The organism is Pseudoalteromonas sp. SG43-4 (assembly GCF_014164325.1).
GTDB classification, from domain to species: domain Bacteria; phylum Pseudomonadota; class Gammaproteobacteria; order Enterobacterales; family Alteromonadaceae; genus Pseudoalteromonas; species Pseudoalteromonas distincta.
In genome coordinates this window covers 1-57,671 of sequence record NZ_JACJFB010000007.1, presented here as the reverse complement: position 1 = coordinate 57,671, position 57,671 = coordinate 1, and the positions used below count along the sequence as shown (strand labels likewise).

Genomic DNA, 57,671 nt, shown 5'->3' with positions numbered 1-57,671 from the left:
ATTGAATATTAACAGTAAAAATAAAACACCCTTGAGCATTAGACTAATGTCGCATTAATGACCAACTTATCAATTTAATCATAAAGCCAGCTTATAAAAACAGCCTAAGTAATTGAAATAATATAAAAATATATAAAACACGCTTGAATGATAAATACAGTTTACGTAAACGTTAACAAGCTGTTACGACTATGGTCTCAATTCAATATGTAACCAGCGTTGCTAAATTGGTAAGCGAAGATAAAAAACCACTCATCGCGATATTGCGGTGCTTAAAGGGGAAAACAAAAATGGCTTTTAAAGATGAAGAACAAGCAAAAGCTTATTGGGCAGAAAACATTTCGCTGTTATTTAAACTGTTAGCAGTGTGGTTTGTCGTGTCTTTTGGCTTTGGCATATTACTGGTTGATGTACTTAATGAAGTACGTTTTTTTGGGTTTAAACTTGGCTTCTGGTTCGCCCAGCAAGGCGCGATTTATACCTTTGTTGCTTTGATTTTTGTGTACGTTTTCAAAATGAATACGTTAGATAAAAAATACGGCGTAGACGAATAGGAGCTAAGCAATGGATGTTCAAACACTCACGTTTTTAATTGTTGGTTTAAGCTTTGCGCTTTATATCGGCATAGCAATATGGGCCCGAGCGGGTTCAACCAAAGAGTTTTATGTAGCGGGCGGCGGCGTACCTCCTCTTGCTAATGGTATGGCAACAGCTGCCGATTGGATGAGCGCCGCGTCGTTTATTTCAATGGCGGGTATTATTTCGTTTGCAGGTTACGATGGCAGTGTTTACTTAATGGGGTGGACAGGTGGTTATGTACTATTAGCCATGTGTTTAGCGCCTTACTTACGTAAATTCGGCAAGTTTACTGTGCCAGACTTTATTGGCGACCGTTACTATTCACGTACCGCGCGTTTAGTTGCTATTTTTTGTGCCATATTCATTTGTTTCACTTATATAGCAGGGCAAATGCGTGGCGTAGGCGTGGTATTTTCACGCTTTTTAGAAGTAGAAATTGAAACCGGTGTTTACATTGGTATGGTGATTGTATTCTTTTATGCGGTACTTGGCGGCATGAAAGGCATTACCTACACACAAGTAGCGCAGTATTGTGTACTTGTATTTGCCTACCTTGTACCAGCCATTTTTATCTCGATGATGATGACGGGTCACTTCTTCCCACAAACCGGTTTTGGTGCCACACTAATTGGCAGCGACGGCGTGTACGTACTTGATAAATTAGATGGCTTAAGCGCTGAACTTGGTTTTGCGCAATATACCGAAGGCTCTAAGAGCATGATTGACGTATTTGCTATTACTGGTGCGTTAATGGTAGGTACTGCTGGTTTACCACATGTAATTGTACGCTTTTTCACTGTACCTCGCGTAAAAGACACACGTATTTCTGCTGCATGGACTCTTGTGTTCATCGCGATTGTTTATACTACAGCACCTGCGGTTGCAGCCTTTGCTCGCGTAAACATGGTTGATACTATTAATGGTAAAGACGGTAGCGGTACAGCTTACGCAGAAGCACCAGGATGGATTAAAAACTGGGAACGCACAGGTTTAATTACATTTGATGATAAAAACGGCGATGGCAAAATGTTCTACACGGCGGGTAAAATCACCGATCCGAACAGTGCTAACGAAGTAAATGTAGACCGCGACATTATGGTATTAGCAAATCCAGAAATTGCTAATTTACCAGCATGGGTAATTGCACTTGTAGCTGCCGGTGGTATTGCCGCTGCACTGTCTACAACAGCAGGTTTACTACTGGTTATTTCGACCTCCGTTTCGCACGATTTACTCAAGCGAACCCTCAAGCCCGATATTACCGACAAGCAAGAGTTACTTGCAGCGAGGTTGGCAGCCATGGTCGCTATTGTTATCTCCGCATACTTTGGTATTAACCCGCCTGGATTTGTGGCATCGGTAGTGGCATTTGCATTCGGCTTGGCGGCAGCGAGTTTCTTCCCAGCAATTATTATGGGTATATTCTCTAAAACAATGAACCGAGAGGGCGCAATTGCAGGCATGGTAACGGGTATTGGCTTTACCGCTGCGTATATCATCTTCTTCAAGTTTGTAAGCCCTGAGCTTAACAACCCTGAACATTGGTTTTTAGGTATTTCGCCTGAAGGTATTGGCTTAATTGGTATGATTATTAACTTTGTAGTAGCTGCAGTTGTTCTTAAATTTACTCAAGCTACACCTATTGAAATTCAAGAAATGGTAGAAGGTATTCGTAACCCTAAAGGGTCAGCTGAAGCGCACGATCACTAGGCAACATTTATAGATATAGTAAAAAAATATAAAGCACCCAAAGCCCGAATTTAGTCGGGCTTTTTATTTGTTTAATAAATAAGTACATTAGATTGGTACATCACCATTTAAAGAGCGAATACAATGAGTGTAGAACAACAAGAAATAGCCCAATACGTTTGTTTGCAAGCGCCTTTTACTATGCTTGATAGCAGCGCATGCGAATACTTTGTAAATCGTCTTGATATTATTTACCTTACCCGCGAAAACCAAACTCAGTGGTTACAAAGTGAAAACCCTAAACTATTTTTAATTCGCTCTGGTTTGTACGACCTCGTTGATGGCAAGGGCGATGTTGTTACGCGCTTAGCGCAAGGTGACTATTTTGGTTTTCCGTCGCTATTAACCGGTGAGGCAATTCAAAATAGGTTAGAAGTACAAAAAGAGGGGATAGTGTATATGCTCTCTCAAACGCACTTTGATTTTTTACGCAGAGAATATAAATCGTTTGAGCAATACTTTGTACGCGCTCATGCTAACCGGTTGTTGTCATCGCATTATAAAAGTAAAAACGATAGCTGGTCGGAACGTAAAATATCAGAGCTGATGACCCGCACAGCAATTACACTTTCGCCCGATGCAAGTATTAGGCAAAGCGCTAAAAAAATGAAAGAGCATGGTGTCTCGTCAATAATGATAACGCAGCACGCGCACTTAGTGGGAGTTGTGACTGACCGCGATTTACGTAACCGCGTACTTGCTGACGAGGTAGACCCACAAGATGCAGTCAGCAGTATTATGACCGCCAAGCCCAAGTTTATATTTGAAAATAACCGGGTGTTTTCGGCGCTGCATTTAATGCTTAAATACAACATTCACCATTTGCCCGTGCTCGACGAAAACCATAACCCGATAGGAATGATAACCAGCACCGATTTACTGCGCCAACAAAAAAGTGACCCCGTACAGCTTATTGGGCGCATATATAAAGCGCACACTGTTACTGATTTAAAACGCTACGCTAAAGAAATTCCCGAACTTTTGCGTAGTTTTTCGTACAACATTGACGACATATCGCTAATTGGTAAATTACTCAGTGGTTTAACCGATGCGCTTACATCGCGCCTGATTCACTTATTTCAAGAAGAGCATGGCGCAGCGCCAACCAGCTTTAGTTTTATTTGCTTTGGCTCGCAAGCACGCGAAGAACAAACCCTGCATTCAGATCAAGATAACGGCTTATTACTCCCTAACGACTTAACCACCGAGCAACACGCTTACTTTAAAAGTATGGGGGAGTTTGTATGCGAGAATTTAGTTGAGTGCGGCATTAGGCGTTGCCCAGGTAATATTATGGCAAGCAGTGATGAGTGCCGTATGAGCGTAAACGACTGGAGCGAGCGCTTTTTTAAATGGATAAAAAGCCCCACACCCAATGCAATGCTTAACTGTAAGATATTTTTTGACCTGCGATTTATTGAAGGTTCAAACGCTTTATACACGGCTTTTTGCGAGCAACTAATTCGTATATCGCGTAACGACTTATTCTATGCCGCAATGGCAACCGACATAAGCAGCAACAGCGTGCCAATTGGTTTATTTAATAAATTTAAAACCGAAAAAACAGATCAAAATAATAAATACATAGATTTAAAAAAACGTGGTGTCGTAATTATAAATGACATAGTGCGGTTATACGCTTTAAAAGCGGGTATTAGGCGCGCCAACACACAAGAGCGGTTGGACGCACTACTAAAACATAAACTGATCAGCAAAGAAGATATATACAACCTAAAAGACTGCTGGCGGTTCTTAACGCAGCTTCGTTTGAGTACACAAATAAACGAAGAGGGCTTACCGAGTAATTGCATTAACCCTAATAAATTAAACTCACTAGAGCGCCATCAACTAAAAGAAGCGTTTTACCTTGTTAAACAAGCGCAGCAAGCCGCCGCGTTTAAGTTTGCTCGCGGCAGTTTATAATGATGGATTACTAACATGGTAAAAAAGCTGCTCACTCGGTATTTAAAGCGCCGTAAATTACTAGGCAAAAATGCCTTACAACAACGTTACTTAGTGATTGATTTAGAGCTCACTGGGCTTGATGCAAAACAGCACGAAATTGTATCACTAGCGTGGGTGATAATAGATAACCAATGTATAAAAATGAGCGAGTCGCAGCACCTTATAAATAAAAACGTAAAAAGCCTTGAGCAAAGTCCTGTTTTTCATGGGATTAGCGACGATGCTATAACAAAAGGACAGAGCTTGTGCAGTATATTAACGCAACTAAGCAGCCACTTTAGTGATTGTATTTTAGTGTTTCATAATGCCATGCTCGACTGGGGGTTTTTAAAAATAGCGCTTAAAAATGCCAATATAACTATACGGCCTAAACTGATACTCGACACACTGCATATTGAGCAAAAGCGCTTACTCCATCATTCAACTGAAATAAAACAAGATGATTTAACCCTTAATGCTTGCCGCACACGTTATGAGTTACCAAGCTATCATTGCCATCACGCACTGACCGATGCACAAGCCACTGCCGAGTTACTGCTAGCCCAGTGCCATCAAATAAGCCGTGGCAAAGAGTTAAAAGTAGGCGAGTTGATGTAGGTTGGCTGTAGGCGGGGCTTTATGCCGCGCGAGATAAACTCCCGCCAACAATAAAGAGTAGTTTACTTTTATTGTTATCCGTATAACTATAGGTACAGTTACGTAATCATTATCTAACTAATCACTTCAAGGACGATCATGAAACTCATCACTGCCATTTTCTTAACCTTATTCCCACTCATCACTTTTGCTAATTCAAGTTTGCCTGCTAATCGCCATATTGCAGTGCAGGGTACTGCAGAGGTATTAGCAAAGCCCGATATGGCTAAGATTTCTTTTGAAGTAATAAGCTTTAAAGACAAATCACTTGATGCAAAACGTGATGTTGATGACCGAGTAAATTTGTTACTTAAAGGTTTAAGCAAGTATGGTGTTAAGGAGACTGATGTTTCTGCTACAAGCCTGTTAACTCATAATGATGACGATATGTTTAATGTCGAGAGCGGTACAGCAATTAATGCAGGATATGTAGCAACAAGAACACTTAAAGTAACATTAAGAAATATTGAAAAAGTGAATGATTTTATCGATTTTGCACTAAGTGTAAAAATTAATGAACTGACGAATATTGAGCTTATGTCTTCAAAAGCCTCGCAGTTAGAAGCTGAAGCAACACAAGGCGCAATAGATAACGCTATAGTTAAAGGGGGTAAGCTTGCCAAAGCATTTGGCGCAGAGATTGGAAAAATTTACAGTATTAATTCAAATTCTAACCGTTCAAGTTATGGTTATGGCGTAGATGATTTTGATAGAATAGTTGTGACCGGCTCTAAAGTTACTAGAAATCCATTCGAGCAAGGCAGGTATTTACAAGAAACTATTACATTTAAATCATCAATAAACGTGGTGTTTGATTTAGAGGTAAATGATTAAGTTAAAATTTTCATTTCAAATACATTTTCATAATGTAAGCTGGCTTTAAGTTTTTGATTAATTTGAAGGTAGCCATATTATGAGCGATGAAAGCAACACGTTAAAAGCACAAACTGAGGCAAAAGTAGCAGCAGGGCGCAAAGGTAATCCTGATTTTATGAAAGGTGTTGATGAAACGATTGCACAAGCAAAAGCGTTTCAACAAGGTGCTAATGCACTTGATTTAAACCAAATTGCACCAAGTTTTGAGTTACCAAATCAACATGGTCAATCGGTGCAGTTAACTGAGTTACTTGCTAAAGGGCCTGGGTTGTTACTTTTTATCGTGGTAGTTGGTGTCCGTACTGTAATTTACAACTGAAAGCACTGCAGTCACGTTTACCTGAAATTCATGCTTTAGGTGCGCAGCTGGTGGCTATTAGCCCGCAAGTACCCGATGGCTCAATGAGCGAAAGCGATATAAGTAACATGGATTTTTTAGTGCTGAGTGATCAAAATGCCGATGTAGCAGCAAGCTACGGCGTAGCATGGCAAGTGCCCACATTTTTACTCGAGCATATGCGAGTAGACCGAGGCCTAGATTTAGAGTCGGTTAACAATGGCAATAGTAGTGTTTTACCGATCCCTGCCACCTTTGTTTTAGATAAACAAGGTAAAGTGACTTGGCGTTATGTTGATGTTGATTATCGTACTCGTTCTGAGCCAGAAGATATAATTAACGCTTTGAAAAATTTAGTATAAAAAACTTAATTTTAAAAGTCAGACCCCTTGAAGAGCTTGCAATGCCTAAGCTCTTCAACGTTAATTTAAAGTTTCTAATGCTTCCCTCTTATAATCAGATGCAAGGTCGATTACAATACAGACATCTAAAAGGCGTATTGCCTTTATCTGCACGCTAAAAGAGTGGATTTTATATTTCATGGCAATCAAACTTGCAATTAATGGTTTTGGTCGTATTGGTCGAAATATTGTCCGCGCGTTATACGAGTCTGGTTTGAGCGACGATATAAAAATTGTTGCGATTAACGAACTTGCTGATCCTGAAGCTATTGCTCATTTATTAAAATACGACACATCCCACGGTCGTTTTTCTTTTCCTGTAAAACTTGGTGAAGACACCATTAGTGTTGCAGGCGATACCATTGCACTTTTTTGTGAAGAAAACCCAATTGAATTACCTTGGCAAACGCTCGATGTAGACGTTGTACTTGAATGTACGGGTGTTTACCACTCGCGTGAACATGCGCAGTTACATATTACCGCAGGCGCTAAAAAGGTGTTGTTTTCGCATCCGGCCGATAACGATGTTGATGCTACGATTGTGTATGGCATTAACGACGATGAGCTTAAAAGCGAGCACACAATTGTTTCTAACGGATCGTGTACAACTAACTGTGTTGTGCCGGTTATTAAAGTATTAGATGATGCATTTGGTATTGAGTCGGGCGCTATTACAACGATTCATGCGTCGATGAACGATCAACAAGTGATTGATGGTTATCATCATGATTTACGCCGTACTCGCGCTGCAAGCCAATCAATTATTCCAGTTGATACAAAGCTCGCTCGTGGTATAGACCGTATTTTACCTAAATTTAAAGGCCGTTTTGAAGCCATCGCCGTACGTGTACCTACTATAAATGTCACGGCAATGGATTTAAGTGTAACGGTTAATACCGATGTAGATTTAAATGCAGTAAATAATGCACTTAAAGCACAAGCAAAAGACCGCTTAGAAGGTATTTTAAGTTATACCGAAGAGCCGCTTGTATCGGTTGATTTTAATCACGACCCACATTCTTGTATTATTGATGGCACACAAACACGTGTTAGTCACAAACGACTGATAAAGTTATTAGTATGGTGTGATAACGAATGGGGTTTTGCTAATCGTATGCTCGACACAGCGCGTGCTATGATGGCAGTGAATAAGTAATTTATTAATATAATAATTTTAAACGTATTTTTCAGGTTCAGTATCGTTAACTAAGGAGATGTTCATGTCGGTCATAAAAATGGCAGATTTAGATTTAAACGGCAAACGCGTATTAATTCGTGAAGATTTAAATGTACCAGTTAAAGCAGGTAAAGTGACGTCAGATGCGCGTATTCGTGCAGCACTACCTACTATTAAACTAGCTCTTGAGAAAGGCGCTAAAGTAATGGTTATGTCACACCTTGGCCGTCCTACGGAAGGGGAATACGATGAAGCGTTTTCGCTTGCACCTGTAGCTGATTACTTAAACGATGCCCTAGAGCAAACTGTACGTTTAGAAAAAGATTACCTAAACGGTGTTGATATTGCTGATAACGAAGTGGTTGTTTTTGAAAATGTGCGCTTTAACAAAGGCGAGAAGAAAAACGACGAAGCGCTATCTAAGCAACTAGCAGCACTGTGTGATGTATATGTAATGGATGCATTTGGTACGGCTCACCGTGCACAAGCGTCTACCCATGGCGTTGGTTTATTTGCTGATGTGGCATGTGCAGGTCCATTGTTATCGGCTGAGCTTGAAGCGTTAGGAAAAGCACTTGATAATCCAGCGCGTCCATTAGTAGCGATTGTTGGTGGTTCTAAAGTATCTACTAAGCTTACCGTTTTAGATTCACTTTCTAAAATTGTTGACCAATTAGTTACCGGCGGCGGTATTGCAAATACCTTTATTGCTGCATCAGGTAGCCCAGTTGGTAAATCGCTTTACGAACCTGATTTAATGGATGAAGCGAACCGTTTATGTGCAGCAGCGATTGCTAATAATGGTGAAATTCCGGTACCGACTGACGTAGTGGTTGGTAATGAGTTTTCTGAATCTGCTGTAGCTACACTTAAAGATGTAAGCGAAGTAACAAGCAATGATATGATTTTTGATATTGGCCCTGATACAGCGAGCAAGCTTGCAAAAATTATTGCAAATGCAGGCACTGTTGTATGGAATGGTCCAGTTGGCGTGTTCGAGTTTGACCAATTTGGTAATGGTACTCGTGCTATTGCACAAGCAATTGCTAACTCAAATGCGTTTTCAATTGCGGGTGGTGGTGATACCTTAGCTGCAATCGATAAATACGGCATTGCCGATAAAGTATCTTATATTTCTACTGGTGGTGGTGCGTTCTTAGAGTTTTTAGAAGGCAAAAAACTTCCAGCAGTTGAAATGCTAGAGTCGCGCGCTAAGTAATTTTAGTCGCGTAAGGTGAGGGTGTAATAGCCCTCACCGACAATTAATTACTAAATACCTCTCACCCTAATTTAGTCGTTAATTTAGACGGAATATTACTGCAAAGCAGTGGTTTTTCGTGGCGTTGTTATAACGCCAAACTAACACATCCGTTCAAACTAGATGGTAGGGAACTACTGTCGATAAATTGGAGAATACCCAATGGCTTTAATCAGTATGCGACAACTTTTAGATCATGCAGCAGAGCATGGTTACGGCGTACCTGCTTTTAATGTTAACAATCAAGAGCAAATGCGCGCAATAATGGAAGCGGCTGACAAAACAAACAGTCCAGTAATCGTTCAGGGATCAGCTGGCGCACGTGCTTATGCTGGTGCTCCATTTATTCGTCATATGATTTTAGCAGCCGTTGAAGAATGGCCACATATCCCCGTTGTAATGCATCAAGATCACGGCACATCGCCAGGTGTATGTCAGCGTTCAATTCAGCTTGGTTTTTCATCAGTAATGATGGATGGCTCGTTAATGAGCGACGGCAAAACCCCTTCAAGCTACGAATACAATGTAGAAGTAACGCGCGAAACAGTTGCTATGGCGCATGCCTGTGGCGTATCGGTTGAAGGCGAGCTAGGTGTACTTGGTTCACTTGAAACAGGTGAAGCTGGCGAAGAAGATGGCGTTGGCGCAGAAGGGTTATTAACAACGGATCAAATGCTAACAGACCCTGAAGAGGCGGCTGACTTTGTAAATAAAACCCACGTTGATGCACTTGCAATTGCTTGCGGTACTTCACACGGTGCTTATAAATTTACTCGCCCACCAACAGATGACATTTTAGCGATTGATCGCATTAAAGCGATTCATGCCCGTATTCCTAACACGCACTTAGTGATGCATGGCTCATCTTCAGTTCCTCAAGAATGGTTAGAAATTATTAATCAGTACGGTGGCGAAATTCCAGAAACTTATGGTGTGCCAGTTGAGCAGATTGTTGAAGGCATTAAGTTTGGTGTTCGCAAGGTAAATATTGATACCGATTTACGTTTAGCATCTACCGGTGCAATTCGCCGTCATATGGCGCTTAACCCATCTAACTTTGATCCACGTAAATACCTAGCTGAAGCTACAAAAGCAATGACAGAGATTTGCGTTGCACGCTATAACTCGTTTGGTACTTCTGGTCAGGCTAGTAAAATTAAGCCAATTTCACTTGATGAAATGCACCTTAAATACTTAAGCGGCGAACTAGACCCTAAAATTAGATAATAGATCAATTTATAATTGATCATTATTAGAGCCTGTTTATCTTTCGAGGTTGAATTTGCAGCAGTATGTTTGGTATTTAGGCAAGGCAGAGCCTATGCAGTGTGGTTATTCCCCATAAATAGGCGATAACGTGGAATAAATGCCAAACATGCGCTGCCCGAAGGGTTCTGCTTAGGGGTAATTTACTCTTTGTTGCCTACATGGATGTAGGTAAGGGGCGTGAGCAGGACGCGGAAGCTTTGCTCGGTTTTTACTTAGCCCGCTAGGTTACAAACCTCACGCCGCGATTAAATCGTCCCTAGATTGAACAAATTTTAATCCTGAAAGGTCAACAGGCCCTAAGCCAGTAACTTTGTTGCTGGCTTTTTTAATGTCAGCCCTTTTTATATTACAGATTACGGTTTTTTGATCAGATCACTGCATTACCAACGCGGAATTTTGGGATCACGCATTTACTAACACAGCCTTTTTCGGATCATTACTTTACTAAGCCAAATACACTTTAATGCTATATATGGGTTCTGAGATAATTTGATCGTTATTTATTTGTATAAACAATCAACAACTTATGGCTTTGACTAGGTACAACTCTGATCTGAGGGTTGATCGGCTTGGTAAAAATCTGATCCTTTATTTGGGGCTTAGTAAAATTTAGATCTATTTTTGAACGTATTGTTTGTTACACAGGCGGGTTTGTTGATTTTAAAATGGCTTTAAAGCTACTTTTAAACGATCGATCTGTAAAAATGTCTTGGTTAGTAAAACAATGATCCCAGCTAGTTTAATATTGTTTAGTGGTTTAAATAGCGATACAAAAAAGATAATTTTAAAAAGTTAGCTATTACATAAATTTATCGTAAATCTCTTTTTATTACGTTAAATATTAAAAAGGTTTTAAAAATATGACGTTAATGAGGTTTTTTGTCACTAATTTGTGTTTTTTTTACCACCATTTTAATTTACACGTTACACTTTCATAAAAATGTCATACTTAGTCATAATAATGAAAACTAATTCGATAGCGTAAGAGATAAATTGGAATGTCACGTAAAGTACTAGTCGTAGATGACGAAGCTCCTATCAGGGAGATGTTGGTTTTTGTTTTAGAGCAAAATGGATTTCAAGCAATTGAAGCAGAAGATTACGACTCTGCTATTGCAGCTATGGTTGAACCTTACCCAGATATGGTTTTACTTGATTGGATGTTACCAGGTGGAAGCGGTATTCAAATTGCTAAAAAGTTTAAGCAAAACGAACACACCCGCCAAATCCCAATTATTATGCTTACAGCTCGCGGCGAAGAAGAAGACAAAGTACGCGGCCTTGAAGTAGGTGCAGATGATTACGTCACCAAGCCGTTTTCTCCTAAAGAGCTTATGGCACGTATTAAAGCGGTTATTCGCCGTGTATCGCCAACCTCATTAGAAGAAGCTATTGAAGTACATGGCCTGCGTTTAGACCCTATTTCGCATCGTGTTACCTCAGAAGGTAACGAGCTTGATATGGGGCCAACCGAATTTAGATTACTGCACTTTTTTATGACTCACCCAGAGCGTGTTTATAGCCGTGAACAACTGCTTGATCATGTGTGGGGAACTAACGTTTACGTAGAAGATCGCACTGTTGATGTTCACATTCGTCGCCTGCGTAAAGCAATTGGCCCACTTGGACATGACCGTTTGGTGCAAACAGTACGTGGCGCTGGGTATCGTTTTTCAAGTAAGCTGTGATCAGCTTAAAGCTTAGCTAATGTGTAAAATACGCATGTATTACTACTCTAAGGTAAAGTGAGTGTATGTATCGAGTTGTTAATAAGCAGGCGTTAGTAAAGCGCCTGTTTATCTATTTTTTACCCTTACTATTAATTGGTGTGCTGGTTGGCGCGCCATTTTTGCTTTTATTTTTAGGATCTTTTTCCCTCCTTATTTGGCACTACCATCAACTTTATCGTTTGAGCGATTGGCTACTTAATCAACGCAGCTTTAATCCACCAGAGGGTGAGGGTGCATGGGAGCAAGTGTTTGAAGGTATTTACCATCTCCAGCACCGTAATCGTAAAAAACGTAATGAGCTTGCAGATTTAATTCGTCGCTTTCGCGATGGGGCTGAAGCGGTACCTGATGCGGTTGTGGTATTACAAAATGATTTAAGTATTGTGTGGTGTAATCAACTAGCCCTTAAAGTGCTTGGTTTGCAGTGGCCTACGGATCATGGTCAGCGCCTTGATAATTTAATTCGCGAACCTAAGTTTGCTAAATACATGCACAAAGGCGAATTTGACGATGCGCTTGAGCTGGATAATGGTCATAGTATTGAGCAGGTGCTTGAGTTTAGGGTAATGCCATATGCAAGTACGCAACTTATGGTTGTTGTGCGTGATGTAACGCGCTTAAAACAGCTTGAACAGATGCGTAAAGACTTTGTAGCCAATGTGTCGCATGAACTACGTACACCGCTTACAGTGGTTACAGGGTATCTTGAGATGATGGATGGCGACATGATGCCGCCGCCAGCAATGTGGAACAAAGCGCAAAATACTATGCTTGAACAATGCAAGCGCATGGATAGCTTAGTCAGCCAATTACTATCGCTTTCGCGTATTGAAGGTGCTCGTCGCCAAGACAATGATAAAGCTATAAATGTGCCGCAATTACTTGGTTATATTCACACTGAAGCAAACTCAATTAATCAAGACAAAGGCCACGAACTTATTTTTGATATTGATAAAACCCTTGATATTAAAGGCTCTGAGGATGAACTGCGTAGTGCGTTTTCTAATTTAGTATTCAACGCGATTCATTACACAAAACCAGGCGGTAAAGTAGAAGTTTGCTGGCAGCGCAAAAACAATAAAGCGTGTTTTAGTGTTACCGATAATGGTGATGGTATTGCGCCTGAGCATATTAACCGATTAACTGAGCGTTTTTATCGTGTTGATAAAGCTCGCAGTAGAACAACAGGTGGCTCAGGCTTAGGGCTCGCTATAACAAAACATGTGTTAACTCGCCATGATAGTAAATTAAATATTCGCAGTGAAGTTAACAAAGGATCGTGTTTTTCTTTTGAATTTTCAATAGATAAGATAGTTTCGCTGACTAAATAATTAAGCTAATAGGTCAAGTCATAAAAGTGTCATTTAAGAGTAATGTAACTGTCATGTACTCACTTTAGAGTGGGCAGCAGTTAGAAAATGGAACGAACAAACCGGAGAACTCTACATGAAATTTAAAAACTTAGTTGCCGCAATGGGTGTGGCTGTTACAACTTTCGTATCTGCACAAGCAGTTGCTCTAGACCAAAATATTCCTGAGTATCAAAAAATTAGTGGTGTTTCAGGCAACTTTTCATCAGTAGGTTCTGACACTTTAGCCAACATGATGACGTTTTGGGCTGAAGAGTACAAACGTATTTACCCAAATGTAAATATTCAGATTCAAGCAGCAGGTTCTTCTACTGCTCCACCGGCACTTACCGAAGGTACAGCTAACCTAGGTCCAATGAGCCGTAAAATGAAATCTAAAGAAATCGAAGCGTTCGAAAAACGTTACGGTTACAAGCCAACAGAAGTTCGCGTAGCTATTGATGCACTTGCTGTATTTGTACATAAAGATAACCCAATTGAAGGTCTTCGTATTGACCAAGTAGATGCTATCTTTTCATCTACTCGTAAATGTGGCGCACCAGAACAAGTTAACCGTTGGAGCGATGTTGGTCTAACAGGTGATTGGGCAGCTAAAGATGTGCAACTTTACGGACGCAACTCAGTATCAGGTACGTATGGTTACTTTAAAAAGAAAGCACTTTGTAAAGGTGATTTCCGTAATAACGTAAATGAGCAACCGGGTTCTGCATCAGTAGTACAGTCAATTTCATCTTCATTAAATGCAATTGGTTACTCAGGTATTGGTTATAAAACATCGGGCGTACGTACAGTACCGCTAGCTAAAAAAGGCGATAACTTTGTTGATGCAACACTTGATAACGTTGCACAAGGTAAATATCCATTATCTCGCTTTTTATACCTTTATGTGAATAAGCACCCAAACAAGCCGTTGTCTCCAATGGAAGCGCAATTCTTAAAAATGGTACTTTCAAAAGATGGTCAGCAAATTGTAGAAAAAGATGGTTATGTACCACTTTCTGCAAAGCTAGTAGAAACAGAACTTAAGAAGCTTGGTTTAAATTAATAAACTATAAGCAATAAAAAACCGCTCATTGAGCGGTTTTTTTGTGCCTAAAACTAAAAACTTTAAGGAATTAAATATTACCTAATTTTTCGGCTTGTGCTTTACATTGATTATAGCTCTCAACACATTTGCCAGAGCATACTTGTTGCTTTAAGCCCTCAGCAGTTGTTTGCTGTTCACAACTACTTTCACACTGGTAGTTTTGTTGAGCACACTGATTCATTTCAGGGTTTTCAACTTGGTTTTGACAACCTGCCAATAGTGCAAAAGTAAGGGCGACTACGCTTGTTTTTATTAAAGTGTGCATGCTTCTTATCCTTAAAATGGAGTCGCAATAATATTAAATTTCGACTTGGATATTGTCGATCAATCTAACACCACCAAAATAGGCTGCGGCTAAAATAACAAATTGAGTATCTTCGATTGTAGCAGTTTTTAATGTATCTCGTTGAGCAATCTCAAAATAGTCTGGTTTTAGGCCTGCTTTCTCTAAACTTTGTTTAGCTAAGCTTTCAAGTTTTACAAAGTCTTTCTCGCCACTTTTAAGTTGCTCAGCGCACGTATTAAGGGCTTTAAATAATACGGTTGCAGTCGCTTTTTGATCATCAGATAAGTAACCATTACGTGAGCTCATAGCAAGGCCAGAAACTTCTCGCATTGTAGGTACACCAATGACTTCAACCGGAATTGATAAGTCGCGTGCCATAGTTTTGATTACTTGTAGTTGCTGAAAATCTTTTTCACCAAAGCAGGCGTAATCTGGTTGCACTAAGTTAAATAACTTAGTTACGATTGTTGCAACACCTCTAAAGTGACCTGGACGTGAGCCACCGCAATAGCCTAATGAAATGTCAGGTACATCTACAAAGCTTTGTGCACCCAGTCCGTTAGGGTAGATTGTTTCTACACTTGGGGTAAATACAATATCAGTGCCTAGTTCAGCAAGGCCTTGTTTGTCTTCGTTTAGCGTACGAGGATAGTTATCTAAATCTTCGTTAGCACCAAATTGCATTGGGTTTACAAAAATACTTACAACGACTTTGTCGGCCAAGTTTTTTGCTTTTTCTACTAGCGAAAAATGCCCACGGTGCAAGTTGCCCATTGTTGGCACAAGCGCCACGCTAAGACCTGCTTGGCGCCATGCTTTAATTTGACTACGTAACGATCTGATTTCAGTTATTGATTGCATTATTTAAACTCATGTTCAGCGCTTGGAAATGCGCCACTTTTAACATCTGTACAATACTTTTGAACGGCTGCAGGCATATTGCCTGTTTCGAGCAAAAAGTTTTTAGAAAATTTAGGAATGTAACCTGCCGAAATACCAACCAGGTCATGCATTACCAGTATTTGGCCGTCAGTTAAGCTGCCTGCACCAATACCAATAGTTGGGATACTTAAAGCGTCTGTAATGCGTTTTGCCAGGGCACTTGGAATACACTCAAGTACTAATAATTGCGCGCCAGCAGCTTCAAGTGCTTTCGCATCATCAATCATTTTTTGTGCTTTATCTTCTTCGCGACCTTGTATTTTAAAGCCACCAAATACATGAACTGACTGTGGTGTAAGGCCTAAATGCCCGCAAACTGGGATACCTTGTTGAGTGAGTACTTTAATGCTCTCGTAAAGCCACTCTCCGCCTTCAAGTTTAATCATGTTTGCGCCAGCGCGCATAAGCTCAGCTGCATTTTTACAGGTATCACTAACGCTTGAGTAGGTCATAAAAGGTAAGTCAGCAATTACAAATAATTCACGACTACCAGCGCGTACACAGCGGGTATGATATGCAATATCTTGATTTGTTACGCCAAGGGTGTCATCGCCGCCTTGTAGTACCATGCCCAATGAGTCGCCCACTAAAATAACTTCAACGCCGTTATTATGAAATAACTTTGCAAAACTAGCGTCGTAGGCTGTTAATGCAGTAATTTTGTTATTTTCTGCTTTCATTTTATTTAAAGTAGAAACGGTTATTTTAGACATAATATCCTCGCAGGCAAAAGCCTAGGTTAATTACAGAGGTAATTGTTGTAAGTCGTTGAGCGGTAAGTTATTTGCAATGGTTTTTAATGCAATGCCGCTAGGTAAAATAAGTTCAGGTGCAAGCTCTAATAGTGGGTAAACCACAAACTCGCGATCACTCAAACCATAATGAGGCACGGTTAAGCGCGCCGTATTTATAATTTGATCATCAAATAATAGGGTATCGATATCAAGTGTGCGTGGACCCCAACGCTCAGCTTTTCTTACTCGACCATGCTCAAGCTCAATACTTTGTGTTAAATCAAGTAATTGCTCTGGAGCAAGGGTCGTTTTAATACAGGCTACGGCATTGATATAGTCTGGTTGATCTTGTGGGCCCATAGGCTTACTTGCATAGTAATGCGATACGTTTACAAATTCACAATTAGGCAGCTTTTTAAGCGCAATTATCGCGTTATCAAGCTGCTCTTTTGGTGAGTTTAGGTTGGCACCTAAACCCAAATAAACACAATGCATGTTATTACTCAGTTGGCTTTTTAGTAGGGCGACGGCGCTTTCGCGGCTTAGGGCCACCTTGATGACCTAAGCTTTTAACCATCTCTTTTTGGCCGTTTATATCTTTACTTAAGTATTGTGTCCACCACTGAGCAAGCTCTGTATGCTGTGTTTCGCCTGCATCTACGCGTAATAATAAAAAGTCGTAAGCGGCTTTAAAGCGAGGCTGTTGCGTTAGCCTGTATGCACGTTGGCCAGCACGTTTATCTAAGCGGTGCTGAATATGCCAAATATCGCGAGCACCTAAAGTAAAGCGCTTAGGAACAGCTATATGCTGTGAATTATCGCTTAGTACTTTATTCATTGCTTGTGCGAAAGCATCGTATTCAGATAATTGCTCTTGGCTTTGAATTTTTTTAGTGCGCTCAAGCAGTGGGAACCAAAGTAGGGCAGCAAAAATAAACGCCGGTGTTACTTTTTTATCGGCATTAATACGCTTGTCGGTATTTTGAAACATTTGCTGAATAAGCGTGTGCTCTAAGCCACTTGGGTTTTTATCTAAAATTTTATCAAGTTCAGGAAAAAGTGAGCGGAATAAGCCGTATTTACGCAGCATTAAAAAGTTAGCTTCGGCCTTGCCGTTTAAAAACAGTTTAAGAATTTCTTCAAATAAACGTGCTGGCGGAATGTTATCAAGCAAGCTTGCAAGCTCGCTAATTGGCTTTTCACTTTTAGGCGCAATGCTCATATCAAGCTTAGTGGCAAAACGTACTGCACGTAACATACGAACAGGGTCTTCGCGGTAACGCGTTTCAGGGTCGCCAATAAGCTCGATTTGTTTAGCTTTAATTGCCGCTAAGCCGTTGGCGTAATCGTGAATACTAAAATCTTTAATTGAGTAATAAAGTGCGTTGATTGAAAAGTCGCGGCGCTCTGCATCTTCTTCAATACTGCCAAATACGTTATCACGTAGTAGTTGGCCCTCATTGCTTGATTGGCTTATTTGATTTTTGTCTTCTTGCGCTTCGTGGTGGCCACGCATTGTTGCCACTTCGATAATTTCACGGCCAAATACAATGTGTGCTAGACGAAAGCGACGACCTATCAGGCGACAGTTTCTAAATAGTTTTTTTACCTGATCTGGAGTTGCATTAGTAACTACGTCAAAATCTTTTGGCTGTTGGCCTAACAATATATCGCGAATACAACCACCAACAAGGTAGGCATCGTAGCCACCGTCTTTTAAGCGGTATAATACTTTGATTGCATTTGGGCTAAATTGTTTGCGAGAAATACCATGCTCACCACGAGTGACAACAATAGGTTCACTGCTTACAGAAGCGCTTTCGGCACTGGTATTCGGGCCGATTATTTGTCGGCAAAATTGAAAAAGCTTGGAAATAATAGTCTGTCTCCTAGAAGGTGTGATTGACTCTGCATCGCAATCAAAAGTTACAGCAAATAGGGCGGTTATAACCCAGTACAAGCTGTTTGACGTAATTAGCATATATTTAGGCGGCTATCATATACCAGCAGGGTTTAAAAATTAAGTTGATGTGTTGAAATTAAGCCGTTTTTAGCTATTTTATTTACTTAAATGTGTAAATTGGACTTTCTGGCTATGTGGATGTTGAGAAATTTGTATTTCGGATACTTGGGGGACCTGTTTTAAGCTAAAGTTTTTAATTCCCCAATTGATTAATTGTTCTATATTTAAGTCGCTTAAATCAGCTATAACAGGTAGCCCTAAAAATTCAAAAGCGCTAATTAAAGCAGGCTTTGGATTTTGCTTACAAATGGCGGGGGCATAATTTTGTTTAGATAGTTTAAAACCGGGTTTGGCAACCGCTAAAGGTAAATGAGCAAATTCAGGTACAGGGCTGTCGAGTTGTTTAAACAAACTAATTTGCCGAGCTGTTGGTTCAATTAAATCTGCGCCTCTTACAATTCGATTTATGCTTTGATCGATATCATCGACGACCACAACAAGTTGATATGCAAATAAACCGTCACTGCGTTTAATTAAGTAATCTTCGTGGGATAATGCACTATTTACCGATATATCACCTTGAATTAAATCACTAAATTGAGTCGTTGGATGTTGCTGAACTAAACGAAGCGCGCCGGATTGAGTATGATGATTAAGTGCTTTGCAATGCCCCTGATAAATACCGCCAATGGCTTTTATCTGCTTGCGAGTACAGGTGCAACCATAAACAAGGTTTTGCTCTAAAAGTGAGTGGGTAATATCTTGATATAAAGACAGGCGCTGTGTTTGGTATACAACAGGTTCATCCCAATAAAGGGCGTAGGCTTGTAAGGTATTTAGAATATCGGAGTCGGCGTTTTTAACCACGCGCGTAGTGTCAATGTCTTCAATACGAACTAACCATTTTCCTTGATTAGCTTTTGCATCTAAATAGCTACCCACAGCCGCTACAAGTGAGCCAAAATGTAATGGCCCAGAAGGAGACGGCGCAAAACGACCGCGATATTTACGCATAGGCGCAGTAACGGCTGTAGGAGACATAACTAACTAATAAGTTTTAATTAGCCGCGTCCAGATTGCTTTTCTTTGATTTCTGCAAGTGTTTTACAGTCTACGCATAAATCGGCAGTAGGACGTGCTTCTAAGCGACGTATGCCAATTTCGATGCCACAAGACTCACAAAAGCCAAAATCATCTTCTTTAATCAAATTAATTGTTTTTTCAATTTTTTTGATTAATTTACGTTCGCGGTCACGAGTACGAAGTTCTAAAGAGAATTCTTCTTCTTGTGCAGCGCGGTCAACTGGGTCAGGAAAGTTAGCAGCTTCGTCTTGCATGTGCGATTTAGTACGATCAACTTCGTTACGTAAATCGTTACGCCAAGTCTCTAAAATTGCTCTAAAATGAGCACGTTGTGCATCATTCATGTACTCTTCGCCTGGTTTTTCTTGGTATGGTTCTAAACCGGCTTGAGCCAATAAACCATGTTTCTTTTGGTCTGGCATAACTCTCTCCTAAATCCTTAATTTAATGCCTCAGCATTAGCCGGCGGTATAAATAACAGAATCTTATACCCTAGGCAAATTTATTTTTAATTAATCGAATTAGCTTCAACCATGCTTACTGAGTAAAAAAGTGTATTAATAGTTTATTTACACTTTTAATTAATTCACATATTCGCTTTCTAAAACTTGCCTTGTTATATGGGCAAAAGCTTTAAAAACAAGTTAATTTTAATAATTCACTTTTTACCACTTTCTATAATTGGAGTACTTTGTAAATTACGCTTAGTTCAATCCGTTGGTTTATTACACTATTCTATAAATGCTATTCTTTTATGAAGTAAGACTCCATTAGCTGAAATTTTGGCTTTGTATGCTAATACTTCAACACCGGCTATTATTGCTTGGTTTAATAACGTGGCGTATTTTTTATCAATATGCGCAGCTGCACTTACGGTATTTATTCCCTCATGCAAAACAGCGAACAGTAATACTGCTCGGTGGCCTTGTTCGATCATTTCTATTAGTTCGCGGATATGTTTTTGTCCACGCAGTGTTTGCGCATCAGGAAAGTAGCCTTGCCCGCTTTGTGGTGCATTTTCGCTTAATAATGTGACTGACTTAACTTCTACATAGCAATCGGGCTTATTTTCGTCTGTGAGTAAAAAGTCGATACGACTGTTTTCGCTGCCGTACTTCACTTCGCTTTGCAATTGACTGTAGTCGAGTAGTTCGCTTATCACATTATTGTTTATTGCTTCTTCTACTACTTTATTAGCCACCGCTGTATTTACACAAATAAGCTGCGATAAGTTATTTTGCGTAAGCTCTAATGAATGCGGGTATTTTCGTTTTGCGTTATCGCTCTTTGAATAAAAAGCAGTAAAGCCTGGCTCAGCGCATCCCGTCATTTTACCTGTATTTGCACAGTGGGCGGTAAATTCGCTGCCATCACTTAATTGTAAATCAGCTAAAAAGCGTTTGTAGCGCTTTAATAATATGGCTGGTTGCAGCGCTGGCGTGTACTTCATAATAACTTCCAAAGCGTAAACACTGCTCAGCAGTGTGATTTATGTTATTTATCTCAAGCTGTTGGGAACTTAAGCGCTCTATAGTAAACTCGGTGGCACATTTAAGTGCAAGGGAATTCTAACATGAGTGAAAAATTTGTTGTTCAACTAAGCGAACAAGCAGCAGCGAGTCATTGGGGCGATAATGCGTCATTGTCTTTTAACGAGCGCGGTGCAACTGTTCATTTATCTGAGCAAGACACATTAAAAAATGTTCAAAAAGCAGGCCGTACTATTGCAAGCCAAGGCGTTAAAAATGTTGAATTAGCAGGTGATACTTGGTGTACAGAAAGCCAGTGGGCTTTTTACCAAGGCTTTGTAACACCAAAATCATTAAACGGTGTTGAGTTTGTTGATAACGCACAATCAGATATTAAAGAACTTGCTCACTTAAAAACGTCAGCAATTTGGGCACGTGAAATGGTTAACGGTACTGCCGATGACATATACCCAGAAAGCCTAGCTGAAAAAGCAGCTGAGTTTATTCAATCATTAGCGCCTGAACATGTAAGTTACCAAATTATTAAAGGTGATGCGTTACTAGAACAACAGTGGATTGGTATTCATGCAGTTGGTCGCGGTAGTGTTCGCCCACCAGTATTGCTTGAGCTTGATTACAACCCAACAGGCGACGAAAATGCACCAGTAAGTGCTGCGCTTGTAGGTAAAGGTATTACGTTTGACTCAGGTGGTTACTCAATTAAATCAAGCGAAGGTATGCTTGGTATGAAGTGCGACATGGGCGGCGCTGCAACAGTAACAGCAGGTTTAGCATTGGCTATTAACCGTGGTATTGAAAAACGTATTAAGCTGTTTTTATGTTGTGCTGAGAACTTAATTTCGGGTCATGCATACAAATTAGGTGACATTCTTACTTACAAAAATGGCACAACAGTTGAAATTGTAAACACGGATGCTGAAGGTCGCTTAGTACTTGCTGATGGCTTAATGGCAGCAGGAGAGACTGGCGCTCCACTTATCATTGATGCAGCAACACTAACTGGAGCAGCGCTTGTTGCTGTTGGCCAAGAGTACAATGCATTATTTGCACTTGATAAAGAACTTGCACGTGAAGTTGAAAGTTTTGCATCTCAAGAAATGGAAGCTGCTTGGCCACTGCCTCTTGAAAAATGGCATCAACAAAACTGCCCATCTCCTTATGCTGATACGGCAAATAGCCGTGCACAAAAGGGTGGCGGTTACGGCGGTGCATCGAATGCTGCAGGCTTTTTATCACGCTTTGTGCCAAACGATGGGAAAGGCTGGGTGCACATAGATTTAGCTGCTGCTTTTAACATGGGCAGTACAAGCCAATGGGCAGCGGGCGCAACAACTCAAGGTATGCGTACGGTTGCTCGTACCCTACAAGAAAAAGCATAATATTTACTAAATTATGCTTTTTACACTATAAATAGGCACCTTTGGGTGCCTATTTTTTAATTTACAGGCAAGCAATTTTATTTCATTTGCGGTAAAATCCGTCGCCAATACCTGTTTGAGTTTAATTTTTGCTTAACTCTAAGCTGCGCTCAAATCTTATATCCACCACTGGGGTTTCTAATTATGTCAGATAAGTGCTACATCACAGCTCAACAGCTGCTTGAAGATTCGTTCCGCGTAGCGGCACAAGTATACCAAGATGGCTTTCGTCCTGATTTTATTATTGGTATTTGGCGAGGTGGTGCACCGATCGGTATTGCTGTTCAAGAATATTACGATTATAAAGGCATTGAGACTGACCACATTGCAGTACGTACATCGTCTTATTACGGTATTGGTAAACAATCTAAAGAAATTAAAGTCCACGGTTTGCATTACATTGTTGAGAACGCAAATGCAGGCGACTCATTATTAATTGTTGATGATGTATTTGACTCTGGTCGTAGTATTGTTGCATTAAAAGAAAAGCTTTCAGAGCTTATGCGCTTAAACTTGCCACGTGATATTCGTATTGCATGTCCGTACTACAAGCCAAAAAACTCAAAAGTAGACACTGTTCCAGATTATTATATTCATGAGTCTGAAGAGTGGTTAGTGTTCCCGCATGAACTATCGGGTTTAACACCGGATGAAATTATTGCAGGTAAATCTGATCTTGTGAAAATTCATGACATTTTGCTAGAGAAGTAATCAGTAATTTGTATAAATAGAAAAAGGCCGTTAAGGCCTTTTTTTATGGGTAAATTTTAAATAACTTAAAGTTGAGCAAAGCTATCTACGTATTCACTTAGCTTTGGTATATCGACTGCTTGTAAGCCATCGTTACTTCTAAGTACCAAGCCTTTTTCGACAAGTTCTGTAACAACACGTCTGTAAGCTCGCTCAGTGGTAGCAAAGCGTTCGGCTTCAGCATTTACAGTTGGATAGGCTCTAAGTAGCGTAGGGTTGTTGTTCTCGGCTCTTAGTAAGCAATCTTTGGCTATGTTGTAGCTCAATGGTAGTAGTAGCTTATCTAAATTGATTTTTTGGTTTTCCTGAAATTTAGCCGCAATAGTTTGTGCGGTGTATAAACTCAGTTCTGGTTTTTCAAGCAGCAGAGCACGCCAATGTCTTAATTCAATAAGATTATAAGTTACATCGCTAAAGCACGTTACCGTATAAATACACGGATTATTATTTAGCGCTTCTATTTCACCAATAAGGGTGTTGTTACAATCCAATTGTCCTAACAGCAGGCGTCGTCCATTACCTACGTCGTAACTAAACGACACAGTGCCACTGCGTACAAGCACAAGCTTGCTTAAAGGCTGATCTTGATGGATCAGAACTTCTTTTTTTGATTGTTGATAGCTACTACCGGCAAAGGTTAAAAGCTGATCAACAAGGTAACTAGAAAAATGGTATTGAAACATCAATGTGCTCTTCGGACATTTGTCCTATTTATTACATCTTAATGACGTTAGCATTAAGACACTAAGAATTTACGCTAACTTGCTACTAATATTATTAGCTTTGCTAATAGTATTATTTTACCTTCATTTCCCGTGTAATGATTTAAGAATTTGCTGGTATTTTCCGGCAAACTTTTTCAGGTTTTTAAGCAAGTTAGCTTTTTTATTTTGTTGTAACTTTGCAATACTTATAAGTGCCATAAGTTAGCAGTACATGTAATGCTAACCTAAAGGCTAGGAGAGAACAATTGAGTTGGGAATATTTAGGCTATATTGCATCAGCTTTATTGGTTGCATCGTTAACAATGACAGATGTAGTAAAACTGCGTTGGTACAACATGTTTGGTTGTATTGTATTTACTGCATACGGTGTTGCCATTGGCGCAGTACCTGTTATTTTTACCAACGGCTTATTGTCGCTTGTAAATTTATACCACATTATAAAAATATATCGCCAACCTAAAGTTGAAGACGCTAAAAGCTAAAATAAGTTATCTGCACAAATAAGTTAATGATTTCAATTAAAATCAAAATTTCAGTTTTTGTGCATTCCGGCTTGAAGTGAATACAGATAATCTCATATCACTCTACATAACTTTCCTTTGAACCTTGCTGTAAGCTCTTACTTAAAAGATGATTACATTAGGTTTTAATACGCCGAACGTTAGCTAAATTCTGTTCGCGGATAACAAATATATAAATAAGTGCTTCTAAAAATTCCATTAAAAAATCCGATAGCAGTAAACTGCTATCGGATTTTTTATCTGTTATACCAACCTGCTTATATATGAATCTATTTAAAGCTTCAAAGCGCTTAAATATTTATGTAGGTTGTGGTATTTACGCTTTTTCTAAATCTTCAACGTCACCTAAGCCAGCGGTTAGTTCTTCAAGTAATTGCTTTATTTCCTCAGAAGCTAAAATAAAGTCAGCATCAAGTTTTAAAGCCATATCTTCTTTAGGAATATCTGCGTTCTCTTCTTTTAGAGTTTCAGAGTAACTTAAACGCTTGATAGAGCCATCGTTTTGCAGCATAAACTTAAGGCGTTCTTGCCAATTAAGTGCCAGTTTAGTTACGCGTTTACCACTTTCTAAGTGCGATTTAACCTCATCACATGCCAGATCATGGCCTTTTAGTTTTACTTGTGCACCGCTGTCGTCAGCTTCTTCAAGCTCAGCGTTAGAGCCAATAGCAAAGCCTTCTGGTGTACTAAAGTTAGTTAACCAATCAGTTAAGAATACATCTAGGTCGTAGTTAGCAAACGCAGGTACAACTGGGAGCGTTCCTAACGATTTACGAAGTAGTGCCAGTAGCTCTTCAGCTTTATTAAAGCTGCCACTATTTACAACCACCCAGCCATTTTCTTGGTCAATAAAGGCAAATTGTAAGCTCGACTTTTTAAATGCCTGGGGTAGAAGAGTATGAAGAATGTTTTCTTTTAATTCGTCTTTTTCTTTCTTTTTAACAGGGCGGTTTTCTTCGGCTTCTATCTGATCAATTTTCTCAGCAACTAGTTCGTTGATAACAGAAGCAGGGAGTACTTTTTCTTCACGTTTTGCGCAAACTAAAATACTTTTTTGAGAAAAATGCGATAGTGTTTCGCCATGCTTTCCAAACGCTTTCGTCCAACCAAATGTTGCAAGCTCTTGACCAGTACATGGGCGAAATAAATCTTGCTCTAATGCTTTATCAAAATCTTCTTGGGTGTATGAAACGTCTTGCTTAAAGCGGTAACAAATAAGGTTACTAAACCACATAGGGGAATTGATCCATTTGAAAAATTTGTCCAATCATAGCAATAAAAACAGCATCTCGAAATGACTGATTTGTTACTAGGGCGTGTTGAACTTTATGGATTGAAATTTGTTCAATCCAAGGGAGATTAAATCGCGGCGTGAGGTTTGTAACCTAGCGGGCTCGGTAACTGCTCCTGCGTTACCCTACTGGCTTACACCCATGTAAGAATAAGTAAAAACCGAGCAAAGCTTCCGGGTCCTGCTCACGCCCCTTACCTACATCCATGTAGGCAACAAAGAGTTAATCGTCCCTAGATCGAGCTCAAAGGGCAGCGCATGTTTGGTATTTATGCTGCGTTATCGCCTATTTATGGGGAATAACCACACTACATAGGCTCTGCCTTGCCTAAAAACCAAACATATTGCTGCAAATTCAACCACCAAAGAACAACACGCCCTAATAATTTAATGCATATACTTTTTTATTCATATTTATCAAAAATAGGCATTGGCTTAGCCATGTTCTTTGGAAATTGAATATAGTAACGCAGACCTTTACCAGGTTCACTCGTTGCATCAATAGATCCACTAAGAGTTTGTTTAACTAAATTAAACATTATATGGGTACCTAATCCGCTTCCGCCCTCATCGCGTTTAGTCGTAAAGAATGGGTCAAACAATTTTTTCAATTGCTCACTGGTAACTCCGTTACCGTCATCTTTGTAATCAATCGTTAAGTTAGTGTCATCTGCGCTTATTTTGATATCCATCACACCGTTGCTTTTACCTTCAAAGCCATGAATGAGTGAATTCATAATTAAGTTAGTAAAAATTTGGCTGATGGCGCCTGCCGGTAAATTTAAAACTAAATCATCAGGGCATTCTAATTTTATTGTATGGGATGTCTTTTTTAGTTTTGGATGCAGTGAGCGTATTACTTCGTTAGTGTAATCTTTAAAGTTAATAGTTCTTACAGCTTCACTGGCCTGATCGACCGCTATTTGCTTAAAGCTAGCAATAAGCTCTGAGGCTCTATCTAAGTTAGTGGTTAACAAGCTTGTACTTTGTTTTGCTTCGTTAATAAATTCTTCTAGTGCTTTTGGTGAAAGTGTTTTTTCACTATAAGCACTTTCGAGTTTATTTAAGCGTTCTTGCAAAAACGATATTGCCGTTACACCTATCCCAATAGGGGTGTTAATATCATGCGTAATACCCGCCACAAGCCCGCCTAGTGCGGCCATCTTCTCTGTGCCCAATAAACGTTCCTGTGCAAGGCTTAATTCCTCTATATAACGCTGAGATTCAGTTTGTTTTGTAATTAGCTCTTGCTCTGTGCTGCGGCGTAAGTCTATTTCTTCAGTGAGCACAATTTTTTGCTTCTCAAGTTCGTATTTTTGCTGTTGTAATTCCATCATTGCTTGGCTTAAGTTTGATGTTTTACGGGCTACGTCTTGCTCAAGTTGTATGTTGTGATGATCGAGCTTTTCGTTACTAATAATAAGTTCTTTTTGGGTGTGCTCAAGCTCTTTTCTGTACTGAACCACTTTATCTATTAGTTTGTTAAACGACTGCTCCATTACTTTTAGTTCGTTATGCTCCTCTGTTTCTATTTCTATGTGTTGTCCTTCTAGCTCATCTAATTCTAGGTTTTCTAGTTGCTCAGTAAGCTCAGCTAAGGGATCTGTAAGAAGCTTTCTAAATGCCATTAAAAATAAAATGATTAAAAAGGTAGTTTTAATCATCGCATTACCAATCAAAAAGTAGATTGATACCATAATTCGGCTTAAAACAACTTCTCGGCTAGAGAACAAGGTAACGTCGCCCACTTGGGTAGCACGGCCAGAAAATTCAAAAATAAGTGGAAAGGTGTAACCAAACAGACCGGATTTTGCGTCTTCTAAAATAGCTTCTTCTTGTACTAACTGTTGGTTATATAGCTTATGTATGTCGAGCGAGCGCCCTAACTGTGAAATAATTTCGCCGCTGTCGTCTCGAACAATAATCCCTTCAATCATGGGAATGGCGAGTAAACCTTCTGCTGTTGTAATTGTTTGCTTGGTATTAAGCTCCCAAATTGCACGTGTTAAGCTACGACTAAAGGTTTTTTGTAATGTACTTAATTCATCACGTATATAGTCTTTAGTATTGAGATATTCAGCAAGCACCTGTCCGCAAGTCACTACGAAGGTAAGCAAAAAATAAACGGATAAAACGCTTGTTAGCAGCTTCTTAGAAAGGCTTTTTTGTAACATGAGTGACTTGTTCATCCTTTGTTATTTTTGTAACGTTACTATTGTAATTTAAAAGTTAGTCAATAAACCTCTAAAAATAAATAAAAAAGTTAAAATTTAATAAGATAAATCTAATTAAGTCGGTATGTAGTATTAATGTAATTAAACTCAGCTATGAATTAGTAAATTTGCTAGACGTTAAGTTTTGTAAGTTTGATTAGAATTTAGTTTCGTTAATCATATTTAAATGAGTTAATTCTATATTTATCATTGCATTGAATTATTAATGCGCTAAGTATTTAGATGCGTGTTAAAGTGTCCTGAGTGCAAAGAAAGATGGTCTTTTAATAACTTTGATGGTTGTGTAGTAGTAAACATGATGAAATTTTCGATATTAGTCTGTGATGATTCTGCTGTTGCTCGTAAACAAGTCGTGCGGTGTTTAAATGAGTGTATAGACGCAGATATACAACAAGCTATAAATGGAGCAAACGCCCTCGATCTTTTAAGAGCACAAAACTTTGATTTACTGTGCCTAGACCTCACCATGCCAGAGGTTGATGGTATACAAGTACTTGAAACTATAAAAACAGAAAAAATAGAGTGCTTTGTGTTGGTTATTTCTGCTGATATACAGGAGAAAATGAAGCAACGAGTCGCCCAACTTGGCGCAATTGATTTTATTGATAAACCTATTAATAAATCAAGCTTGAATGAAATATTGCATAAATTTGGCATTCATTAGGTTTTTTCATGTTAAAAAAGGCTGTTTTATCTTTTAATTTAGGGTTGACAGCATAGCCTTTGTTAAGGCAGTCTTAACATATGAAAACAATTAATCGCGTACTGACCATTATTATTACAACCATCATTCTTACTGGATAGTGGCATAGGTCGGTGCAACAAATTTAAAGGCCTGTGTTCACTTAGAACACAGGCCTTTTTTCGTTTTATGGGATGAGGAACATAAACAATGCGAGTTTTAAAATTTGGTGGGTCTTCACTTGCCGATTATGCATGCTTACAACAGGTAGCTCAGTTAGTTAAAGCACAGTTAAAAGATGAAATGTTATTGGTGCTTTCTGCTCCAGGTGGAATGACCGATTCGCTAGTTGCACTTGCAAGTGCTGCAGAGCAAGGCTTAGATTTTTCGCAGCAATGGCAAGCATTAGCGAGTCGTTGTGAGGGCTTAAAAGCTGACGTTGAAAAAAGTGGCGTAGTAGTTACAAGCTGGCCAGACCTAAGGGAACTTAAAAATAAATTAGATGGCGTGTCGCTTATACAGTGTTGCCCTGATCAAGTTCGCGCATTTGTAATTAGCTTTGGAGAGCGCGTTAGCGTTTCTTTAATGCAGGCTTTATTGAGCTCACAAGATGCAAGGTACTTAGAAGCAACAAGCTGTATTGCTTCAACAGGTGGCTACATTGATGCAGAAGCTGATTTAGTGGCAAGTAAAGCTCGCTTTCAAGCTGTGCTTAAAGAAAGCCCTGCAACTATTTATATTATGCCTGGTTTTACGGCGAGTAATGATAAAGGTGAGCTTACAACGCTTGGCCGTAATGGCTCAGATTACTCAGCAGCTATTGCTGCGGCATGTTTAGAAGCTGAGATTTGCCAAATTTGGACTGACGTTGATGGCGTATATAGCGCTGATCCTCGCTATATTAAAAAAGCCACTAAAGTAGATTTTTTATCTTATAAAGAAGCGATGGAGCTTTCTTACTTTGGTGCAAAAGTACTTCACCCAAAAACAATTTTACCGTGTGCTAAAGCAGGCGTGCCATGTGAAATTAAAAATACGCATAACCCAGACGCACAAGGCTCATTAATTGGTAACGATTATTCATCTGATGAGCCCGTAAAAGCGCTTTCTAGCTTACAAGACCTTGCAATGTTAACTGTTTCAGGCCCAGGCATGAAAGGTAAAGTAGGCATGGCGTCTAAGGTATTTAACGCGCTTGCTCACGATAACGTATCAATTGTATTGATCACGCAATCATCATGTGAATTTAGTATTAGTTTTTGTGTGCACGAAACAGACCTAGCACTTGCACTCGATGCGCTACAAACTGCATTTGAGCTTGAATTACAAGCAGGGCTTATTGAGCCTGTACAAGTACAACGTAATTTAGCCATTGTTACTTTAGTGGGCGACAACATGCGCGCACACCGAGGCTTAGCGGCTAAGTTTTTTGCATCGCTTGCACAAGCGCAAGTAAATATTGTGGCAATTGCACAGGATTCTACAGAAAGTGCTATTTCTGCGGTAATTGATGGTGAGTTATGTAATGACGCTGTAAAAATATGCCATGAAAACTTTTTCACGCATGTGCCGTCAATTGATGTGTTTTTACTAGGTTGTGGCTTAGTAGGGCAAGAGCTTATTAATCAGCTTGAGCGTCAGCAAGCTTGGCTTGAAAAGCGTAATATTAAACTTAACTTGTATGGTGTTGCTAACTCTCGTCAATTACACCTTGATAACGAAGGCATCGCTTTTAGTGATTGGCAGCAAAAATTGGCCTCATCTGAGCAAGCATTTGATTTAAAATTAGTAGAGCAATTTGTTAAGCAAAACCACTTAGTGAATCCGGTATTAGTAGATTGTACATCTTCAGATGCACTTGCTGCGCAGTATGTAGACTTTTTAAATGCAGGTTTTCATGTGGTTGCAGCTAATAAAAAAGCGACAACAAGCTCATACACGTATTACCAAGATTTAATAGCTGCTACGCAAAAGAATAATCGTAAATTTTTATACGAAACTAACGTTGGTGCAGGTTTACCAGTAATCGATAACTTGCAGTCATTATTTGGTGCCGGTGATGAGTTACTAGAGTTTAGCGGTATTTTATCAGGCTCACTTTCGTATATGTTTGGTGCACTTCAAGATGGTTTATCACTTTCTGAGGCAACTATTAAAGCTAAAGAAAGCGGTTTTACTGAGCCAGATCCTCGTGATGATTTATCGGGTACCGATGTAGCACGTAAGTTACTGATCATTGCTCGCGAAGCCGGTATGAAGTTGGAGCTAAGCGATATTGAAGTTGAGTCAGTATTACCACAAGGTTTTGCACAAGGTGATAGCGTTGATGAGTTTATGGCAAAACTACCAAGCCTAGATGCTGATTTTAATGACCGCATTCAAAGTGCTGCGAGCGAAGGAAAGGTACTTCGTTATGTAGGTACAATTAAAGAAGGTCACTGTAAAGTAGGTATTGAGGCTGTTGATGAAAAACATGCGCTTAATGTAATTCGCGATGGCGAAAACGCGCTTGCTATTTTAAGCCAATACTACCAGCCACGTCCGTTTGTAATTCGTGGTTATGGTGCCGGCTCTGAAGTAACAGCAGCGGGTGTATTTGCTGATATTTTAAAAACACTATCGCGCTAGGAGCTCGTTATGATTGAAGTATATGCTCCGGCGTCTATTGGTAATTTTGCAGTGGGTTTTGATGCACTTGGCGCAGCGCTTGCGCCAATTGATGGTAGTTTATTAGGCGATGTAGCCGTTGTAAGTGCAGCACCAAGTGACGAATTTATTTGCATTGGCGACTACGCTCACAAGTTACCAAGTGATGCGAATGAAAACTTAGCGTACCAGTGTTTAGTACATTTTAGAGCGCATGTTGCGCCTGATATGCCAAGCGTAAAGCTCGAGCTTAAAAAGAATTTACCAATTGGATCTGGACTTGGTTCTAGTGCATGCTCGGTCGTGGCTACCTTTGCTGCCCTTGATAAGTTTGCACAAACTAACTTAAGTCAGGTTGAGCTTATTGAGCTTATGGCTGACTTTGAAGCTGTAGTGAGCGGTGGTCGTCATTACGACAACATCACGCCATGCTATTTAGGTGGTTTGCAATTAACAGGTGATTTAATCCCTGATAAATCGATTGCACTGCCTGTTGATGAAAATTGGTACTACGTTGCTGCGTTCCCTGGTTTTTCACTCAACACTGCAAAAGCGCGCTCGGTTTTACCAAAAGAGTTGAGCATGCATGCAAGTGTTGAGTTTGCACAGCGTTTATCGGCATTTAGTAGCTTACTGTTGACTAATCGTTTTGACGATGCACTGAGCATAATGAAAGATGAAATAGCAGAACCTTACCGCGCACCGCTTATTAAAGGTTTTAGTGAAGCCAAAGCAAGCTTACCAGCGTTGGGCGCTGAAATAGTGAGTATTTCGGGCGCAGGACCTACCTTGTTTAGTGTATGTAAAACACTTGAAGCTGCACAGCAATGCGCGCAGTGGTTAGAGGCAAATTACATTAACGAGCAAGGCTTTTGCCACATTTGTAAATTAGATAACGACGGCACGCGTCAATTAACAGTTTTATAGGATAGGTAGTCATGCAATTACATAATTTAAAAGATAGCTCACAAAAAGTGTCGTTCGTTGAAGCCGTAAAAACAGGTTTGGGTCGTAATCAAGGTGTGTTTTTCCCTGAATCCCTTGCCCCACTGTCCGATGTTGATGCTTTGCTTGATATGGACTTTGTTACACGCAGTGGCAAAATATTATCTCACCTAATTGGTGATGAGCTGCCTAGCGACACTGTGGCACAAATGGTTAAAAATGCATTTAACTTTCCAGTTAAGCTGGTGGAAGTTGAAGAGAATACATACTGCTTAGAGTTGTTTCATGGTCCTACGCTTGCGTTTAAAGACTTTGGTGGTCGCTTTATGGCTGAGTGTTTAGCGCAATTTAATAAAGATGAAAAAGTAACTATTTTAACCGCAACATCGGGCGATACTGGTGCAGCCGTTGCACATGCTTTTTATAACAAGCCGAATATCGATGTTGTCATCTTATATCCTAAAGGCAAAATTTCACTTGCTCAGCAAAAGCTATTTACTACGTTAGGTAACAATATTCATTGTTACGCAGTTGATGGCAGTTTTGATGATTGCCAAGAGTTGGTTAAAAATGCCTTTTTAGATGAAGAAGTTAAATCAACACTTGGGCTTAATTCTGCTAATTCAATTAATATTAGCCGTTTAGTTGCTCAGGTTTGTTATTACTTTGAGGCCATTGCACAACTACCAAAAGAAAAACGCGCAACAGCGCATATATCAGTGCCAAGTGGCAACTTTGGTAATGTATGTGCTGCAATGATTGGTGCGGTTATTGGCTTACCTGTAGGTAAATTAAGTGCAACCACCAACCAAAATGATACTGTGCCGCGCTTTATGCTTGATAAAACCTGGACGCCAAACGCAACACTTGAGTCGCTTTCAAATGCAATGGATGTAAGTAAGCCAAACAACTGGCCGCGTGTGCAAACAATGTTAGATAATAACTGGTTTAGCTACGATAATTTTTATTCAACTAGCGTAAACGAGGAAGACACGCAATCGGTGATGAAAAAAATTCAACAAACGGGTTATGTTGCAGAGCCTCACACTGCTATTGCGTACCAAGGTCTTGTTGAAAATCGAGCGCCTGGTGCAGCGGGCATCTTTTTAGCCACAGCTCACCCTGCTAAGTTTAAAGAAAGCGTAGAGGGTATTTTAAATATTGAATTAGGTATGCCAAAACCACTTAGCGACGCACTAGCAAAACCATGCCTAGCAAGCGATATAAAGGCCGATTACGACGCATTACGTACAGAAATACTTGCTAAACTTGGCTAAGTTAATTAATTCAAAAAGGCGGTTAAGCCGCCTTTTTTTATAACTTTAGGCTTTTAAATCTAGTGAGTTGCATTTACTAATTAAATGTAGGAAATAGCATTCATTTAAAATCGTTATGGTTTTATAAGAAAATATCATCTTAAAAAGTCTGTGAAATAGTTTCAATCCCTGTTTAAATATCCTCAACTTAAGAGCGTAGGCAAAGAGTCGTTTAAAGCGTACAATAAAGCCTCTAAAAAACACCATACACGTTGCCCTAGGAGACCCCAATGTTAGAACGTAGCATGAATATTTCGGATTTTGATCCAGAGTTATTTGACGCGATAAACAAAGAAACTGCTCGCCAAGAAGAGCACATTGAACTAATCGCTTCAGAAAACTACTGTAGCCCACGCGTACTAGAAGCGCAGGGTTCACAGCTTACAAATAAATACGCAGAAGGTTACCCTGGCAAACGTTATTATGGCGGTTGTGAGCACGTTGATGTTGTTGAGCAATTAGCAATTGACCGTGCTAACGAGTTATTTGGTTCTGACTACGCAAACGTACAACCACATGCTGGTTCGCAAGCTAATGCTGCTGTTTTTCTAGCGCTATTAGAAGCAGGCGACACTGTACTTGGTATGAGCTTAGCTCATGGTGGTCACTTAACTCACGGATCACACGTAAGCTTCTCTGGTAAGCTTTACAATGCAATTCAATACGGACTAGATGAAACAACGGGCGAAATTGATTACGCACAGGTTGAAGCACTAGCACTTGAGCATAAACCAAAAATGATTATTGGTGGTTTCTCAGCGTACTCAGGTATTGTTGATTGGGCTAAATTCCGTGAAATTGCTGACAAAGTAGGTGCTTACCTGTTTGTTGATATGGCTCACGTTGCAGGTTTAATTGCGGCAGGCGTTTACCCAAGCCCAGTTCCTCATGCACATGTTGTAACTACAACTACGCATAAAACACTTGCTGGTCCTCGTGGTGGTTTAATTATCTCTGCATGTGGCGACGAAGCAATCTATAAAAAGCTTAACAGCGCAGTTTTCCCTGGTGGCCAAGGTGGTCCTTTATGTCATGTTATTGCAGCAAAAGCAGTGGCATTTAAAGAAGCGCTTCAACCAGAATTTAAAGTATACCAAACACAAGTTGTTAAAAACGCAAAAGCAATGGTTGCTGTAATGCAAGAGCGCGGCTACAAAATTGTATCTGACAAAACTGAAAACCACTTATTCCTACTCGATTTAATCGATAAAGATATTACTGGTAAAGATGCAGATGCAGCCCTTGGTAACGCTAACATCACAGTTAACAAAAACTCAGTGCCAAACGATCCACGTTCTCCGTTTGTAACATCTGGTTTGCGTATTGGTTCTCCTGCAATCACTCGTCGTGGTTTCAAAGAAGAAGAATCAAAAGAGCTTGCTGGCTGGATTTGTGACGTACTAGATAACATCACTGATGAATCTGTACAGGCGCAAGTTAAAGAAAAAGTTAAAGCAATTTGTGCAAAATTACCTGTATACGCTTAATTGCATAAGCAGCAGTAATTTAGATCACATAGGCTAGGGGCCTGTTTATCTTTCGAGGTTTAATTTGCAGTAGTATGTTTGGTTTTTAGGCAAGGCAGAGTCTATGTAGTGTGGTTACTCCACACAAATAGGCGATAACGCAGCATAAATGCCAAACATGCACTGCCCTCGGGTTCGTCCTAGGGGCGATTTACTCTTTGTTGCCTACATGGATGTAGGTAAGGGGCGTGAGCAGGACGCGGAAGCTTTGCTCGGTTTTTACTTAGCCCACTAGGTTACAAACCTCGCGCCGCGATTAAATCGCCCCTAGATAGAACAAATTTAATCCTGAAAGGTCAACAGACCCTATTTTTTTGCTAAGATTAAAGGCCGCTAAATAGCGGCCTTTTTTGTTTTAAAACGGAAGTACCGAGCTATGCATTGTCCATTTTGTACCGCAAAAGATACTAAAGTTATTGACTCACGCCTTGTTGGTGGAGGCCATCAAGTTCGCAGGCGCCGTGAGTGCAACGACTGCCATGAGCGCTTTACTACATTTGAAGGCGCTGAACTGGTTATGCCTCGTGTTATTAAACAAGACGGCAGCCGCGAACCATTTAACGAAGATAAATTATTAAATGGCTTAAATCGCGCACTCGAAAAACGTCCAGTGAGCACAGAGCAAGTAGACGAAGTAGTGAATATAATAAAATCGCAGTTGCGTGCTACAGGTGAGCGAGAAATTTCAAGCCATTTGGTTGGTGAATGCATTATGGAAGCCCTCAAGAAGCTCGATAAAGTAGCGTACGTAAGATTTGCCTCTGTATATCGCTCGTTTGAAGACATACGTGAATTTGGCGAAGAAATTGCCCGCTTAGGGGAGTAATACCAATTTTATTAAAAATATGATCATTCTATCGCATTAAATAGCGCACTCACTGCGTTAAAAATTATTCATATAGAACAACTATATGTCATAATTTTAGCCTTGTTATTGCGCTATTTTCTTAGCGCTATAATGGACCACTTATTTAACGCAATTGGTATAATAAATGCTTAACCAAACTACTTTTACTGAACATGATGAAATGTATATGGCACGCGCCATAGAGCTTGCCAAAAAAGGTCGGTTTACTACCACACCTAACCCTAATGTTGGCTGTGTTTTAGTTAAAAATAATCAAATAATTGGTGAGGGGTTCCATCAATTAGCTGGTCAAGGTCATGCAGAAGTAAATGCACTGGCTGTCGCTGGAAAAAATGCACAAGGTGCAACGGCTTATGTAACGCTTGAACCGTGTAGTCATTATGGCCGTACGCCACCGTGCGCCGAAGGCTTAAAAGCTGCCGGTGTGGTAAAAGTAATTGCTGCTATGGTTGATACAAATCCACAAGTTGCTGGCAAAGGCCTTAAAATACTGAGCGACGCGGGTATTGACGTTGCTTACGGGTTACTCGAATCACAAGCTCGCGCACTTAACGTTGGCTTTTTTAAGCGTATGGAACAAGGCTTACCTTATGTGATTTGCAAAATGGCAGCGAGTATTGATGGTAAAACGGCGCTTAAAAATGGGCAAAGTAAGTGGATCACAAGTCCTGCTGCTCGACAAGACGTACAATTATACCGAGCGAAAAGCTGCGCTATTTTAACCGGTGCCGATACAGTGCTAGTAGACGATGCTAAACTTAATGTGCGACTAAGTGAGCTGCCTTGCACACTGCCTACTGATTTGCCGCTTCGCCAGCCCGTGCGTGTTATAATTGACTCTCAAAACCGTTTAACACCTGACCTTGCTTTATTTGAAATCCAAAGTGATGTAATAATATTTACGACTAAGGTTGATAAATCATTGCAATGGCCGCATTTTGTAAAGCATATTGAAGTTAGTGAAAGTAACGGTAAAGTTGATTTACAAGCCGTTTTAGAAAAACTTGGGCAACTGCAGTTTAATAATGTTTGGCTTGAAGCTGGCGCAACACTTGCTGGTAAAATGACAGAGCTTAATTTAGTTGACGAGTTTGTTTTTTATTTAGCGCCTAAACTAATGGGCCATGATGCAAAAAGTTTAGTTAATTTTCCTGAATTGACGAGTATGCAAAACACCGTTGATTTAACATTTAATGAATGTGCGCGCATTGGTGACGATTTACGTATCACCGCGTCAAAACTCATTAAAATCACTTAATAAAAAGAGTAGTGCTATGTTTACTGGGATAATAGAAGCCACAGGCAAAATTGCTTTATTACAAAAAAAACAAGGCGACTTAGCCATTCGTATCCAAAGTACTGATCTTGATATGACAGACGTAAAGTTAGGTGACAGCATTGCAACTAATGGTGTTTGCTTAACTGTAGTTGATAAACATATTGATGGTTTTAGTGCGGATTTATCTAATGAGACGATTAGTTTGACCGGTTTTGCTCACTATGCTTTAGGACAAACGGTGAATCTTGAAAAAGCCATGCAACCTGTTTCTCGTTTAGGCGGTCATTTAGTGTCTGGCCATGTTGATGGTATCGCAACAATTACAAGTATTACAGCAAACGCCAGAGCAACAGAATATTGGCTTACAACTGACGAAAATTTAATGAAATACATTCCGTACAAAGGTTCGGTATGTATTGATGGTATAAGCCTGACAGTAAACGCTGTAGAGGGTAATAAATTCAAATTAACAATTGTCCCACACACGAGTGAGCAAACCACAATTGCTCATTTTAAAGTAGGTACCCAAGTTAATTTAGAAGTCGATCAAATTGCACGTTATTTAGAGCGCCTTATAAAGGGTGCAGAGCAACCAACGGGCTCTGATATTTCGATGAGCTTACTCGCTAAAGCGGGTTTTATTAAATAACGAAACTGACAACTTACACGAGCAAATTTATGAATTTACACAGTGCGCAAGAAATCATCGACGATATTAAAGCCGGTAAAATGGTTATTTTAATGGATGATGAAGATAGAGAAAATGAAGGCGATTTAATAATAGCTGCTGAGCATATTAGCGCAGAAGCGATTAATTTCATGGCTACCCATGGCCGTGGTTTAATTTGTTTAACCATGACGCAAGAGCGTTGCGAGCAACTTGATTTACCGTTAATGGTTAAAAACAATGGTGCAGCATTTTCGACTAACTTTACAATGTCGATAGAAGCATCAAAAGGTGTTACAACCGGTATTTCAGCAGCAGATAGAGCGCGTACAGTGCAAGCGGCTATAGCTAAAGGCGCAGTCCCAAGTGATATTGTTCAGCCTGGACATATTTTTCCTATTATGGCGCAACCTGGTGGCGTATTAACTCGCGCAGGACACACTGAAGCTGGCTGTGATTTAGCGCGTTTAGCTGGGCTTGAAGCATCATCTGTTATTGTTGAAATACTTAATGCTGACGGCACTATGGCACGTCGCCCTGATTTAGAAGTTTTTGCGAAAGAGCACGATATTAAAATTGGCACCATTGCTGATTTAATCGAATACCGCAACTTAAACGAAACAACAATTGAGCAAGTAGCAAAATGTAAGTTACCAACTGTTCATGGTGAATTTGATTTAGTTACTTACAAAGACACAATTGACGGCCAATTACATTACGTATTGCTCAAAGGCGATATAAAAGATCAAGAGCCGACAAATGTACGTGTACATTTGCAAAGTACCTTTAACGATATTCTACTTTCAGACAGAAGTGCTGACCGTAGCTGGGGCCTTTCTGAAGCAATGGCTTATATCGCTAAAAATGAAGGTGCTTTAGTTATTTTAGGTAAGCAAGAAAGCACTGAAGAGTTAGAGGCAACTGTGAAAGCATTTGCAGCAGCTGATGCTGGCGAAAGCGTTACGCCACGTAAATTCAAAGGTACATCTCGTACTGTTGGCGTAGGTTCGCAAATACTTGCCGATCTTGGAATTAAACAAATGCGATTAATGAGTCGCCCTAAAAAGTACCATGCACTTTCGGGCTTTCATTTAGAAGTTGTTGATTACGTTGAGCCACAATAAGCATCACGCTTAAACTAGGCTATTATTTTATTTTTATGGTATGATGCGCAGCAATTTTTGCGCAATCGCAACCGCTTGAACTTATTTTTAGGGTTATCAAATGAAAATTATTGAAGGTAATAAGTACGCTCCAGGCAAAAAATTTGCCATTGTCATTTCTCGTTTTAATGACTTTATTGGTAGCAGCCTCCTTGCAGGTGCTGTTGATGAGCTAAAACGCACAGGTGGCGTATCAGATGACGACATTACCGTTATTTATGTGCCAGGCGCGGTAGAATTACCTTTAGCGGCTAAACGCGTTGCGGCAAAAAAAGAGTATGATGCAATCATCGCATTAGGCGTAGTGATCAGAGGTGGTACACCACACTTTGACCTAGTTGCTGGCGAATCAAACAAAGGTCTTGCGCAAGTATCACTTGAGTATGATATCCCGGTTGCATTTGGCGTATTAACCACAGAAAGCATTGAACAAGCAATTGAGCGTGCTGGCACCAAAATGGGCAATAAAGGCGGCGAAGCTGCTTTAGGCGCGCTTGAAATGGTTAATGTGTTAGATAAAATTTAAGTTTAAGGAATTTTTGTGAAACCAGCAGCAAGACGTAAAGCACGTATCTTAGCACTCCAAGCCGTTTATTCTTGGCAAATAAGTGGCAATTTAATTGCCGATATCGAACAACAAATGTTGATCGAAACAGACGTTACTAAAATTGATGTTGAATACTTTAAAGATCTAGCGACGGGTGTTGCTGTAAATTACAAGCAACTAGACGAAGCTGTATCACCACATTTAACACGTCCGTTTGATGACTTAGATATGGTTGAGCGTGCAATTTTACGTTTAAGCAGCTATGAGCTTAAGTTCCGTGAAGACGTACCTTATAAAGTTGCTATTAACGAAGGTATTGAGCTGGCCAAAATTTTTGGCGCTGAAGACAGCCATAAATTTGTAAACGGTGTACTTGATAAAGCTGTTAAGCATTTACGCAAGTAAGTAAACCGTTAAAGAGGGGAGCCGGCATAGGCCGGCTTTTTTGTGTATGAAGGAATTTGAATTAATTAACCGCTACTTTAAAGGTCGCGGTATCACCCGTCGTGATGTAAACCTAGGTATAGGGGATGATTGCGCTTTAGTAACCGTTCCACAAAACTGCCAACTTGCCGTTACAACAGACACTCTTGTTGCTGGCGTACACTTTTTTGATGATATTTCCCCTCGTGCATTAGGTCACAGAGCGCTTGCTGTTAATTTAAGTGATTTAGCGGCCATGGGTGCTGAGCCAACTTGGGTTTCAGTTGCGTTAACTTTGCCAAGTATTGACCCACAGTGGATTGAAGAGTTTACTGATGGCATGCATGAAATTGCTGAATATTTTAATGTGCAGATTATAGGTGGCGATACAACTCAGGGCCCACTAACCATCACTATTTGTGCGAAAGGGACTGTACCCGAAGGTACTGCACTTCGTCGTAGTGGCGCAAAAGTGGGTGATTGGATTTATGTTACGGGTCCGCTAGGTGACGCTGGACTTGCAATTGAGTCTCGCAAACAAGGTATAAGTATTGAGCCAGAGCATTTAAAGTACGTAAATAAACGCTTTGACTTTCCAACCCCACGTGTTGCTGCAGGGCAGGTATTACGAGGCCTTGCATCATCGGCTATCGATGTGTCGGACGGCTTAATCGCTGATTTAAGTCATATACTCGATATGTCACAAGTAAGTGCAGTGGTGAATATTGAAAGTATTCCAACTTCAGATGCGATGCAAGCAAGCCTTGATTTTAATCAGCAGCTGCCATTTATTCTCAGTTACGGTGATGATTACGAATTAATTTTTACGGTCCCTGATAGCAATAAGAGTATGTTAGAAATAAAGCTACGCCAGTATGGTGTAGATGCAACATGCATTGGCCAAGTTAAAAGTGGCGATGGCCAAATTGAGCTTTTACACAACGGTGAAAAGTTTGATTTTGAACCGCAGGGTTTTGAGCACTTTGCAAAGGAGCTGGTTTGAACAATAACCGCAAGTTTAATTTAAAGCGTCCACATCAGTTTTTTGGTCTGGGCTTTGGGACTGGGCTTGCCCCTAAAGCGCCCGGTACATTTGGTACATTTGCTGCCTTGCCATTCATTTTTATGACCATGTATTATCCGTTATGGCTGCAAATTGTATTTGCCGTTGTGATCAGTATATTTGGTATATGGGCGTGCGGTAAAACGGCTGATGATTTAGGCGTGCACGATCATCCTGCTATTGTATGGGATGAAGTGGCGGGTTATTACATCACTATGATTGGCGCAGCACTTAACTGGCAAACATTACTCGTAGGTTTTTTGTTATTTCGCTTTTTTGATATAGCAAAACCCGGCCCAATCCGTATGCTAGACAAACGAGTACATGGCGGTTTAGGTATAATGGCCGACGATATACTTGCGGGTATTTTTTCGCTTATATGTTTACAAGCGTTAATAAAAGTGGGTTTACTGCCCTTTTAATTTTTATATTTGATTTGTTTAACTAGGTGGCAGCAATATGATGCGATTTTTACTGGTTTGTGTACTTATGTTGTGCGCGACGCCAAGTTGGGCTTCAATTACTGATTACGTAGTTAAGCAATGGAATATAAAAGATGGCCTACCGTCGCAATCACTTAAAAGTGTTGTGCAAGATCAGCAAGGCTATATGTGGCTTGGTACGCAATTTGGTTTAAGCCGTTTTGATGGTACAACATTTACAAATTACAACACGCAAAATAGTCCATTCTTGCCTAGTAATGGTGTTAATAAGCTTTTAGTCGATTCTAGTGGTTTGTTATGGGTAGGCACTAAAAGTGGCTTGGTAGTTATTAACCCAGCCACATTTGCAGCACAAGAATTTAATATTAAAGGTCCAGTAAGGGATATTCTTGAGGACTCTAAAGGTAGCATATGGATTGCGGCCAACGGCTTATACTATGTAGATAGAGGGCAAGTTGATTTACGCACTGAAGTAAATGGTCCTCTACCTATTGTTAATGCTACTGTGATCACACAAATAGTTGGCTCTGTTAGCCAAATGGCACTCTCTCCTGAAGGCATTTGGCTGGTTAATGATCGTCATTTATTACGCCTTACAAAAAACTCATCAGATTTTTCTAAACTACGTTTAGAGCTTACCGCAAAAATATCTTTACCAGAGCGCTTAGCGCAAACCATAGTGCACGATTTATCATTTTTAAATGGTAATTTGTATATAGCTTCTGAGCTAGGTGCATACTTTTTAGATTTAGATGACGAGCTAAGACCTTTTCCTCTACCTAATGCAAATAACTCAGCCGTTTATAAGTTTATGAGTGATACCGATGGTGGCTTGTGGGTTTCGACCTATGGACGCTTATTATTCAGAGATAAAACCGGTGAGTGGCAATGGGTAGAGCCTAGCCAACTCGATCAAAGTATATGGTTTGCTGATATTTTTAGAGATGATAAAAATAACGTTTGGTTAGCAAGCTTTAGTGAAGGCTTGTGGCTTGCTCATGAAGGACGAGTCGAAAGGCATTCAGCAGTTTCAAACATGACCGAATCTGTTATGGCTATTAGCCAAGCACCCGATGGTAAACTGTGGGTTGCGAATAAAAGCGGCATTGGTTATTTCGATTTAGATAAAAGTTTTATTAATTTAGTCCCAAGTAGTAAATATGGATACGCATCAGTACACGATCTACAATTTGATGGTGAGCGATTATATATAGCCACGGGGCGCGGCTTATTTGTTTTTGAAAACAAGACACTTTACACCGTCCCAGGTCGAGCACTTCGCGATAATCCGGTATTTGCAATAAGTCGCTCTAGTAAAGGCGGCTTTTGGATTGGTACCGGACGCGGTTTATATCGATTAAATTATGCTGGTTTAACGCCTTTTGCCTATAACGCTTTTTTAGGTAGTAAGTTTATTACCTACGTATTAGATAAAACAAACTTTGGTGTGATTGGTACTAGTAAGGGCGCATATTACTTTACAGACCGTGGCATTGAAAAAATTGGCGACCAAACAACACTTGAAAGCGCATACGTAACTAGCGTGCTACATATAGATGGCGTGGGTATTTTAATCGGCTCTCTTAACGACGGGCTTTTTTACAGAAGTACGCAAGGGCAATGGCGTCAGCTCGATGCAGCTAATGGTTTACCGTATGGTTCTATATTTAGCCTAGAATATGATGAAAAGTTAAAGCATGTTTGGGTAAGCACCATGAAAGGTGTTTACAGAATGCCTGTAGAGCAATTTAAAACAGAAATAAAAAGCTTAAAAGTTGAAGAAGTAATTTCATCTTTTGACCGTCAACTTGATGGTAAAGCGAATCAATGTTGTAGTGGACTTGGGCATGATGCGGTAGCAGACACCGGAAATTCTATTTGGTACCCAAGCTTACAAGGTGTTGTTGAAATACCTAAAAATGTAGAGCTATTTGGTGTGCTTGCATTAAAGCCAACAATAGAGACAATAACAACGCCACTTCGTCATTTAACTACCGCTGCGCTTGGTAAAAAACCATCATTAGAAACAGACGAGCGTGATATAACGCTAACTTACACAGCTATTGATTACTATGCACCAAACAGCATTGAATTTAGATATAAACTAAGTGGCTTAGATAGTGACTGGCGCTATGCAAATACGCGACGTGAAGCTATTTATACTAACTTGCCTCCTGGCTCGTTTTTGTTTCAATTAGAAGCTAAGCGCCAAGGTGAAGACTGGGCTAAAGCGCAAGATGTAGAATACGGTTTTGTAGTGCCTGAGCGCTTTGACGAAACAATTTACTTTAGGCTTTTAATTACCAGTGGTTTTATTTTGCTTTTTTATCTCATTTTTTGGGTGTTTAGAGCACAAGAACGCAGAAAACAAGAAGCATTAGAGGGCTTAATCACTGAGCGTACCTTAGAGCTTCGCCAAGCTAATGATAAATTAGGCCAAGTGAATTCACAGCTTAAATTAGTGAGTCACTCAGATGAGCTAACAGGGCTACGTAGCCGCCGCTTTTTGTTTGATCAACTCCCTAAAGATATTGAGCACTTTCAACGTAATTCACAGTCGCTGCAGGCACAAGGTAAGTCACTGGTGCTGGTAATTATTAACTTTGATAACTTCAGCCGTATTAACGATGCGTATGGCCCAATTGCAGGTGATAGCTGCTTACAGCAAATGGCTGCATTGTTAAATTCGCGTACGCAGGGCTCTGACTATGTGGCACGTTGGAGTGGTGATGAGTTTTTATTATTATTACGTGACTTTAAATGCAATAAAATAGATAGCTATGCCTCAGAACTTTGTAAAGTAATAGCGGCTAATTCGTTCCAATTACCAAATGGAAAAACAACTAATATCACGGCATCAATTGGTTGGTCATTTTATCCATTACCTTTACTAGGCGGACAGGTAATTAGCTGGGAAACCTCTATTAACTTAGCAGATATAGCACTGCATCAAGTTAAAAAGCGCGGTGGTGATGGTGTGGCTAATATTACGTTTGATGATCAGCTCGATGCATTTGAGTTTGAACAAAACTCTAATGTTGATCAGCAATTAGGTATTTTACAAAGTAATGGCTTGGCAGATATAAAAGTGTGGATGCGATAATGCCCGACCAAGGTTATTGGTCAGGCATGGTGAGGTTAACTCTATTTGTTAAGCCAAGCTGGTAATATTGCAATCGACTCAGGGGCTGTAAATGCCGTACTGGTATCGGCGCTTATATCACCGCCTGCACTGCTTAAAATATTATTAAATCGCATAACCACATTATTTGACTTCTCAGCTACGTATAAATCTGTTCCGGTATACATAATATCAACAGGGTTACCCAGTAGGGTATTTGGACCGCTAATAGTGGTACTTATGTTTACCAAGCCCGATGCCGTTGCTACGTTATTCAATACGTATATTTTGCCATCGTCAGCAACTGCTGCGCTACCAACATCAGAGAGTATTAGCGAGCCACTTAGCGAGTCGTAGTCGATGCCGTGCATGTTGCTTGGTGCTGCTACTGCTGTACCTGCATTTGCTGGCGTTATAAGCCTATCCTCAACTGCAATATTAGTACTACCAGCCATTAGTTTGCTTTTAACTTCGTCAAATACAGCAACGGTTCCATTTGTTAGTGCTACAAAAGCTCGATCAGTGTTTGCATCGTAATCAACATCCCAAGGGCGAGCATCGTTTGCAAACGTAAGCGTCATTAATGGGCTTGCATCCCCTGTGGTGCAAGTTGAAAATATTGAAATACTTGGAGTATCTGCATTATTTTCTGCAACTAAAATCATACCGCTATCAGAAGCCACATCAAGACCTTTAGGAGATATAAGGCCTGTATTCGAACCAGTAATAATGCTGTCTTGGTTCGTATTATAAGTTTGCCCATCTCTGTTTATTGCCACTTTATTTGAAATAACAATACCGCCAATTGAGGTTGTACTGTTATCGAACGTTGTATAACTATTACCCGCTTTATCAAAAGTTACACTTTCGATAGTTTGACTTGCATTATAGTTGCCAATTTCTGTGTTAAGTTGTGAACTTAATCGACTAATTTGCCCAGTTGTTTCACCTGCAGTGCCCGGATTACTACTTACAGCAACACCTAGCAGCGCCATATTAGCGGTATCACTATCTGAAATATCAGCCATTTCATTTTGTATACCCAGTTTAGTAATTGACTCAGGTTTAATTGTTGAGGTAACTAAATCAGGAGTGATATCGCCGCTCTCACCTGAAAATATATTGCTGAACACAAGAACAGCATCATTTGATTTTTCAGCTACACGTAAGTCACTACCTTCAAGGCTAATATCAACTGGGTTACCAAGCATTGTTGCTGGACCGGCAATACTTCGTGCAACGCTTACTAAGCCCTCTGCAGTTGAAGCATTATTAATTACAAATAACGAACCATCGGTTGCGTCTGAGGCACTGCCTACATCAGACAAAACAAGTTTGTTAGTATTTGAGTCATAAACAATGCCGTGAATATTTACAGATATTTGCGTGCCATCATTATTACTTGGAGTAATTGTGCGGCTTGGCATTGCGGCAAATTCACCACCAACAAAATTATCATAAACGGCTACATCACCATTTGTTAGTGCTACATAAAGGCGGTCGTTAGATTCATCATAATCAACATCCCACGGCGCCGCTTCTGTAATAGTTGTGCCTAAAGGCGCTGCATCGCCCGCGGCTGTAGCGCCAAAAGTCGTTACTTGCATAGCGCCAAAGTCAGCAATAAAAACAAGGCCACTCTTTTGTGCTACAGCTATTCCTTTAGGGTTTACCAGTGTTGTGTTAGTACCTGTTATTTCGCGATCTGTATTAGCTGTATAGGTTGCGCCGTCACTACGATTTGCAAGCTGGCAAATAGTTTTAATACTGCCATTTTCGCTGTCGCTTGCTTGCAATAAATTACCTAAGCTATCAAATGCAACGCCTTCGTTAGCTGTTGTATTAAAGGTTTTTAGTTTAGAGGCGTTTTGGTTAATTAAATCGATAGTGCCTGTATTGCTCTCGCCATTGTTTGCCAAAATTAATGTGGCTGATGCAAAACCAGGGTTGCCATTTGTACCGTCGGTACCGTTTTGTCCATCGGTGCCTGCAATACCATCTACGCCGTTTTCACCATCGTCTGAGCTACAGCCTGTAATGCCGATTAATACTGCAAGTGTTAAAGCTGAAAAACTAAGCGTGTGTTTAAGTGTGTTTTTTTGTGTTGAATGAGTTGTTAAATTAGCTTTATTCATCATTTTTACCTTTTAAATATTCCATCAAATGTAGGTAAATAACGCGCTTGCTCATAAGGCATAGACTAAGCGGCACCGATTATTTACATGTTAACCTCATATCAATAACGGCTATAAAATGAAACTGGATGCAAAAAAGTTAAAATTAAAAACAAAAAAAGGAGCCTTGAGGCTCCTTTTTAATAAACTAAGTAAATAGCTTAAGCGATAAACGCCTTAATAGCGTTTAATATTCCTTGCTCGCCTAATCCCATTTCATCGTGCATTTCATCTTGCGTGCCGTGTTTAATAAACTCATCAGGAATACCTAAGTTAAGGATATTAATATCAGCTTTTTGCGTTGCCAAGTATTCATTAACTGCAGAGCCGGCACCGCCAGCAATCGCGTTATCTTCAAGCGTAACAAAGGTATCGTGGCTAGTAGCAAGCTCATTTAAAAGTGCAGTATCAAGTGGTTTAATAAAACGCATATTAACAAGCGTTGCATCTAATTCGTTAGCTGCAAGCTGGGCGTTTTCAAGTAATGTACCGAACGATAAAATGGCAATTTTACTGCCTTTCTTAATTGTATCTGCCTTACCTATTTCGAGCAGTTGCATAGTGCTTTCAATGTCTGCAGTACCTGCGCTACCTCGAGGGTAACGAACTGCAACAGGGCAGTTTTCTTTATAACCGGTGTATAGCATTTGGCGGCATTCGTTGGTGTCGCTTGGTGCCATAATTACCATATTTGGAATACAGCGCATAAAGCTTAAGTCGTACGCACCTTGGTGAGTTTCACCATCGGCTCCAACAATACCAGCGCGGTCAATGGCAAATAATACAGGTAAGTTTTGCAGTGCAACATCATGTATTAATTGGTCATACGCACGTTGTAAAAAGCTCGAGTAAATAGCAACAACAGGTTTTAAACCTTCACAAGCAAAACCAGCTGCTAAAGTAACAGCATGCTGCTCTGCAATGGCCACATCAAAGTATTGATCTGGAAACTCTTTAGAAAAACGTACCATGCCAGAGCCTTCGCGCATTGCTGGCGTAATAGCCATTAACTTGCTGTCTTGCTTTGCCATGTCGCATAACCAATCGCCAAAAACTTTTGAAAAAGTAGCAGCGCTAGGTTTAGATTTAGGCAGGCTAGTTGTGCTTGGGTCGAATTTTGGTACACCATGGTAGCCAATAGGATCGGCTTCAGCCGGTTTATAGCCCTTACCTTTTTGCGTTTTTATATGTAAAAGCTGTGGGCCTTTTAAATTACGCATATTACGTAATGTATCTACAAGCATGTTTACATCGTGACCATCAATTGGGCCTATGTAATTTAGGCCTAATTCTTCAAAGAAGGTCCCCGGGATCATCATGCCCTTAATGTGCTCTTCCATTTTACTGGCAAGTTGCTTTACCGGAGGCACACCTGAGAGTAACTTTTTACTGCCTTCACGAATGTTAGTATAAAAGCTACCTGATAAAATTCGGGCAAAGTGATTTGTTAATGCGCCAACATTTTCTGAAATCGACATTTCGTTATCATTTAAAATAATAAGCATGTCTGATTTTACATCGCCTAAATGATTCATCGCTTCAAATGCCATGCCTGCGGTGATAGCTCCGTCACCAATAATGGCTACAGATTTTCGACCTTTGCCTTCTTTTTGGGCGGCAATAGACATACCTAAGGCAGCTGAAATAGAGGTGCTTGAATGACCTACGCTAAACGTATCGTATTGGCTTTCATCGCGAAAAGGAAAAGGGTGCAAACCGTCTTTTTGGCGAATAGTGTGCATTTGGTCGCGACGACCTGTAAGGATTTTATGTGGATAAGCTTGGTGACCCACATCCCAAACTAGGCGATCGTCTGGAGTGTTATAAACATAATGTAGCGCAACGGTTAGTTCAACCGTCCCTAAACCAGACGCTAGATGACCGCTACTTTGCGATACTGAGTTGAGTAAATAATCGCGCAGCTCATTGCTAAATGCAGGGAGTTTGTCTTGCGCTAAGTCACGCAATTGGGCTGGCTCGTCAACCAAATTAAGTAATGGATACTTGCTACTATCAAGTGTCATGGTTTTATATATATCCTTCGCTAACATTAATTCATTCAAAGCTTTTACGAATAATTAATGTTGAGTAATAATGTCAGTGCTAATTGCAATACGTATGAGCAAAAATTAGTGGTCACGCTCAATTAGGTAATTTGCTAGCGACGCAAGAAGTGTTGTGTCAGCATCTATATTTGCCAACGCTTCATGGGCTTGTTGTATTAAATTTTGCGCCTTTTCTTTAGCGCCTAGCATACCTAATAACGCCGGATATGTCGCTTTATTCGCGGCAATATCGGAGCCTTGTGGTTTACCTAAAGTAACCGTATCGCCTTCAACATCTAAAATGTCGTCGTGTACTTGAAACGCCAGCCCTATAGCATACCCAAAAATGCTTAAATTTTCTAAGGTTTGTTGATCTGCCTTTTCACTGCACAGTGCACCAAGTGTAATTGCACAATTAATTAAAGCTCCGGTTTTTAGCTTATGTATTCGCTCAAGCTCTTGTACGGTAATTACTTTATCTGTTGCTGCTATGTCAAGACCTTGTCCGCCTACCATGCCCTCAAGGCCTGATGCGTTGGCAAGCGTAGCAATCATTTTTACTTGTGTTTGCGACGAGCATGTAAATTTGTGATTCGCAATAAGCTCAAAGGCGAGTGTTTGTAGGGCATCACCGGCTAAAATTGCATTTGCCTCGCCAAATTCTATGTGGCAAGTAGGGCGGCCACGGCGTAAGTCGTCATCGTCCATAGCGGGCAAATCATCATGAACTAGCGAATAGCTATGGATACACTCAATTGCAGCTGCAAGTACATGTAAGTCTTGCTGGTTTGCACCGAGCATTTTACCTGTGGCATAAACTAAAAATGGACGTAATCTTTTACCGCCATTAAATAATCCATACTGGGTGGCGTTCTTGACTGTTTCTTCAGTATCGAGAGGCTGTTTAAAATGCTGTTGTAAGGTCGCTACTACATCTTTTTGAGCACGTTCGATATAATTATTTATGCTCACAGCTATTCCATATCATTATCAAAATTCGTAAGAACTGACTTTTCGCCATTCCCCATCAAAATTGATACTTTTTGTTCTGCTTGCTGTAATTTACCTGATGAAGCACTTGCTAATGCAATTCCACGCTCAAATTGCTTTAACGATTGCTCAAGCGATAAGTCACCTTGTTCCATGTCACTAACGATTGTAGATAATTCTTCTAGTGCTTGTTCGAAACTTAAGTTTTCAGGTTTTTTAGTCGCCATCTTTATTTCAGCTTACATAATAAATTTAGGGGTCAATTTTAGGGGGAATGCTAAACTAGGTCAAAGGATGATATTGGTTTTTTACCTTTATAACGTTAAATTATATTTCAAGTGTATTAATAAAGCCTTAATAGCGGTCTGTTAGTTTAATAAATCAATTGATAATTAGGTAGCCCTTATAACTTGATCTAAAATAGTGCTAAAGGCTGCTTTTTATGTTTATTTATAAAAATGGCTTAAGCAATTCAATATGTTGCCGATAAGCAGTTAATAATAAAAGTTTATGATAAGGCCATTAAGCATGAAACTTCTGGAGGAAATGTGGATTTAGCAACCATAATCGGGATCCTAGGCGCAATTGGCTTAATTGTCATGTCTATGTTTATGAGTAGTAGCGGTGAAATGGCTATGTTTGCCGATGCTCCTTCTAGTGTAATTGTATTTGGTGGTTCACTTTTCATTGTTTTATCAAATTTCACCATGTCGCAGTTTTTGGGTATAGGTAAAGTTGTTGCTAAAGCGTTTATGTTTAAAATTGAAACGCCAGAAGAACTTATTGAAAAAGCAGTAGAACTTGCTGATTCAGCTCGTAAAGGGGGCTTTTTAGCACTCGAAGAAGCTGAAATCCCAAATCCATTTATGCGCAAAGGCGTCGACATGCTTGTTGATGGCCATGACGCAGATGTTGTTCGCGCCACACTTCAAAAAGATATCTCTTTAACCACTACTCGACATGAAATGGGCGCAGGCTTATTTAAGTCATTAGCCGATATTGCACCAGCAATGGGAATGATTGGTACTCTAATTGGCTTAGTTGCAATGTTATCTAACATGGATGACCCAAAAGCAATTGGCCCGGCAATGGCGGTAGCGCTTTTAACAACTTTATATGGTGCTTTTTTAGCCAATGTTGTGGCAATTCCTATTCAGGTAAAACTTGAACTGCGTAAAGACGAAGAAGCTATGAATCAGCGTTTAATTTTAGATGCTATTTTAGGTATACAAGATGGCCAAAATCCAAAAGTTATCGAAGGTATTTTGAAAAATTACTTAGCTGAATCTAAACGCAAAGTAGATACCGAGGAGTAATTATGTCTGATCAAGAGTGCAAATGCCCACCACCAGGCCTACCAGCATGGATGGGAACGTTTGCCGATTTAATGTCACTGTTAATGTGCTTTTTTGTACTCTTGCTTGCGTTTTCAGAAATGGATGTACTTAAGTTTAAACAAATTGCGGGCTCTATGAAGTTTGCTTTTGGTGTGCAGAATAAAATTGAAGTAAAAGATATCCCTAAAGGTACCTCTGTTATTGCTATGGAGTTTACCCCAGGCAAACCAGAGCCAACCCCAATAGAAACCATTCAGCAGCAAACAGTCGAAATGACTCAACAAATGTTAGAGTTTCAGGCTGGAGATGAAAGCTCAGCTGGCGGCAGGCAAGAACAACGCGGGGACAAACGTGGTGGCGAATCTCGTAGTACTTCTCAAGAGCAATCGTCAGAGCAAGCAACTTCAGCGGCCGATCAGGAACAAACTAACGAGCTCGTTAAAAAAATCGCGCAGCAGCTTGAAAAGCAAATAATAGATGGTGCAATTGAGCTTGAATCTTTAGGGCAGCAAATAATTATTCGTATTAGAGAGAATGGTTCATTTCCTTCGGGTAGTGCATTTTTACAACCTAAGTTTAAACCCATAATTCAAGATATTGGTGTACTGTTAAAAGATGTACCTGGCGAAATAACTGTATCTGGCCATACCGACGATTTTCAGGTATCGAATGAGCTATATATTAATAATTGGGACTTATCGTCAAAGCGAGCTGTAGCTGTAGCAAGCGAGCTGCAAACGGTGCAAGGGTTTGATAAAAACCGCATGATGGTAGTGGGGCGAGCTGATACTCGTCCACTTGTTCCAAACGATTCAAATGAAGATCGCCGAAGAAACCGTCGAGTAGAAATATCAATCCTGCAAGGTAAGGCTAAAGAGTCTGCTCCTATTGATGTGCGCTAAGTTATTGCTTGTGTTATATTTCACTATGTTTGTTTTGATTTAAGGTACTTAATTGCCTTAAGTATCTTGGCAATTTCGTCATTTTAGCTTACAGTACATTTCCTTAACATATGTAATGGAGTGCCTGTGAAAATAATCAATAAATATTGCGACATGCCGGGTAATGGTGATGGTACTGATGACGATAAAAAAACAAAATAGGGCAGAGTATTTTGCCTGAATGGTTTTTATATATTGTTAGTATTTTAAGCAAAAGCTGGGTTTTAATGCTAAGTCCGGCTATTTTTATATTTTTTGTATTTAAAGATCGCCTAGCCTTTCGATTTGTATTACTTACCGCAGCTTTTTTCCTCTTTGGTAACCTAACTGCTTCAAGCCTACGAGCGTTTGATGACATTTATATTTATCGTTATTTAGTTTGGGCGATCACAGATATTATTTGGATGGCACTTATAGCTTACTGGGGTATAAAGGATAAAGTTTATTTATGGCAATGTGTTATTGGGCAACTAGTTGTTATTGGCGCACCTATATTACAACTATTCCGATTAGTTGACCGCCATTTGTGGGATTTAGCTTACAGTACCGTTATTTATCAGACCCTAATGCCATTTATCAATATTGCCACGGTGGTTGTATGCTATTTACCTTTAATTATCCTTTTCACTAAGCAAGGTAGTGTAAAGTCAAAAATAGAAAACTCCCTACCTTCAAAATAGCTGTGCTAAACTACTGTTTATATAAACAGTGAGTGAGCGACTCCCATGAAACTCTACATTGCAGAAAAACCATCACTAGGCAGAGCAATTGCTGATGCCTTACCAAAACCACATAAAAAACATGATGGTTATATAGAAGTCGCTAATGGCGATTGTGTATCGTGGTGTATTGGGCATTTGCTAGAACAAGCAGAACCCGATGACTATGATGAGCGCTTTAAAAAATGGCAGTTTGAACACTTACCTATAATACCTGAACAGTGGAAGTTAAAAGCCAAAACCAAAACTCGCAAACAGCTCACTGTTTTAAAAAAATTAATTAAACAGGCCTCGCAACTTATTCACGCTGGCGATCCAGACCGTGAAGGCCAGCTACTAGTCGATCAAGTAATAGAAGAAGCCAAAATAAGTCAGGCTAAAAAGCAAAGTACGCAACGTTTACTCATTAGTGATTTAAATTTGTCCGCAGTAAAAAAATCACTGGGTACTATGCGTTCTAATCGAGATTTTATTCCGTTAAGTGTATCTGCTTTAGCGCGCTCTCGTGCTGATTGGCTATTTGGTATGAATTTAACACGTGCATACACACTAGCTGGGCAAAAAGCAGGGTTTGGTAATGTGCTTTCGGTAGGGCGAGTGCAAACCCCTATTTTAGGTCTTGTTGTTAATAGAGATAACGAAATAGCGAACTTTGTATCTAAGCCTTTTTACGATGTATTGGCGCATTTGCTTACTCCTGATAATCAACCATTCATAGCTAAGTGGGTTCCAAGCAAAGCATGTGAGCCACATCAAGATGAAGAAGGGCGAATACTTAACAAAGCTCTTGCAGAAAATGTTGCTTCACGTATTACAAGGCAAAGTGCTGAGCTTATTTCACTCGACCAAAAACAAAAAAAGCAAAGTGCTCCATTACCTTATAATTTATCTGCTCTGCAAATAGATGCCGCTAAAGCATTTGGTATGCCAGCTCAAAAAGTATTGGATATTTGCCAAATACTTTACGAACGTCATAAACTAATTACTTACCCACGCTCAGATAATCGTTATTTACCCAAAGATCACCATCAAGAAGCATCTGCTATTTTAAAGGCAATAAGTGCAAATGGGGGGCAAAGCAGTGAATTAGTAAACGGGGCTGATGTAAAAAAGCATAGTAAATGTTTTAACGATTCAAAAGTAGCTGCCCATCATGCCATTGTGCCTACGGCTAAGCAGTTAAAGTCAGCGAGTTTGAGCGGTGACGAAGCAAAGGTATATCAATTAATAAGCCGTCATTACTTAATTCAGTTTTATCCCGACTATATATATAACGAAACTAAAGCTGAGGTAATTATTGCTGGTGGGCTTTTTAAGGCAAATGCAAAGCAAGATGTAAGCTTGGGTTTTAAGGTGTTAATGGGTAAATCTGAATTAAAAGATGAAGCCTCGCTACCTCCTTTAACAAAAGGTATGCCTCTTTTTTGCGATAAAGGCGAAGTAGTCGAAAAGCATACATCACCCCCTGCTTATTTTACCGATGCCACATTGTTGGCTGCGATGACGGGCATTAGCCGTTATGTTAAAGATCCACAAATTAAAAAAGTATTAAAAGACACTGATGGTTTAGGTACGGAGGCAACACGTGCGGGAATAATCGAGTTGCTATTTAAGCGGCGTTTTTTAAAACGTGAAGGTAAGTCAATTAGAGCGACCGAAACGGGACTTGCTCTTATTAGCGTATTACCACAAGGTTTAGCGAGTCCTGATTTAACCGCAAAGTGGGAGTCGAGCTTAGGTGATATTGCACAGCAGGCAATGAGTTATCAGCAATTTTTACAGCCTTTACTTGCTGACCTAAATGGGTTTGTTCAATTAGCAGCAAACTGCGATAGCAATGCATTTGCGAAGTTACCAAAAACCTCACCTAAAAAACGTTTTGCTAAACGAGGTGGAAAAGCGACCTTTAAAAAGTCGAGTTATAAAAAAAGCTCTGTTGCTAGTTAGCAACAGAGCTTTTTTATTAAACGATATTACTCAACCTGAACTCTGTTTGAGATAGATTTATTATCCAGAATTCAGGTTACTTATTAAATAAAGCAACAGCAGCGTTACTCATTGCTTTTATTCCAGTAGGAATAGCAACTTTATAATCTGGTGCAAATTTACTAGAGTGTAGAGAAGGGAGTACCTCACCTGTTTTTATTGAATCTGCATATTGTGCTTGGTTTACGCCTCCTAGCCAAAAGAGGGTGATAGGGATATTTTCATCGGTGCGCCCGTATAGGCCAAAATCTTCACCCGCCATTACAGCTTGTGTTTCAAGTACATTAGTATCGCCAATTGCGCTGGCAATAGAGTTTCTAACAATGTCTGTTTGTGCAGGGTTATTATAAGTAGATGGAATCGATTCATCTTCATGTACATATATTACAGGGTAGTTAGATTCATTTAAGCCAGCACTTTGTGCAATACCTGCGGTGATTCGTTTTATTGCTGCTATTTGAGCGCTTCTTACATCGGGGTTATAGCTTCTAAGAGTGAGTTGTAGTTTTACTTCATCCGAAATCACATTATGTTTTGAGCCACCATGAATAGACCCCACTGTAATCACAGAAGGCTCAAGCGGTGAAAGCTCTCGGCTTGTGATTGTTTGCAAAGCAAGTACAGTGCGTGCAGCTATAACCACTGGGTCTATAGTTGTATGAGGGTAAGCACCATGACCACCTTTACCTTTAATTGTAATATCGACAGAATCTACACTTGCCATCGTGTATTCATTTTTCATTGATACCTTACCAGCGGGGACGCTAGCGCTTACATGTAAAGCAATTATATGATCAGGTTTTGCATATTTACTAAATAGTCCTTCGCTTAACATCGCTTTAGCACCCCCACCTACTTCTTCTGCAGGCTGTGCAACCATCATTAATGTACCTTGCCACTGTTTTTTATGAGCAATTAACTGCTCTGCAGTTCCAATAAAAGAGCTCATGTGGATATCGTGGCCACAGCCGTGCATTACACCTACTTTTGCACCGTGCTCGTCTATTACTTTGACTTTTGAGGCATAGGATTTTCCTGTTTGCTCAATAATAGGTAAGCCATCAGTATCAGTGCGGATCATTACTGTCGGCCCCTCACCATTTTTATAAATACCAACTACTCCAAAGCCACCTACATTACTTGTTACTTTAAAACCCAGCTGAGTTAATCTATCTGCTATCTTTTTACCTGTTTTTTGTTCGTGATAAGAAAGCTCTGGGGATTGGTGTAAGTCGAGGTAAAACTTTTCAATAGCTGGCATGGCTTTGCTTAAATTCAAATCGAGTCCATTTGCTTGTACTAATGGGCTTGCTAATAAAAGTATTGCACTTAGGTAAGTTAATTTCATATTTTCCCTTATTGTTGAATATGTATACCGAGTGATTTAGGTATATGACTTGTAATTATTATGTTCACCACCATATAAAAACCTAAATAGACGAATATGGCAATCAATTCAATGAGCAACATAGTTAGTATTAATGCGCAAAACCTTCAACAAGTACTCGGTGAAACATCACAACAAAAATTGGTGTTGCTTAACTTTTTCTCTCCTCAAAGTCCTGACTGCATCGGACAGGCTGCAATTTTAGATAAAGTAGCAGCAGAAAATGCAAGCTATATAGTAGTAGCAAACTTAGATTGCGATGCAGAACAAGCACTCGCTTCTCAACTTGCGCAACAAGTTGGTCTGCAAACACTGCCTACGCTTGTATTATTAAAAGACTCCGCACCAGTAGATTTACTTGCAGGTGTTCAAAGCGAAGCGCAAATACGCGAAGCCCTAGCAAAGCATTTACCTGCGCAACAAGACTTACTATTAGAGCAAGCAAAGCAAGCGTTATTAAAGTCAGATTTAAATGCTGCATTTAATTATGCAAAGCAAGCTTATGAAATAGACAGCGGTAATGCACGTATCAAGTTAGTGCTAGCAGACATATGTATTCAAATTCACAAGGTAGATGAAGCGCAAGCGCTTATAAATACAATAGATGCACAAGAGCAAGATGCTTACTTTAATAATATAAAAGCAAAATGCGAAGCCGCGCTTGAAGCAAAAGATTCACCAGAGATTAAAGAAAAGCAACAACAAGTAGAAAAGTATCCAAATGACTTAGAATTAAAAGAAGAGCTCAGTATTTTACTTAATGAAGCAGGCAGAAAAGAAGAAGCATTGGATGTACTGTTTACAGTTCTACAAAAAGATCTGAACTTCAACGAAGCAAAACCAAGCTTTTTAGCCATTATTGCCTCTTTACCTGATGGCGACGCACTCGCAGCTAAGTATCGCCGCAAGTTATATAGTATTTTATACTAGGGTCTGTTGCTCTTTGCGGATTAAAATTTGTTCAAACTAGGGGGTGTTTAATCGCGGCGCGAGATTTGTAACCTAGTGGGCTAAGTAAAAACCGAGTAACAAAGAGTAAATAGCCCCTAGGAAGAACCCTTTGGGCAGCGCCTGTTTGGCATTAATGCTACGTTATCGCCTATTTATGGGGAGTAACCACACTACATAGGCTCTGCCTTGCCTGAATACCAAACAGGCTGCTGCAAATTTAACCTTGAAAGATAAACAGACCCTAGATTCTAATAACTATTACTTTTAAGAAGCACCTACATAAGGTGCTTTTTGCATTTTTAAGGTTTTAATTAATAGCTTTAGTATGGTTTAGCTATGTAAAAAAAAGAGTTATCAACAGGGTTTTGTGAGTAACTTGTGCTTATCGTGTGTGCTTGCTTGGGGCTTAATTTTAATTACTATTTTATGCAAATAACGCTTGCGTAAAATCCGCCGCTCCCTATAATGCGACCCCACTGAGACGGGAAACAGCAACGCATAGCGAGGCACGAACAACTCAGGGTGTTAAGTAAAACTTAGAGTGAATCTTTTTAGAAAGTTTAAATTTAAGTATTGACAAA

At 39.9% G+C, this 57,671-nt stretch carries 49 protein-coding genes and 1 pseudogene; 34 read left to right on the top strand and 16 right to left on the bottom strand.

Features of this window, described 5'->3' with window-relative positions; all coding sequences use genetic code 11:
• Nucleotides 1-290 precede the first annotated feature (290 nt).
• The 12 genes and pseudogenes from H5160_RS08850 to H5160_RS08795 all read left to right on the top strand — a co-directional run bounded on the left by H5160_RS08850 (nt 291) and on the right by H5160_RS08795 (nt 14,392).
• On the top strand, nt 291-554 hold the full coding sequence (locus H5160_RS08850) for a DUF4212 domain-containing protein (RefSeq protein ID WP_002961535.1): 264 nt from the start codon (nt 291-293) through the stop codon (nt 552-554).
• 10 nt (nt 555-564) lie between these two features.
• Nucleotides 565-2,289, top strand: coding sequence for a sodium:solute symporter family protein (locus tag H5160_RS08845; RefSeq protein WP_002961534.1), 1,725 nt, complete (start codon nt 565-567; stop codon nt 2,287-2,289).
• A 123-nt stretch (nt 2,290-2,412) separates the two neighbouring features.
• Entirely contained in the window at nt 2,413-4,251 is a 1,839-nt protein-coding gene (locus H5160_RS08840; RefSeq protein ID WP_182737243.1) for a DUF294 nucleotidyltransferase-like domain-containing protein, read from the top strand.
• A 15-nt stretch (nt 4,252-4,266) separates the two neighbouring features.
• Nucleotides 4,267-4,890, top strand: coding sequence for a 3'-5' exonuclease (locus H5160_RS08835; protein WP_182737236.1), 624 nt, complete (start codon nt 4,267-4,269; stop codon nt 4,888-4,890).
• 138 nt (nt 4,891-5,028) lie between these two features.
• Nucleotides 5,029-5,763 (top strand): SIMPL domain-containing protein, encoded by a 735-nt coding sequence (locus H5160_RS08830; protein ID WP_182720667.1) that lies wholly within the window; start codon nt 5,029-5,031, stop codon nt 5,761-5,763.
• A 79-nt stretch (nt 5,764-5,842) separates the two neighbouring features.
• A pseudogene (locus tag H5160_RS08825) lies at nt 5,843-6,504 on the top strand (peroxiredoxin-like family protein).
• A gap of 178 nt (nt 6,505-6,682) precedes the next feature.
• Nucleotides 6,683-7,699: an erythrose-4-phosphate dehydrogenase gene (epd, locus tag H5160_RS08820; protein ID WP_002961528.1), complete on the top strand. Its 1,017-nt coding sequence runs from the start codon at nt 6,683-6,685 to the stop codon at nt 7,697-7,699.
• Nucleotides 7,700-7,763: 64 nt separating this feature from the next.
• Nucleotides 7,764-8,939 (top strand): phosphoglycerate kinase, encoded by a 1,176-nt coding sequence (locus tag H5160_RS08815; protein ID WP_002961525.1) that lies wholly within the window; start codon nt 7,764-7,766, stop codon nt 8,937-8,939.
• Nucleotides 8,940-9,140: 201 nt separating this feature from the next.
• Nucleotides 9,141-10,205, top strand: a complete 1,065-nt coding sequence (gene fba / locus H5160_RS08810) for a class II fructose-bisphosphate aldolase (protein WP_002961523.1) — start codon at nt 9,141-9,143, stop codon at nt 10,203-10,205.
• A gap of 1,040 nt (nt 10,206-11,245) precedes the next feature.
• The gene (phoB, locus tag H5160_RS08805; RefSeq protein ID WP_006791869.1) at nt 11,246-11,935 is read left to right on the top strand and encodes a phosphate regulon transcriptional regulator PhoB; all 690 of its coding nucleotides are present in this window, start codon (nt 11,246-11,248) and stop codon (nt 11,933-11,935) included.
• Nucleotides 11,936-12,000: 65 nt separating this feature from the next.
• Nucleotides 12,001-13,308: a phosphate regulon sensor histidine kinase PhoR gene (phoR, locus tag H5160_RS08800; protein WP_002962688.1), complete on the top strand. Its 1,308-nt coding sequence runs from the start codon at nt 12,001-12,003 to the stop codon at nt 13,306-13,308.
• 115 nt (nt 13,309-13,423) lie between these two features.
• Nucleotides 13,424-14,392 carry a PstS family phosphate ABC transporter substrate-binding protein gene (locus H5160_RS08795; RefSeq protein WP_002962686.1) on the top strand — a complete coding sequence of 323 codons (969 nt, stop codon included), beginning with the start codon at nt 13,424-13,426 and terminating at the stop codon, nt 14,390-14,392.
• A 70-nt stretch (nt 14,393-14,462) separates the two neighbouring features.
• On the opposite strand, the gene H5160_RS08790 is transcribed toward H5160_RS08795, so the two are convergent.
• The 8 genes from H5160_RS08790 to sfsA all read right to left on the bottom strand — a co-directional run bounded on the left by H5160_RS08790 (nt 14,463) and on the right by sfsA (nt 20,892).
• Nucleotides 14,463-14,699, bottom strand: coding sequence for a hypothetical protein (locus H5160_RS08790; RefSeq protein ID WP_024597166.1), 237 nt, complete (start codon nt 14,697-14,699; stop codon nt 14,463-14,465).
• A gap of 33 nt (nt 14,700-14,732) precedes the next feature.
• Nucleotides 14,733-15,581, bottom strand: coding sequence for a pantoate--beta-alanine ligase (panC, locus tag H5160_RS08785; RefSeq protein ID WP_024597167.1), 849 nt, complete (start codon nt 15,579-15,581; stop codon nt 14,733-14,735).
• Nucleotides 15,581-16,375: a 3-methyl-2-oxobutanoate hydroxymethyltransferase gene (panB, locus tag H5160_RS08780; RefSeq protein WP_182737234.1), complete on the bottom strand. Its 795-nt coding sequence runs from the start codon at nt 16,373-16,375 to the stop codon at nt 15,581-15,583. Before panB ends, panC begins: the two co-directional genes overlap by 1 nt.
• A 30-nt stretch (nt 16,376-16,405) precedes the next feature.
• A complete protein-coding gene (gene folK / locus H5160_RS08775; protein WP_024597168.1) occupies nt 16,406-16,891 on the bottom strand; it encodes a 2-amino-4-hydroxy-6-hydroxymethyldihydropteridine diphosphokinase in 486 nt (161 codons plus the stop codon).
• Nucleotides 16,892-16,895: 4 nt separating this feature from the next.
• Nucleotides 16,896-18,377: a polynucleotide adenylyltransferase PcnB gene (pcnB, locus tag H5160_RS08770; protein ID WP_002962675.1), complete on the bottom strand. Its 1,482-nt coding sequence runs from the start codon at nt 18,375-18,377 to the stop codon at nt 16,896-16,898.
• A gap of 78 nt (nt 18,378-18,455) precedes the next feature.
• Entirely contained in the window at nt 18,456-19,400 is a 945-nt protein-coding gene (gene gluQRS, locus H5160_RS08765) for a tRNA glutamyl-Q(34) synthetase GluQRS (protein WP_182737232.1), read from the bottom strand.
• A gap of 20 nt (nt 19,401-19,420) precedes the next feature.
• The gene (gene dksA, locus H5160_RS08760; protein ID WP_002962671.1) at nt 19,421-19,864 is read right to left on the bottom strand and encodes an RNA polymerase-binding protein DksA; all 444 of its coding nucleotides are present in this window, start codon (nt 19,862-19,864) and stop codon (nt 19,421-19,423) included.
• Nucleotides 19,865-20,172: 308 nt separating this feature from the next.
• A complete protein-coding gene (gene sfsA / locus H5160_RS08755) occupies nt 20,173-20,892 on the bottom strand; it encodes a DNA/RNA nuclease SfsA (protein WP_182737230.1) in 720 nt (239 codons plus the stop codon).
• A 123-nt stretch (nt 20,893-21,015) separates the two neighbouring features.
• Here sfsA and pepB point away from each other — a divergent pair, with 123 nt between their 5' ends.
• Both pepB and H5160_RS08745 read left to right on the top strand, forming a co-directional pair.
• Complete coding sequence (gene pepB / locus H5160_RS08750) at nt 21,016-22,311, top strand: aminopeptidase PepB (RefSeq protein ID WP_002962668.1); 1,296 nt, start codon at nt 21,016-21,018, stop codon at nt 22,309-22,311.
• Nucleotides 22,312-22,494: 183 nt separating this feature from the next.
• The gene (locus tag H5160_RS08745; protein WP_002962666.1) at nt 22,495-23,061 is read left to right on the top strand and encodes a phosphoribosyltransferase; all 567 of its coding nucleotides are present in this window, start codon (nt 22,495-22,497) and stop codon (nt 23,059-23,061) included.
• A gap of 65 nt (nt 23,062-23,126) precedes the next feature.
• Here H5160_RS08745 and H5160_RS08740 read toward each other — a convergent pair whose 3' ends face one another.
• Nucleotides 23,127-23,783, bottom strand: a complete 657-nt coding sequence (locus H5160_RS08740; protein WP_002962665.1) for a Crp/Fnr family transcriptional regulator — start codon at nt 23,781-23,783, stop codon at nt 23,127-23,129.
• 287 nt (nt 23,784-24,070) lie between these two features.
• On the opposite strand from H5160_RS08740, the gene H5160_RS08735 reads away from it, so the two are divergent.
• Nucleotides 24,071-24,307, top strand: coding sequence for a YgjV family protein (locus H5160_RS08735; protein WP_002962663.1), 237 nt, complete (start codon nt 24,071-24,073; stop codon nt 24,305-24,307).
• Nucleotides 24,308-24,662: 355 nt separating this feature from the next.
• On the opposite strand, the gene rdgC is transcribed toward H5160_RS08735, so the two are convergent.
• Both rdgC and H5160_RS08725 read right to left on the bottom strand, forming a co-directional pair.
• Entirely contained in the window at nt 24,663-25,580 is a 918-nt protein-coding gene (gene rdgC, locus H5160_RS08730; RefSeq protein ID WP_182737228.1) for a recombination-associated protein RdgC, read from the bottom strand.
• A gap of 461 nt (nt 25,581-26,041) precedes the next feature.
• Complete coding sequence (locus H5160_RS08725) at nt 26,042-27,811, bottom strand: sensor histidine kinase (RefSeq protein WP_024596296.1); 1,770 nt, start codon at nt 27,809-27,811, stop codon at nt 26,042-26,044.
• A gap of 355 nt (nt 27,812-28,166) precedes the next feature.
• Between H5160_RS08725 and H5160_RS08720 the strand changes: the two genes are divergently transcribed.
• From H5160_RS08720 to H5160_RS08655, 14 genes are all read left to right on the top strand, one after another.
• Complete coding sequence (locus H5160_RS08720; protein ID WP_024596295.1) at nt 28,167-28,535, top strand: response regulator; 369 nt, start codon at nt 28,167-28,169, stop codon at nt 28,533-28,535.
• Between the two features lie 228 nt (nt 28,536-28,763).
• Nucleotides 28,764-31,181 (top strand): bifunctional aspartate kinase/homoserine dehydrogenase I, encoded by a 2,418-nt coding sequence (thrA, locus tag H5160_RS08715; RefSeq protein WP_182725128.1) that lies wholly within the window; start codon nt 28,764-28,766, stop codon nt 31,179-31,181.
• A 9-nt stretch (nt 31,182-31,190) separates the two neighbouring features.
• Nucleotides 31,191-32,126 carry a homoserine kinase gene (gene thrB, locus H5160_RS08710; protein ID WP_182737226.1) on the top strand — a complete coding sequence of 312 codons (936 nt, stop codon included), beginning with the start codon at nt 31,191-31,193 and terminating at the stop codon, nt 32,124-32,126.
• Nucleotides 32,127-32,137: 11 nt separating this feature from the next.
• A complete protein-coding gene (thrC, locus tag H5160_RS08705) occupies nt 32,138-33,421 on the top strand; it encodes a threonine synthase (protein ID WP_039490421.1) in 1,284 nt (427 codons plus the stop codon).
• A gap of 269 nt (nt 33,422-33,690) precedes the next feature.
• Nucleotides 33,691-34,947 (top strand): serine hydroxymethyltransferase, encoded by a 1,257-nt coding sequence (glyA, locus tag H5160_RS08700; RefSeq protein WP_002961763.1) that lies wholly within the window; start codon nt 33,691-33,693, stop codon nt 34,945-34,947.
• 415 nt (nt 34,948-35,362) lie between these two features.
• Nucleotides 35,363-35,812: a transcriptional regulator NrdR gene (gene nrdR / locus H5160_RS08695; protein ID WP_002961761.1), complete on the top strand. Its 450-nt coding sequence runs from the start codon at nt 35,363-35,365 to the stop codon at nt 35,810-35,812.
• Nucleotides 35,813-35,978: 166 nt separating this feature from the next.
• Complete coding sequence (gene ribD, locus H5160_RS08690) at nt 35,979-37,112, top strand: bifunctional diaminohydroxyphosphoribosylaminopyrimidine deaminase/5-amino-6-(5-phosphoribosylamino)uracil reductase RibD (protein ID WP_182737225.1); 1,134 nt, start codon at nt 35,979-35,981, stop codon at nt 37,110-37,112.
• Nucleotides 37,113-37,128: 16 nt separating this feature from the next.
• A complete protein-coding gene (locus tag H5160_RS08685) occupies nt 37,129-37,782 on the top strand; it encodes a riboflavin synthase (RefSeq protein WP_024596291.1) in 654 nt (217 codons plus the stop codon).
• A 29-nt stretch (nt 37,783-37,811) separates the two neighbouring features.
• Nucleotides 37,812-38,924 (top strand): bifunctional 3,4-dihydroxy-2-butanone-4-phosphate synthase/GTP cyclohydrolase II, encoded by a 1,113-nt coding sequence (gene ribBA / locus H5160_RS08680; RefSeq protein WP_024603846.1) that lies wholly within the window; start codon nt 37,812-37,814, stop codon nt 38,922-38,924.
• A gap of 100 nt (nt 38,925-39,024) precedes the next feature.
• Nucleotides 39,025-39,489, top strand: a complete 465-nt coding sequence (gene ribE / locus H5160_RS08675; protein ID WP_002961753.1) for a 6,7-dimethyl-8-ribityllumazine synthase — start codon at nt 39,025-39,027, stop codon at nt 39,487-39,489.
• A 15-nt stretch (nt 39,490-39,504) separates the two neighbouring features.
• A complete protein-coding gene (gene nusB, locus H5160_RS08670) occupies nt 39,505-39,915 on the top strand; it encodes a transcription antitermination factor NusB (protein WP_002961751.1) in 411 nt (136 codons plus the stop codon).
• 46 nt (nt 39,916-39,961) lie between these two features.
• Nucleotides 39,962-40,936 carry a thiamine-phosphate kinase gene (gene thiL / locus H5160_RS08665; RefSeq protein ID WP_024596289.1) on the top strand — a complete coding sequence of 325 codons (975 nt, stop codon included), beginning with the start codon at nt 39,962-39,964 and terminating at the stop codon, nt 40,934-40,936.
• Entirely contained in the window at nt 40,933-41,418 is a 486-nt protein-coding gene (locus tag H5160_RS08660; RefSeq protein WP_182196916.1) for a phosphatidylglycerophosphatase A, read from the top strand. The genes thiL and H5160_RS08660 overlap by 4 nt, the downstream gene beginning before the upstream one ends.
• A gap of 37 nt (nt 41,419-41,455) precedes the next feature.
• The gene (locus tag H5160_RS08655; protein ID WP_002961745.1) at nt 41,456-44,542 is read left to right on the top strand and encodes a ligand-binding sensor domain-containing diguanylate cyclase; all 3,087 of its coding nucleotides are present in this window, start codon (nt 41,456-41,458) and stop codon (nt 44,540-44,542) included.
• Between the two features lie 41 nt (nt 44,543-44,583).
• On the opposite strand, the gene H5160_RS08650 is transcribed toward H5160_RS08655, so the two are convergent.
• From H5160_RS08650 to H5160_RS08635, 4 genes are all read right to left on the bottom strand, one after another.
• The gene (locus H5160_RS08650; RefSeq protein WP_154903652.1) at nt 44,584-46,695 is read right to left on the bottom strand and encodes a hypothetical protein; all 2,112 of its coding nucleotides are present in this window, start codon (nt 46,693-46,695) and stop codon (nt 44,584-44,586) included.
• A 200-nt stretch (nt 46,696-46,895) separates the two neighbouring features.
• Nucleotides 46,896-48,758: a 1-deoxy-D-xylulose-5-phosphate synthase gene (gene dxs, locus H5160_RS08645; RefSeq protein ID WP_024603572.1), complete on the bottom strand. Its 1,863-nt coding sequence runs from the start codon at nt 48,756-48,758 to the stop codon at nt 46,896-46,898.
• Nucleotides 48,759-48,863: 105 nt separating this feature from the next.
• Entirely contained in the window at nt 48,864-49,751 is an 888-nt protein-coding gene (ispA, locus tag H5160_RS08640; protein ID WP_024597198.1) for a (2E,6E)-farnesyl diphosphate synthase, read from the bottom strand.
• A 2-nt stretch (nt 49,752-49,753) separates the two neighbouring features.
• A complete protein-coding gene (locus H5160_RS08635; protein ID WP_002961738.1) occupies nt 49,754-49,996 on the bottom strand; it encodes an exodeoxyribonuclease VII small subunit in 243 nt (80 codons plus the stop codon).
• Between the two features lie 321 nt (nt 49,997-50,317).
• Here H5160_RS08635 and pomA point away from each other — a divergent pair, with 321 nt between their 5' ends.
• The 4 genes from pomA (at nt 50,318) to H5160_RS08615 (ending at nt 54,713) form a co-directional block, all read left to right on the top strand.
• A complete protein-coding gene (gene pomA / locus H5160_RS08630; RefSeq protein ID WP_024597197.1) occupies nt 50,318-51,085 on the top strand; it encodes a flagellar motor protein PomA in 768 nt (255 codons plus the stop codon).
• Nucleotides 51,086-51,087: 2 nt separating this feature from the next.
• Nucleotides 51,088-52,008 carry a flagellar motor protein MotB gene (locus H5160_RS08625; protein ID WP_024597196.1) on the top strand — a complete coding sequence of 307 codons (921 nt, stop codon included), beginning with the start codon at nt 51,088-51,090 and terminating at the stop codon, nt 52,006-52,008.
• A 212-nt stretch (nt 52,009-52,220) separates the two neighbouring features.
• The gene (locus tag H5160_RS08620; RefSeq protein WP_182737223.1) at nt 52,221-52,727 is read left to right on the top strand and encodes a hypothetical protein; all 507 of its coding nucleotides are present in this window, start codon (nt 52,221-52,223) and stop codon (nt 52,725-52,727) included.
• 45 nt (nt 52,728-52,772) lie between these two features.
• Nucleotides 52,773-54,713 carry a DNA topoisomerase III gene (locus H5160_RS08615; RefSeq protein WP_182737222.1) on the top strand — a complete coding sequence of 647 codons (1,941 nt, stop codon included), beginning with the start codon at nt 52,773-52,775 and terminating at the stop codon, nt 54,711-54,713.
• 76 nt (nt 54,714-54,789) lie between these two features.
• On the opposite strand, the gene H5160_RS08610 is transcribed toward H5160_RS08615, so the two are convergent.
• The gene (locus H5160_RS08610) at nt 54,790-56,100 is read right to left on the bottom strand and encodes a M20 family metallopeptidase (RefSeq protein ID WP_149606414.1); all 1,311 of its coding nucleotides are present in this window, start codon (nt 56,098-56,100) and stop codon (nt 54,790-54,792) included.
• Nucleotides 56,101-56,211: 111 nt separating this feature from the next.
• On the opposite strand from H5160_RS08610, the gene H5160_RS08605 reads away from it, so the two are divergent.
• Nucleotides 56,212-57,069, top strand: coding sequence for a tetratricopeptide repeat protein (locus H5160_RS08605; RefSeq protein ID WP_182715561.1), 858 nt, complete (start codon nt 56,212-56,214; stop codon nt 57,067-57,069).
• Nucleotides 57,070-57,671: the final 602 nt, after the last annotated feature.

What these genes read in the sequence shown, in the direction of transcription:
- H5160_RS08850 (WP_002961535.1), top strand. Translation starts at nt 291, where the DNA reads ATGGCTTTTAAAGATGAAGAACAAGCAAAAGCTTATTGGGCAGAAAAC.
- H5160_RS08845 (WP_002961534.1), top strand. Translation starts at nt 565, where the DNA reads ATGGATGTTCAAACACTCACGTTTTTAATTGTTGGTTTAAGCTTTGCG.
- H5160_RS08840 (WP_182737243.1), top strand. Translation starts at nt 2,413, where the DNA reads ATGAGTGTAGAACAACAAGAAATAGCCCAATACGTTTGTTTGCAAGCG.
- H5160_RS08835 (WP_182737236.1), top strand. Translation starts at nt 4,267, where the DNA reads ATGGTAAAAAAGCTGCTCACTCGGTATTTAAAGCGCCGTAAATTACTA.
- H5160_RS08830 (WP_182720667.1), top strand. Translation starts at nt 5,029, where the DNA reads ATGAAACTCATCACTGCCATTTTCTTAACCTTATTCCCACTCATCACT.
- epd (WP_002961528.1), top strand. Translation starts at nt 6,683, where the DNA reads ATGGCAATCAAACTTGCAATTAATGGTTTTGGTCGTATTGGTCGAAAT.
- H5160_RS08815 (WP_002961525.1), top strand. Translation starts at nt 7,764, where the DNA reads ATGTCGGTCATAAAAATGGCAGATTTAGATTTAAACGGCAAACGCGTA.
- fba (WP_002961523.1), top strand. Translation starts at nt 9,141, where the DNA reads ATGGCTTTAATCAGTATGCGACAACTTTTAGATCATGCAGCAGAGCAT.
- phoB (WP_006791869.1), top strand. Translation starts at nt 11,246, where the DNA reads ATGTCACGTAAAGTACTAGTCGTAGATGACGAAGCTCCTATCAGGGAG.
- phoR (WP_002962688.1), top strand. Translation starts at nt 12,001, where the DNA reads ATGTATCGAGTTGTTAATAAGCAGGCGTTAGTAAAGCGCCTGTTTATC.
- H5160_RS08795 (WP_002962686.1), top strand. Translation starts at nt 13,424, where the DNA reads ATGAAATTTAAAAACTTAGTTGCCGCAATGGGTGTGGCTGTTACAACT.
- H5160_RS08790 (WP_024597166.1), bottom strand. Translation starts at nt 14,699, where the DNA reads ATGCACACTTTAATAAAAACAAGCGTAGTCGCCCTTACTTTTGCACTA.
- panC (WP_024597167.1), bottom strand. Translation starts at nt 15,581, where the DNA reads ATGCAATCAATAACTGAAATCAGATCGTTACGTAGTCAAATTAAAGCA.
- panB (WP_182737234.1), bottom strand. Translation starts at nt 16,375, where the DNA reads ATGTCTAAAATAACCGTTTCTACTTTAAATAAAATGAAAGCAGAAAAT.
- folK (WP_024597168.1), bottom strand. Translation starts at nt 16,891, where the DNA reads ATGCATTGTGTTTATTTGGGTTTAGGTGCCAACCTAAACTCACCAAAA.
- pcnB (WP_002962675.1), bottom strand. Translation starts at nt 18,377, where the DNA reads ATGCTAATTACGTCAAACAGCTTGTACTGGGTTATAACCGCCCTATTT.
- gluQRS (WP_182737232.1), bottom strand. Translation starts at nt 19,400, where the DNA reads ATGTCTCCTACAGCCGTTACTGCGCCTATGCGTAAATATCGCGGTCGT.
- dksA (WP_002962671.1), bottom strand. Translation starts at nt 19,864, where the DNA reads ATGCCAGACCAAAAGAAACATGGTTTATTGGCTCAAGCCGGTTTAGAA.
- sfsA (WP_182737230.1), bottom strand. Translation starts at nt 20,892, where the DNA reads ATGAAGTACACGCCAGCGCTGCAACCAGCCATATTATTAAAGCGCTAC.
- pepB (WP_002962668.1), top strand. Translation starts at nt 21,016, where the DNA reads ATGAGTGAAAAATTTGTTGTTCAACTAAGCGAACAAGCAGCAGCGAGT.
- H5160_RS08745 (WP_002962666.1), top strand. Translation starts at nt 22,495, where the DNA reads ATGTCAGATAAGTGCTACATCACAGCTCAACAGCTGCTTGAAGATTCG.
- H5160_RS08740 (WP_002962665.1), bottom strand. Translation starts at nt 23,783, where the DNA reads ATGTTTCAATACCATTTTTCTAGTTACCTTGTTGATCAGCTTTTAACC.
- rdgC (WP_182737228.1), bottom strand. Translation starts at nt 25,580, where the DNA reads ATGTGGTTTAGTAACCTTATTTGTTACCGCTTTAAGCAAGACGTTTCA.
- H5160_RS08725 (WP_024596296.1), bottom strand. Translation starts at nt 27,811, where the DNA reads ATGTTACAAAAAAGCCTTTCTAAGAAGCTGCTAACAAGCGTTTTATCC.
- H5160_RS08720 (WP_024596295.1), top strand. Translation starts at nt 28,167, where the DNA reads ATGATGAAATTTTCGATATTAGTCTGTGATGATTCTGCTGTTGCTCGT.
- thrA (WP_182725128.1), top strand. Translation starts at nt 28,764, where the DNA reads ATGCGAGTTTTAAAATTTGGTGGGTCTTCACTTGCCGATTATGCATGC.
- thrB (WP_182737226.1), top strand. Translation starts at nt 31,191, where the DNA reads ATGATTGAAGTATATGCTCCGGCGTCTATTGGTAATTTTGCAGTGGGT.
- thrC (WP_039490421.1), top strand. Translation starts at nt 32,138, where the DNA reads ATGCAATTACATAATTTAAAAGATAGCTCACAAAAAGTGTCGTTCGTT.
- glyA (WP_002961763.1), top strand. Translation starts at nt 33,691, where the DNA reads ATGTTAGAACGTAGCATGAATATTTCGGATTTTGATCCAGAGTTATTT.
- nrdR (WP_002961761.1), top strand. Translation starts at nt 35,363, where the DNA reads ATGCATTGTCCATTTTGTACCGCAAAAGATACTAAAGTTATTGACTCA.
- ribD (WP_182737225.1), top strand. Translation starts at nt 35,979, where the DNA reads ATGCTTAACCAAACTACTTTTACTGAACATGATGAAATGTATATGGCA.
- H5160_RS08685 (WP_024596291.1), top strand. Translation starts at nt 37,129, where the DNA reads ATGTTTACTGGGATAATAGAAGCCACAGGCAAAATTGCTTTATTACAA.
- ribBA (WP_024603846.1), top strand. Translation starts at nt 37,812, where the DNA reads ATGAATTTACACAGTGCGCAAGAAATCATCGACGATATTAAAGCCGGT.
- ribE (WP_002961753.1), top strand. Translation starts at nt 39,025, where the DNA reads ATGAAAATTATTGAAGGTAATAAGTACGCTCCAGGCAAAAAATTTGCC.
- thiL (WP_024596289.1), top strand. Translation starts at nt 39,962, where the DNA reads ATGAAGGAATTTGAATTAATTAACCGCTACTTTAAAGGTCGCGGTATC.
- H5160_RS08655 (WP_002961745.1), top strand. Translation starts at nt 41,456, where the DNA reads ATGATGCGATTTTTACTGGTTTGTGTACTTATGTTGTGCGCGACGCCA.
- H5160_RS08650 (WP_154903652.1), bottom strand. Translation starts at nt 46,695, where the DNA reads ATGAATAAAGCTAATTTAACAACTCATTCAACACAAAAAAACACACTT.
- dxs (WP_024603572.1), bottom strand. Translation starts at nt 48,758, where the DNA reads ATGACACTTGATAGTAGCAAGTATCCATTACTTAATTTGGTTGACGAG.
- H5160_RS08635 (WP_002961738.1), bottom strand. Translation starts at nt 49,996, where the DNA reads ATGGCGACTAAAAAACCTGAAAACTTAAGTTTCGAACAAGCACTAGAA.
- H5160_RS08625 (WP_024597196.1), top strand. Translation starts at nt 51,088, where the DNA reads ATGTCTGATCAAGAGTGCAAATGCCCACCACCAGGCCTACCAGCATGG.
- H5160_RS08615 (WP_182737222.1), top strand. Translation starts at nt 52,773, where the DNA reads ATGAAACTCTACATTGCAGAAAAACCATCACTAGGCAGAGCAATTGCT.
- H5160_RS08610 (WP_149606414.1), bottom strand. Translation starts at nt 56,100, where the DNA reads ATGAAATTAACTTACCTAAGTGCAATACTTTTATTAGCAAGCCCATTA.
- H5160_RS08605 (WP_182715561.1), top strand. Translation starts at nt 56,212, where the DNA reads ATGAGCAACATAGTTAGTATTAATGCGCAAAACCTTCAACAAGTACTC.